At 59.9% G+C, this 55792-nt stretch carries 56 protein-coding genes and 1 tRNA gene (1 of these 57 cut by a window edge); 26 read left to right on the forward strand and 31 right to left on the reverse strand.

The features are described 5' to 3' along the window. Positions 1-163: 163 nt before the first annotated feature. Genes purU through NW858_RS10850 form a run of 3 tightly spaced genes read right to left on the reverse strand, consistent with a single transcriptional unit; the run spans position 164 to position 1636 of the window. Positions 164-1012, reverse strand: coding sequence for a formyltetrahydrofolate deformylase (gene purU, locus NW858_RS10840; RefSeq protein ID WP_414332845.1), 849 nt, complete (start codon positions 1010-1012; stop codon positions 164-166). Positions 1013-1072: 60 nt separating this feature from the next. Further along, positions 1073-1333 carry a hypothetical protein gene (locus NW858_RS10845; protein ID WP_414332847.1) on the reverse strand — a complete coding sequence of 87 codons (261 nt, stop codon included), beginning with the start codon at positions 1331-1333 and terminating at the stop codon, positions 1073-1075. 3 nt (positions 1334-1336) lie between these two features. Next, positions 1337-1636, reverse strand: a complete 300-nt coding sequence (locus NW858_RS10850; RefSeq protein WP_414520486.1) for a TatA/E family twin arginine-targeting protein translocase — start codon at positions 1634-1636, stop codon at positions 1337-1339. Positions 1637-1834: 198 nt separating this feature from the next. Between NW858_RS10850 and secA the strand changes: the two genes are divergently transcribed. Then, complete coding sequence (gene secA, locus NW858_RS10855; protein ID WP_414520487.1) at positions 1835-4699, forward strand: preprotein translocase subunit SecA; 2865 nt, start codon at positions 1835-1837, stop codon at positions 4697-4699. A gap of 13 nt (positions 4700-4712) precedes the next feature. On the opposite strand, the gene NW858_RS10860 is transcribed toward secA, so the two are convergent. After that, entirely contained in the window at positions 4713-5633 is a 921-nt protein-coding gene (locus tag NW858_RS10860; RefSeq protein ID WP_414332854.1) for a TIGR01777 family oxidoreductase, read from the reverse strand. 322 nt (positions 5634-5955) lie between these two features. Here NW858_RS10860 and NW858_RS10865 point away from each other — a divergent pair, with 322 nt between their 5' ends. Continuing rightward, entirely contained in the window at positions 5956-6474 is a 519-nt protein-coding gene (locus tag NW858_RS10865) for a hypothetical protein (protein ID WP_414332855.1), read from the forward strand. A 21-nt stretch (positions 6475-6495) separates the two neighbouring features. On the opposite strand, the gene hemB is transcribed toward NW858_RS10865, so the two are convergent. Then, positions 6496-7482, reverse strand: a complete 987-nt coding sequence (hemB, locus tag NW858_RS10870; protein ID WP_414332857.1) for a porphobilinogen synthase — start codon at positions 7480-7482, stop codon at positions 6496-6498. A 28-nt stretch (positions 7483-7510) separates the two neighbouring features. Further along, positions 7511-8464: a lysophospholipase gene (locus NW858_RS10875; RefSeq protein WP_414520488.1), complete on the reverse strand. Its 954-nt coding sequence runs from the start codon at positions 8462-8464 to the stop codon at positions 7511-7513. A 368-nt stretch (positions 8465-8832) separates the two neighbouring features. Here NW858_RS10875 and NW858_RS10880 point away from each other — a divergent pair, with 368 nt between their 5' ends. Continuing rightward, positions 8833-8949, forward strand: coding sequence for a photosystem II reaction center protein I (locus NW858_RS10880; protein ID WP_011431538.1), 117 nt, complete (start codon positions 8833-8835; stop codon positions 8947-8949). 122 nt (positions 8950-9071) lie between these two features. Here the strand turns inward: NW858_RS10880 and NW858_RS10885 are convergent, their stop codons facing one another. Next, a complete protein-coding gene (locus NW858_RS10885) occupies positions 9072-9512 on the reverse strand; it encodes a hypothetical protein (protein WP_414332861.1) in 441 nt (146 codons plus the stop codon). Between the two features lie 181 nt (positions 9513-9693). Continuing rightward, positions 9694-10326: a biotin transporter BioY gene (locus NW858_RS10890; protein ID WP_414348989.1), complete on the reverse strand. Its 633-nt coding sequence runs from the start codon at positions 10324-10326 to the stop codon at positions 9694-9696. 22 nt (positions 10327-10348) lie between these two features. On the opposite strand from NW858_RS10890, the gene hisN reads away from it, so the two are divergent. After that, entirely contained in the window at positions 10349-11197 is an 849-nt protein-coding gene (hisN, locus tag NW858_RS10895; RefSeq protein WP_414336464.1) for a histidinol-phosphatase, read from the forward strand. Here hisN and NW858_RS10900 read toward each other — a convergent pair. Further along, entirely contained in the window at positions 11182-11769 is a 588-nt protein-coding gene (locus NW858_RS10900; protein WP_414332867.1) for a thioredoxin family protein, read from the reverse strand. The genes hisN and NW858_RS10900 overlap by 16 nt on opposite strands. A 146-nt stretch (positions 11770-11915) precedes the next feature. Between NW858_RS10900 and NW858_RS10905 the strand changes: the two genes are divergently transcribed. From NW858_RS10905 to NW858_RS10915, 3 genes are all read left to right on the forward strand, one after another. Then, the gene (locus NW858_RS10905) at positions 11916-12734 is read left to right on the forward strand and encodes a TatD family hydrolase (protein WP_414336462.1); all 819 of its coding nucleotides are present in this window, start codon (positions 11916-11918) and stop codon (positions 12732-12734) included. Positions 12735-12865: 131 nt separating this feature from the next. Further along, positions 12866-15379, forward strand: a complete 2514-nt coding sequence (locus NW858_RS10910; RefSeq protein ID WP_414520489.1) for a GAF domain-containing protein — start codon at positions 12866-12868, stop codon at positions 15377-15379. A 4-nt stretch (positions 15380-15383) separates the two neighbouring features. Further along, positions 15384-15797, forward strand: coding sequence for a DUF309 domain-containing protein (locus NW858_RS10915; RefSeq protein WP_414520490.1), 414 nt, complete (start codon positions 15384-15386; stop codon positions 15795-15797). On the opposite strand, the gene NW858_RS10920 is transcribed toward NW858_RS10915, so the two are convergent. Both NW858_RS10920 and NW858_RS10925 read right to left on the reverse strand, forming a co-directional pair. Next, positions 15798-15950 (reverse strand): hypothetical protein, encoded by a 153-nt coding sequence (locus tag NW858_RS10920; protein ID WP_414332874.1) that lies wholly within the window; start codon positions 15948-15950, stop codon positions 15798-15800. A 59-nt stretch (positions 15951-16009) separates the two neighbouring features. Then, positions 16010-16099 carry a cytochrome b6-f complex subunit PetN gene (locus NW858_RS10925; protein WP_011431548.1) on the reverse strand — a complete coding sequence of 30 codons (90 nt, stop codon included), beginning with the start codon at positions 16097-16099 and terminating at the stop codon, positions 16010-16012. Positions 16100-16253: 154 nt separating this feature from the next. On the opposite strand from NW858_RS10925, the gene NW858_RS10930 reads away from it, so the two are divergent. After that, positions 16254-16499 (forward strand): hypothetical protein, encoded by a 246-nt coding sequence (locus tag NW858_RS10930; protein ID WP_414348993.1) that lies wholly within the window; start codon positions 16254-16256, stop codon positions 16497-16499. A gap of 99 nt (positions 16500-16598) precedes the next feature. Beyond that, the gene (locus NW858_RS10935) at positions 16599-17159 is read left to right on the forward strand and encodes an SRPBCC family protein (RefSeq protein WP_414348994.1); all 561 of its coding nucleotides are present in this window, start codon (positions 16599-16601) and stop codon (positions 17157-17159) included. A 158-nt stretch (positions 17160-17317) separates the two neighbouring features. Here the strand turns inward: NW858_RS10935 and NW858_RS10940 are convergent, their stop codons facing one another. After that, entirely contained in the window at positions 17318-19282 is a 1965-nt protein-coding gene (locus tag NW858_RS10940) for a DICT sensory domain-containing protein (protein ID WP_414520491.1), read from the reverse strand. A 154-nt stretch (positions 19283-19436) separates the two neighbouring features. Between NW858_RS10940 and NW858_RS10945 the strand changes: the two genes are divergently transcribed. The 4 genes from NW858_RS10945 (at position 19437) to NW858_RS10960 (ending at position 23348) form a co-directional block, all read left to right on the forward strand. Next, entirely contained in the window at positions 19437-19895 is a 459-nt protein-coding gene (locus tag NW858_RS10945) for a 2TM domain-containing protein (RefSeq protein WP_414348996.1), read from the forward strand. A gap of 95 nt (positions 19896-19990) precedes the next feature. Then, positions 19991-20061 (forward strand) — tRNA-Gly (locus NW858_RS10950). Between the two features lie 591 nt (positions 20062-20652). Beyond that, on the forward strand, positions 20653-21654 hold the full coding sequence (locus NW858_RS10955) for an ABC transporter substrate-binding protein (RefSeq protein ID WP_414520492.1): 1002 nt from the start codon (positions 20653-20655) through the stop codon (positions 21652-21654). Positions 21655-21695: 41 nt separating this feature from the next. Further along, entirely contained in the window at positions 21696-23348 is a 1653-nt protein-coding gene (locus NW858_RS10960) for an ABC transporter permease (protein ID WP_414520493.1), read from the forward strand. A 22-nt stretch (positions 23349-23370) separates the two neighbouring features. On the opposite strand, the gene NW858_RS10965 is transcribed toward NW858_RS10960, so the two are convergent. Further along, the gene (locus NW858_RS10965; protein WP_414520494.1) at positions 23371-23616 is read right to left on the reverse strand and encodes a hypothetical protein; all 246 of its coding nucleotides are present in this window, start codon (positions 23614-23616) and stop codon (positions 23371-23373) included. 231 nt (positions 23617-23847) lie between these two features. On the opposite strand from NW858_RS10965, the gene NW858_RS10970 reads away from it, so the two are divergent. From NW858_RS10970 to NW858_RS10980, 3 genes are all read left to right on the forward strand, one after another. After that, on the forward strand, positions 23848-25200 hold the full coding sequence (locus NW858_RS10970) for an ABC transporter substrate-binding protein (protein ID WP_414520495.1): 1353 nt from the start codon (positions 23848-23850) through the stop codon (positions 25198-25200). A 108-nt stretch (positions 25201-25308) separates the two neighbouring features. Continuing rightward, the gene (locus NW858_RS10975; protein WP_414520496.1) at positions 25309-26511 is read left to right on the forward strand and encodes a carbohydrate ABC transporter permease; all 1203 of its coding nucleotides are present in this window, start codon (positions 25309-25311) and stop codon (positions 26509-26511) included. 103 nt (positions 26512-26614) lie between these two features. Continuing rightward, positions 26615-27148, forward strand: coding sequence for a pentapeptide repeat-containing protein (locus NW858_RS10980; protein WP_414336441.1), 534 nt, complete (start codon positions 26615-26617; stop codon positions 27146-27148). Here NW858_RS10980 and purH read toward each other — a convergent pair. The 8 genes from purH to psbE form a co-directional block, all read right to left on the reverse strand. Then, complete coding sequence (gene purH / locus NW858_RS10985) at positions 27133-28725, reverse strand: bifunctional phosphoribosylaminoimidazolecarboxamide formyltransferase/IMP cyclohydrolase (protein ID WP_414335126.1); 1593 nt, start codon at positions 28723-28725, stop codon at positions 27133-27135. The two genes, NW858_RS10980 and purH, sit on opposite strands and share 16 nt — an antisense overlap. A 115-nt stretch (positions 28726-28840) precedes the next feature. After that, positions 28841-29656, reverse strand: a complete 816-nt coding sequence (gene cysE / locus NW858_RS10990; protein WP_414349278.1) for a serine O-acetyltransferase — start codon at positions 29654-29656, stop codon at positions 28841-28843. Positions 29657-29775: 119 nt separating this feature from the next. Then, the gene (locus NW858_RS10995) at positions 29776-31278 is read right to left on the reverse strand and encodes a hypothetical protein (protein ID WP_414335124.1); all 1503 of its coding nucleotides are present in this window, start codon (positions 31276-31278) and stop codon (positions 29776-29778) included. A 150-nt stretch (positions 31279-31428) separates the two neighbouring features. Beyond that, positions 31429-32322 carry a 4-hydroxybenzoate solanesyltransferase gene (locus NW858_RS11000; RefSeq protein WP_414520497.1) on the reverse strand — a complete coding sequence of 298 codons (894 nt, stop codon included), beginning with the start codon at positions 32320-32322 and terminating at the stop codon, positions 31429-31431. Positions 32323-32777: 455 nt separating this feature from the next. After that, positions 32778-32897: a photosystem II reaction center protein J gene (locus NW858_RS11005; protein WP_414335132.1), complete on the reverse strand. Its 120-nt coding sequence runs from the start codon at positions 32895-32897 to the stop codon at positions 32778-32780. Positions 32898-33037: 140 nt separating this feature from the next. Next, a complete protein-coding gene (locus tag NW858_RS11010; RefSeq protein WP_011431223.1) occupies positions 33038-33163 on the reverse strand; it encodes a photosystem II reaction center protein L in 126 nt (41 codons plus the stop codon). A 5-nt stretch (positions 33164-33168) separates the two neighbouring features. Beyond that, positions 33169-33300: a cytochrome b559 subunit beta gene (gene psbF / locus NW858_RS11015; protein WP_414335122.1), complete on the reverse strand. Its 132-nt coding sequence runs from the start codon at positions 33298-33300 to the stop codon at positions 33169-33171. Positions 33301-33376: 76 nt separating this feature from the next. After that, on the reverse strand, positions 33377-33622 hold the full coding sequence (gene psbE, locus NW858_RS11020; RefSeq protein ID WP_414335121.1) for a cytochrome b559 subunit alpha: 246 nt from the start codon (positions 33620-33622) through the stop codon (positions 33377-33379). A 308-nt stretch (positions 33623-33930) separates the two neighbouring features. Here psbE and NW858_RS11025 point away from each other — a divergent pair, with 308 nt between their 5' ends. Beyond that, positions 33931-35625: an S-layer protein gene (locus NW858_RS11025; RefSeq protein ID WP_414509901.1), complete on the forward strand. Its 1695-nt coding sequence runs from the start codon at positions 33931-33933 to the stop codon at positions 35623-35625. Positions 35626-35904: 279 nt separating this feature from the next. Here NW858_RS11025 and NW858_RS11030 read toward each other — a convergent pair whose 3' ends face one another. Further along, positions 35905-37620, reverse strand: coding sequence for an HD domain-containing protein (locus NW858_RS11030; protein WP_414368718.1), 1716 nt, complete (start codon positions 37618-37620; stop codon positions 35905-35907). 176 nt (positions 37621-37796) lie between these two features. Here NW858_RS11030 and thrS point away from each other — a divergent pair, with 176 nt between their 5' ends. From thrS to NW858_RS11045, 3 genes are all read left to right on the forward strand, one after another. Continuing rightward, complete coding sequence (gene thrS, locus NW858_RS11035; protein WP_414520498.1) at positions 37797-39608, forward strand: threonine--tRNA ligase; 1812 nt, start codon at positions 37797-37799, stop codon at positions 39606-39608. 411 nt (positions 39609-40019) lie between these two features. Further along, on the forward strand, positions 40020-41225 hold the full coding sequence (fmdA, locus tag NW858_RS11040; protein ID WP_414334726.1) for a formamidase: 1206 nt from the start codon (positions 40020-40022) through the stop codon (positions 41223-41225). A 65-nt stretch (positions 41226-41290) separates the two neighbouring features. Beyond that, on the forward strand, positions 41291-41566 hold the full coding sequence (locus NW858_RS11045; RefSeq protein ID WP_414347726.1) for an FmdB family zinc ribbon protein: 276 nt from the start codon (positions 41291-41293) through the stop codon (positions 41564-41566). A 226-nt stretch (positions 41567-41792) separates the two neighbouring features. Here the strand turns inward: NW858_RS11045 and malQ are convergent, their stop codons facing one another. From malQ to NW858_RS11090, 9 genes are all read right to left on the reverse strand, one after another. Beyond that, positions 41793-43394 carry a 4-alpha-glucanotransferase gene (gene malQ / locus NW858_RS11050; protein ID WP_414426865.1) on the reverse strand — a complete coding sequence of 534 codons (1602 nt, stop codon included), beginning with the start codon at positions 43392-43394 and terminating at the stop codon, positions 41793-41795. Positions 43395-43510: 116 nt separating this feature from the next. Beyond that, entirely contained in the window at positions 43511-44383 is an 873-nt protein-coding gene (locus tag NW858_RS11055) for a polysaccharide deacetylase family protein (protein ID WP_414509904.1), read from the reverse strand. A 29-nt stretch (positions 44384-44412) separates the two neighbouring features. Continuing rightward, complete coding sequence (pyrE, locus tag NW858_RS11060) at positions 44413-45033, reverse strand: orotate phosphoribosyltransferase (protein WP_414334730.1); 621 nt, start codon at positions 45031-45033, stop codon at positions 44413-44415. A 13-nt stretch (positions 45034-45046) separates the two neighbouring features. Beyond that, positions 45047-45592: a GTP-binding protein gene (locus NW858_RS11065; RefSeq protein WP_414347722.1), complete on the reverse strand. Its 546-nt coding sequence runs from the start codon at positions 45590-45592 to the stop codon at positions 45047-45049. Positions 45593-45650: 58 nt separating this feature from the next. Next, positions 45651-46199 carry a protoglobin domain-containing protein gene (locus NW858_RS11070; protein ID WP_414334732.1) on the reverse strand — a complete coding sequence of 183 codons (549 nt, stop codon included), beginning with the start codon at positions 46197-46199 and terminating at the stop codon, positions 45651-45653. A 52-nt stretch (positions 46200-46251) separates the two neighbouring features. Further along, positions 46252-46620 carry a roadblock/LC7 domain-containing protein gene (locus NW858_RS11075; RefSeq protein WP_414334733.1) on the reverse strand — a complete coding sequence of 123 codons (369 nt, stop codon included), beginning with the start codon at positions 46618-46620 and terminating at the stop codon, positions 46252-46254. A gap of 100 nt (positions 46621-46720) precedes the next feature. Further along, positions 46721-47608, reverse strand: a complete 888-nt coding sequence (locus NW858_RS11080; RefSeq protein WP_414509907.1) for a DUF4388 domain-containing protein — start codon at positions 47606-47608, stop codon at positions 46721-46723. A 334-nt stretch (positions 47609-47942) separates the two neighbouring features. After that, positions 47943-48776: a DUF4388 domain-containing protein gene (locus NW858_RS11085; protein WP_414520499.1), complete on the reverse strand. Its 834-nt coding sequence runs from the start codon at positions 48774-48776 to the stop codon at positions 47943-47945. A gap of 279 nt (positions 48777-49055) precedes the next feature. Beyond that, entirely contained in the window at positions 49056-51512 is a 2457-nt protein-coding gene (locus tag NW858_RS11090; protein WP_414520500.1) for a heavy metal translocating P-type ATPase, read from the reverse strand. A 251-nt stretch (positions 51513-51763) separates the two neighbouring features. On the opposite strand from NW858_RS11090, the gene NW858_RS11095 reads away from it, so the two are divergent. The 6 genes from NW858_RS11095 to gvpJ all read left to right on the forward strand — a co-directional run. Continuing rightward, complete coding sequence (locus tag NW858_RS11095) at positions 51764-52261, forward strand: hypothetical protein (protein WP_414520501.1); 498 nt, start codon at positions 51764-51766, stop codon at positions 52259-52261. Positions 52262-52314: 53 nt separating this feature from the next. Beyond that, entirely contained in the window at positions 52315-53961 is a 1647-nt protein-coding gene (locus tag NW858_RS11100; RefSeq protein WP_414520502.1) for a CTP synthase, read from the forward strand. A 31-nt stretch (positions 53962-53992) separates the two neighbouring features. Beyond that, complete coding sequence (locus NW858_RS11105; protein WP_414334739.1) at positions 53993-54154, forward strand: DUF2256 domain-containing protein; 162 nt, start codon at positions 53993-53995, stop codon at positions 54152-54154. Positions 54155-54194: 40 nt separating this feature from the next. Further along, positions 54195-54650 carry a phosphate-starvation-inducible PsiE family protein gene (locus tag NW858_RS11110; protein ID WP_414334740.1) on the forward strand — a complete coding sequence of 152 codons (456 nt, stop codon included), beginning with the start codon at positions 54195-54197 and terminating at the stop codon, positions 54648-54650. 241 nt (positions 54651-54891) lie between these two features. Continuing rightward, complete coding sequence (locus NW858_RS11115) at positions 54892-55371, forward strand: peptidylprolyl isomerase (protein ID WP_414520517.1); 480 nt, start codon at positions 54892-54894, stop codon at positions 55369-55371. 86 nt (positions 55372-55457) lie between these two features. After that, positions 55458-55792, forward strand: partial view of a gas vesicle protein GvpJ gene (gene gvpJ / locus NW858_RS11120; RefSeq protein WP_414520503.1) — the beginning only. It continues 949 nt past the right edge of the window; the window shows 335 of its 1284 coding nt (coding positions 1-335); the start codon lies at positions 55458-55460; the stop codon falls past the right edge of the window.

Below are 55792 nucleotides of genomic sequence, written 5' to 3' on the forward strand. Positions count from 1 at the left end.
CGGGGCGGGGGGGGGGGCGCGCCCCCCGGGGGGGGGGGGGGGGGGGGGGGCCCCCCCCCCCCCCCCGGGAGAGGGGCCGGGGGTGAGGGAGCGCTCCCTCTGGGAGAGGAGCCGGGGGTGAGGGCAGCGGCGCGGAGCGCTTATAAGCCCAGTTTTTTGCTCATCAAGCAAACACCACCGTTTTGTTGTGGTAGACCAGCACGCGATTTTCCAGGTGATAGCGCACGGCCCGAGCCAGGACTAGGCGTTCCATGTCGCGGCCTTTGCGGATCAGGTCGGCAACGGTATCGCGGTGGCTGACCCGCACCACATCCTGCTCGATGATCGGCCCCTCATCCAGATCTTCGGTGGCGTAGTGGGCAGTTGCGCCGATGATCTTGACGCCCCGTTGGTGGGCGCGCTGGTAGGGGTTGGCGCCGGCAAAGGCGGGCAGGGTGGAATGGTGAATGTTGATCACCGGCGGCGCCTGGCGGAGCAGCCACCCGCTCAGCACCTGCATGTACTTGGCCAACACCACCAGGTCGATGCGATACTCCTGCAGCAAGGCAAGCTGGCGGGTTTCTGCCTCTGCTTTGCTCTCTGGAGAAATCGGGATGTGATGGTAGTCGATGCCGAAGGAGCGGGCCAGCGGCTCCAAGTCGGGGTGGTTGCTGATGATCAAAGGGATCTCCGCCGGCAGTTCCCCAGCCCTCTGCCGCCAGATGAGATCCAACAGACAGTGGGGCTGCTTGCTGGCCCACACGGCAAGGCGACGGCGCGTGTCGGAAAAATGCAGTTCCCAGTTGGCCTGGATCCCACGGGCAATGCCCGAGAAGGCGGGGACAATTTCCGCCCGCTCCAGTTGGAAGCCCTCTAAGTCCCACTCGATGCGGCTTAGGAACAGCCCTGCCTCGGGATCCGTGTGGTGGTCGGCATGCAGGATGTTGCCGTCGTAGCTGTAGATAAAATTGGAGAGCTTGGCTACCAGCCCTTTTTGATCGGGGCAAGACACCAACAAAGTGGCCGTGGGCATAGAGGTGCGAAGAGCTCGCCTCTTTACCCTAGGGCCTGGATCGGCCCCAGAGCAAGGCTGTCAATCGACCCGGTTGATCTCTGCCAACAGCCAGGGATCCACCGGCTGGCCATCCCAACGCTTCAGGTCGATGCGAATCCAGATGGTTGCCGAGGAGCCGGCAGGGGGCAGCTCCTGGTGAAACGAGATCTCGTAGTCGGAGGGGTTTTGGCCGTGCTGCCGCAGCCAGGTTTCCACCTTCGCCGGGGCAAAATAGGACTGCCCTTGCTCGAACAGGCGCGCGATCTCCAGGCCAAAGCAAAGCGGGTTGAAGCGGGCCATCGACTAGGCGGCGTCTGCGGTTGGCGAGTTGTCGGCTGTGGCGGCTACGGGTTCTGCCCCATTGGCGGGTTTGCCAGGCGGATTGGCTGTGGCGACCGACTCGGCTTGGGTTCGGGCCGCCTTTTCCAGCTCCTGTGCCTCTCGGTTCAACTGCGCCTCAAACTCTCTGGAGGCATCTTGCAAGCTGCGCAGGGTTTTGGCCAACGTGCGACCGATCTCCGGCAATTTGCGCGGCCCAAAGACCAAAAGGGCCACCGCAAAGATGACCAACATTTCCGGCAGTCCAACACCCAAAAAGTTCATAAGCCCTGGGATCCCTTCGCTTCCCTAGACTGACATTTTCTCGCCGCAGACCGCAAGTCACCGCAGGCCCTCTTCAGCCATTCCCACAGCTTAGGTGTTTTGTGCTCAGCTCGCTCAGGCCAACTTCTCCCTGGCCAGCCAAATCAAAATGGTAAAATTGCGTCATCAGTCAACTTCTTTATCGGCCCAGGCTTGCCCATGCTCCAAACCCTACAAAAGCTCCTTGGGGATCCCAACGATCGCAAGATCCGCCAGTACCGTCCTGTTGTCAAGCTGATCAACTCGCTGGAGATCGAGATCGCCTCTCTTTCCGATGCGGAGCTCAGGGCCAAGACCACCGAGTTTCGCCAGCGCCTGGATAGAGGGGAGTCCCTCGACGACCTCCTGCCCGAGGCGTTTGCGGTGGTGCGGGAAGCGGCCAAGCGGGTTCTCAACTTGCGCCACTACGACGTGCAGCTCATCGGTGGCATGGTGCTGCACGAGGGCCAGATTGCCGAGATGAAAACCGGCGAGGGGAAAACACTGGTCGCCACCCTGCCTGCCTATCTCAACGGCCTGACCGGCAAGGGGGTTCACATCGTTACCGTCAACGGCTACTTGGCCCGGCGGGACTCGGAGTGGATGGGGCAGGTGCACCGTTTCTTGGGCATGACGGTTGGCCTGGTGCAAGAGGGTATGTCCACCGAAGAGAAGCGGCGCAGCTACAACTGCGACATCACCTACTGCACCAATAGCGAGCTGGGCTTCGACTACCTGCGGGACAACATGGCCACCGACATCAAAGAGGTGATGCAGCGGCCCTTCAACTACTGCATCATCGACGAGGTGGACTCCATCCTCATCGACGAGGCCCGCACCCCCCTGATCATCTCCGGCCAGATGGCCCGCCCCTCCGAAAAGTACCTCAAGGCGGCCCAGGTGGCGCGGGAGCTGATCCGGGACGAGCACTACGAAGTGGACGAAAAAGCCCGCAACGTCATCCTCACCGACGAAGGGTTTGAAGCCGCCGAGCGGTTGCTGGGGGTCTCCGATCTGTTTGACCCCAAGGATCCCTGGGCCCACTTTGTCTTTAATGCGGTGAAGGCCAAGGAGCTCTTCATCAAGGATGTCCACTACATCGTCCGCAACCAAGAGGTGGTGATCGTGGACGAGTTCACCGGGCGGGTGCTCCCCGGTCGCCGCTGGTCGGATGGGCTGCACCAGGCGGTGGAAGCCAAGGAGGGGGTGCCGATCCAAAACGAGAGCCAAACCCTGGCCACCATCACCTACCAAAACCTCTTCCTGCTCTATCCCAAGCTCTCCGGCATGACGGGCACCGCCCGCACCGAGGAAGCCGAGTTCGGCAAAACCTACAACCTGGAAGTGACGGTGATCCCCACCAACCGGCCCATCCGCCGTAAAGATGCTCCCGACTTGGTCTACAAGACCGAAAACGCCAAGTGGAAAGCGGTCGCCGAGGAAATTGCCCACATGCACGAGCGGGGCCGGCCGGTACTGGTGGGGACGACCAGCGTGGAAAAATCTGAGCGCCTCTCGGCCATGCTCAAGGAGATGGGGATCCCGCACAACCTCCTCAACGCCAAGCCGGAGAACGTGGAGCGGGAAGCGGAGATCATCGCCCAGGCGGGGCGCAAAGGTGCCGTAACCATTGCTACCAACATGGCCGGGCGCGGCACGGACATTATCTTGGGCGGCAATGCCGAGTACATGGCCCGCCTCAAGCTGCGGGAACGGCTGATGCCCAAGCTGGTGCAACTGGACGCCGACAACCCGCTGGGATCCGTTCCCATGCTAGGGCGGGGTGGGGGCCAGGGATTTGGAGGATCCTCACCTAAGCCGAAAAAATCCTGGACGGTGGTCTCTCCCAACTTTTACCCCTGTGAGCTGTCGGCCCGCACCAGCCAAGCGCTGGAGGAGGTGGTGGCGGCGGCGGTGACCAAATATGGGTTGAACCGCCTGCCGGAGCTGGTGGTGGAAGATCTCATCGCGGTGGCCTCGGAGAAAGCGCCGGTGCAGGATCCGCTGATCTTGCAACTGCGGGAGGTCTACAACAGCATCAAGGCCGAGTACGAAAAGGTAACCGAGGCCGAGCACGAGGAAGTGGTGCGGCTGGGCGGCCTGCACGTGATCGGCACGGAGCGCCACGAGTCCCGTCGCATCGACAACCAGTTGCGGGGCCGCGCCGGACGGCAAGGGGATCCCGGCTCCTCGCGGTTTTTCCTCAGCCTGGAAGATAACCTGCTCAAGATCTTCGGTGGCGAGCGGGTGGCCAAACTGATGGACATGTTCCGGGTGGATGAGGACATGCCCATCGAGCACCCGCTGCTTTCCAGCAGCCTGGAGAACGCGCAGCGCAAGGTGGAAGTGTATTACTTCGACCTGCGCAAACAGGTGTTTGAGTACGACGAGGTGATGAACAACCAGCGGCGGGCCATCTACTCAGAGCGGCGGCGCATCTTGGAAGGGGAGAACCTCAAAACCAAAATCCTCGACTATGTGCGCAAGACTGTCGAGGAGATCGTGCGGGCCCACGTCAACCCGGAGCTGCCGCCGGAAGAGTGGGAAATCGACAAGCTGACCGCCAAGATGCAGGAGTTTGTGCCCCTGCTCAAAGAGAACCTCAAGGCGGACGACTTGCGGGATCTCTCCTACGAACAGATCTTGAACCACCTGCTCAAGCAAGCAGAGCTGGCCTACGAGGCCAAAGAGGCTTTTCTGGATACTTTTGAGCCAGGCTTGATGCGCAAGGCAGAGCGCTTCTTCCTGTTGCAGCAGGTGGACACCCTCTGGCGGGAGCATCTGCAGCAGATGGAGGCGCTGCGGGAGGCAGTGGGCCTGCGCGGCTATGGCCAGAAGGATCCTCTGATCGAGTATAAGAACGAGGGCTACGAGCTGTTCTTGGAGATGATGGACAACATCCGCCGCAACACGGTGTACAACCTGTTCATCTTCACACCCCAGATCGTGCAGGTGCCCCAGGCGGTTCCGGCGCAAGCGGTGGCTGCCAGCCCTGAGCCTGGTGCTGCTTCAGGGGTGGTGGAGGCCGATTTCACCGAAGAGTAAGCGCCGGTCTTGGTCAAGGGGGGAGGAGAATCTGTCGCAGTGCCTCTTTCAACTGTGGGTATTGGAAGGTAAAGCCCATCTGCAAAGCCGCTTGAGGGATCACTTTTTGCCCTGTCAGCACCACTTGAGCTGCCTCGCCCAACAGCAGTTCCAGAGCCAGCTCCGGCACGGGCAACCAGGAGGGGCGACCCAAGACCTGGCCCAAGGTGCGGCAAAACTCCTCCATTTGCACCGGGTTGGGAGCGGTGGCGTTGAACACCCCGGATCCCTGTTGTAGGAGGAAGCAGACCAAACTCACCCAATCCTCGCGGTGGATCCAGGAGAGCCATTGTTTGCCGGAGCCGATCGTTCCGCCGATGAAGAACTGGAAGGGGGCCAACATCTGTGCCAGTGCTCCTCCATCTGGCCCCAACACAATCCCTGTGCGCACGATGGCCAGGCGGATCCCCAATTCCTCAGCGGGCCGGGCGGCAGCTTCCCAGGCTTGACAGACTTCTGCCAGAAAATCTTGGGCCGGGGGATCCGCCTCTGTCAGGGGCTCTCCCTGCGGGTGGGAGCCGTAGTAGCCCACCGCCGAGCTGCTGATCATCACCTGGGGCTTCTGGTCGAGGGAGGCGAGGGCTTGGACAAGGGCTTGAGTGGTCTCCACGCGGCTGCGGCGGATTTCTTTTTTCTTGGCTTCTGTCCAGCGAGAAGAGGCCAAAGGCTCTCCGGCCAAGTTGACAATGCCCTCGTACCCTTCCAGGGCGGTGGCCCAGGTTTGCGGTTGATAGGGATCGTAGGGCAGCAGCTTGAGGTTGGGGGATTCCCCCAACAGGCGGCGGGCCTGGTCGGGGCGGCGGCTCAAGACCAAAACCTGATCCCCTTGCTCCAGCAGACGGGCCACCAAGCGACGCCCGATAAAACCACTCCCACCCGTGATGACAATGCGCATATGGGGATCCGACTGACCTCTACATAACTGCCCTCGTCCTTGGATCGGTGCGGGGCCTTTTGACAAGGGGAACCTCTAGCCTAGCGCGTTTTCTTGCCGACGTTGGCGATGGCTTGGGATCCCGTAATCGGTTTGCCGAGCTTGGCCAAGTGGCAGCGTCCGAAAGCGAAAATGTTTTGGGACAAAGCCTGACACACCGGGGAAAATCGGCTTCAATAAGCCCTAGCTGCGCTTCTTGGCAGCAGAGGCGGCTCATCGTCCCCCTATTTTCTTCCCTTCACCCGTGGCACCTCAGTCTTCCTCCCGTACTCCGGCTGGCCGCATGTCTGTGCGCGTAGAGCAGGTTGCTGGATCGCAGCTAGACATCTCCGTTGCTCCACGAGCCCATCGCTCGCAGGGATCCCTGGTTCGGGCAAGTGGGCAAGGGGATCCCGCCGCTCTCCCGGTTGCCCGCTCCTCGACTCGCTCCCGCCGGCCTGCCCACGAGCCGCAAGCCTGGGAGGTGGCCTGCCACATCGGGGTGAATGTCTTGTTTACGGCGGCTGCCCTCAGTGGTTTGTGTCGCCTCTTGCCGGTGCAGTTGGCCCAGCACCATCGGCTCCAAGTTCTGGAGCAGCACATCGAGGTCTTGTCCAACCGGATTTCTCGGCTGCAGGAGGGGGTGGATCGCGGCATGGATCCCTTGCAACGAGAGGCCCTGATCAAGGAACGTCTGAATCGGGTGCCGCCCAATCAAATTCAGGTGCGCTTGGTGGATCCCAGTACTTTGGTAGCCGACGAGGAGAAGAACATCCCTCCTTCCTGGATCGGGCAGTTCCGTCAGCCGCCTGCCAGGCCATAGACTGCCGCTGGCTAGAATTACCTAGGATTGTTTGAGAAGCAAGGCCACCTCTTTGGCAAAGTAGGTGAGGATGATGTCGGCACCGGCCCGCTTCATGGCCAAGAGCGATTCCATCATCACTTTTTTGCCGTCGATCCAGCCCTTTTGTTCGGCAGCCTTGATCATGGCGTACTCGCCGCTGACGTTGTAGGCGGCCACGGGCAGATCCGTTGCTTCCTTGACCCGATAGATGATGTCTAAGTAGGCCAAGGCCGGCTTTACCATCACCATGTCTGCCCCCTCGGCTTCGTCCAGCTCCACCTCTTTAATGGCTTCGCGGGCGTTGGCGGGATCCATTTGATAGGTTTTTTTGTCTCCCGACTTGGGCGCGGATCCCAGGGCATCGCGAAAAGGGCCGTAGAAGGCGGAGGCATATTTGGCGGAGTAGGCCAGAATGGCTACGTCGGTGTAGCCTTGGCTATCCAGAGCCTCCCGAATGGCGCCGACACGGCCGTCCATCATGTCGGAGGGGGCCACGATATCGGTTCCCGCTTCCGCCTGGGAGAGAGCCTGCTTAATCAGAACTTCTACCGTCTCATCGTTGAGGATCACCCCGTCCCGCACAATGCCATCGTGGCCGTCGCTGTTGTAGGGATCCAGAGCCACATCCGTCACCACCAAGATCTGGGGGATCTCCTGCTTGATCCGCCGCACCGCCCGCTGGATCAAGCCTTCCGGGTTGAAGCACTCCCGCCCGGTGGGATCCTTTTTCTCTTCCGGCACCACCGGGAACAAAGCCACCGCCGGGATCCCCAAGTTGGCTGCTTCCTCCACCTCCTTGAGGAGCAGATCCAGGGTGTAGCGGTAGCAGCCGGGCATCGACTCTACTTCCTGCCGCTGGTTCTCCCCTTCCATGACAAACAGGGGATAGATCAAATCCTGCACCCGCAGGTGGGTTTCCTGAACCATCTGGCGCAGGGCTTCGGTGCGCCGCAGCCGACGGGGACGGTAGATCAAGTCTTGGCTCATGAGAGCAGCAAAGAAAAAGAGGGCGTCTCTATTTTGCCATGAGGTCGGCGGGGGCCGAGGTGCTCGTCGGGGGAGAGAGGCGATAGCCAGGGCAAGGGGGGAAATGGCGGGCCAGCCAGCAGCGGAGAGTCTCCTTGACAGCTTCGGCTTGGCAGTCGTGCAAAAGGTCGTGGCGCGATTGGGGAAAATCGTGGATCTCACCGTTGGGGAGCCGACAGGCAAAATCCACAGCGCCGGCAGGATTGACGACAATGTCGGCAGAGGTGTAAAGCAGCAAAACCGGCAGCTCCAGCCGATGGGCTTGCTCGAGGCAGCGCCGCCCGCTGCGCACCAGTTCGGCTGTAAATCTGGCCCGCGTTACCCCACACACATAGGGATCTGCCGCAAAGGCGGCCTGCTGCGCTGGCAAGGAAGTCACCCGTGCCGGATCGTAAAGGCCGGTCAAGGCCAACTGGGGAACAACCCTGTCCAACACCTGCAGAAGGGCGTAGGTCAAGGGGGTGAAATAGTGGTCGATGCGGAAGGCCGGAGAGATCAAGATCAAGCCCTGCACCTGCTCAGGATGGGCAAGGGCATATTCCGTAACCCAATTGGCCCCCGCGCTGTACCCACACCAGATCTGCGGGATCCTCTTCTGCGGCCAGACCTGCTGAGTGATCTCCTCCAGATCCGCCTGGTATTGGCCGAAGCGGTCGATCCAGCAGCGGATGCCGCCGGAGCGGCCAAATCCCCGCATATCCGGGGCCAAAACCTCCCATCCCTGGGCAGCTAATTCCTCCGCCAAGGGTTCAAACCCGCCGCCGTGATCCCCTTTGCCGTGCAACAGCAACACCCGCCCACAAGGGGATCCCTGCGGCCAGTGGCGCAAAAAGGCCGGCATCCTGTCCGCCAGCAACACCTCCTGAGATCGACAGATCCCCGGCGAAGGTTGCGGCTGACCCCCATCCAGAGCTCCTAAGTTGCCCAACCGATCAAAAGGCATGGTTAAATCCAATACACATCCGGCAAGACCTGGCAAAGCCGCAGACCTTATCCTTCTATATTCCGGTCGCCCACAGGCGCCGCAATCTTTCTTTCCAGTCTCAAATATTTCTTAACAATCTTTGCTCTTGCCGGGGATCCCTGTCAGGCCAGGCTGCGTGGCCTTTGGCGGGGGCGTAATGGGAGGATCTTTCGGGGCAAAGCGGGGCCAATGGCGGGAAAGGGAACCGCCGGGAGGTATGATGTTGTGAAGAAGTTTTGCAAAGCCTCAGGTTGGACGGGATCCCGTCGCTGTGGCTATTTGCCCTTGCCTTACCATTGCCTTATCGCTTCCTCGGTTCATTCAGTCGGAAACAGGTTGCTGAAACTATGCTGTTACTGAAAATCTCTGTTTACGCGGTTGTCATCTTTTTTGTTGGGCTTTTTGTGTTTGGCTTTTTGAGCAACGACCCCGCCCGTAACCCCAACCGGCGGGACATGGAGTGAGGGATCCGGGCAGCTTGCGAGCTGCGAAAATAAAATAGCCATCTCCTGAGGGGGGTGCTCGGTATTGGGCATTCCCCCTCAGATTCATAAAGTTCCCAACCCAACCTGGCAGCCGGAATTGTTTACTGGAAGGCGGTAATCAGCAGCGTTTGGGAGCCGGAGCGGTTTTGCTGGTCATAGGCGGTGATCCGGAACTGCCAAACGCCCACAGGATCCCCGGCGGCGACGCGGAAGTCGGTGATGAAGCTACAAAAGGTGGCTCCGGGAGCGCAGTTAGCCTGTTGCGGGCTGAAGAACTCCCGCTGCACGCGCACGCCATTGGGGTTAAACGTTTCCAGCTCAACAAATTGCGTTGGGCGGGCGCCGCCGGGCACACTCACCTGCACCGTAAAAGCCGGTGTGGAGGTGCCCACCCGCACAGAAGTGGGCGCATTGATCAACGAAACCGTTGGGCTTTGGGGGGGAGTGATGATCGTGCCCCCGGAGCTGCCGCCATCTCCACAGGCAGCCAGCCCAGTCGCCAAAAGGCCAGTGGCCAAAAGGGTCAGAGCAGTCCGTTGCATTCCTCTGTTCTCCTCACAAAAATCTGATCGATCCTCGCCGGTTGGATAAGCATCTACCCGCCTCAGGAATTGCCGTTGGGAGCAGCACCACTCTAGGCTACTTTCTGTTGCCGTAGCCTGGGGAAAGATGCGCTTCCACCCAAATCTGCATGGGCTTTTGTGCACAGTTGGCTCCCCTGCTTCAGAGCAGCAGTAAGCGCCGCAGCAGCACCGCCATCACCGCGGCAAAGCTGGCCACAATGAGCTGTCCCGGCAGGGTATAGCCTGAGTAAAGCCTGATCAACCTCAGCAACTCCTGGTTCCAGGGTTGCGTGGCCAAAAGATAGACAATCCCGGTCAGGTGAATCAAGGCCAAAGCCACCAAGCTGCCGGATCCCAGCTCCTGGAGGCCCACCGGGGGGGCTGCCAGCCTCTTGACAGCGGCAGTGCGTTGGCGGACAGAGGAAGAAGGAAGCGAATGGGGATCCCGTTGCCGAAACGCAATCGTCCCGCAGGCCCAGGCAGCCGGCAAAAAACCCAACAAGTAGCCAAAGGTGGGCTGGTGCAGGTACTGCCACCCTCCCCCCTGGGCAAACACCTGCAACCCCGCCAGCCCCAGCCCCAAGTAGACGATCTGGGCGCACACCGCCGCCACCGGCCCCGCCAAACAAGCCGTCAGCAGCACGCCCCCGATTTGCAGCGAGAAGCTATATCCCCCCAGCCCAGGCAGCTCCGACGGAAAACTCAGATGGGTCAGGGTGCCCAAAATGGTCAGGATCACCCCAATCGCCGTCCAGAGCCATTCCAGAGGAGTCAAAAGCAGGCCAGACCGCATAACCGGGGAGAAATCTTTCCTTATGCTAAAAGAGGAAACGCGCAGGTGCGGTGGGCAAAAGGTGGTCAAAACAGAATGGATTGAACTGGCACAGGCCCTGGCCGATGCTGCCGGAGCAGTGATCCGCCCCTTGTTTCGCGGAGAGCTGCAAGCGGAATACAAAGAAGCCCGCTCCCCCATTGTGACGGTGGCCGACCGGGAGGCAGAACAGGCGATGCGGGCTTTGCTCATGGCCCAGGTGCCGCAACACAGCATCCTTGGCGAGGAGTTTGGCTTTCACCAGACGGGATCCCCTTACACCTGGGTTCTGGATCCCTTGGATGGCACCATTGCCTTTTCCACCGGCAAGCCCACCTTTGCCACCCTGATCGCCCTCTTGGAAGAGGATCGCCCCGTTCTGGGCATCATCGATCAACCGGTGTTGCGCGAGCGCTGGCTGGGGGTGCAGGGAGAACCCACCCAGTGGATTACTCCCTCTTGCCGACGACCCGCCCAGACCAAAACCAACAGCGACCTCAGCCGCGCCTACTTGAGCTGTACCACCCCTGATTTGTTCGCCCACCCCGACCAACAACGGCGTTTCCAGCAGCTCAGTCGAGCAGTACACATCACCTCCTATGGCGGCGACGGCTACCAGTACGGCCTGTTGGCCAGCGGCTGTGTGGATCTGGTGCTAGAGTGTGGCCTCGCCCTCTACGATTTTGCCGCCCTTGTGCCGGTGATCGAGGGATCCGGCGGCGTGATTACTGATTGGTCGGGGGAGCCCCTAACCCGCACCTCTAGAGGAGAAGTGCTGGCGGCGGCCAACCCCAGCTTGCATCGCCAGGCCCTGGCCGCAATTCAAAAAAACGGGAGCTACCCACCAAAATAAGCAGGCTCATTGCCGGGCTTCCACTTGATGTTGCAGCCGAGGCTGGGCTTTTGGTCAGGATCGATGGGCTTGCCCGCCAGCAGGTTATCCAGCGCCGCCCGCAAGTCTTTGCCCGTCACCGGCACATCCGTCAGGCTGGGGCGGCTGTCGTCCAGTTGGCCGCGGTAGACCAGCTTGCGCTCCGCATCGAACAGGAAAAAGTCGGGGGTGCAGGCAGCGCTAAAGGCTTTGGCCACTTCTTGGCTTTCGTCGTAGCAGAAGGGAAAGGTAAAGCCCAAGGTCTCGGCCATCTTCTTCAAGTTCTCGGGGCTGTCGTCGGGGTATTTCTCCACATCGTTGGCGCTGATGGCTACAATGCCGACGCCGCGATCCTTGTAATCTCTGCCAATGCGGGCCAGCTCTTCTTGAACGTGCTTCACATAGGGGCAGTGCTGGCAGATGAACATCACCAGCAAAGCGGGCTTGTCGGCAAAAGTAGAGAGGGAAATGGTTTGGCCGCTCACCACATCCGGCAGGCTGAAGTCAGGGGCCGGGGTGCCCAAAGGCAGCATGGTCGAGGGAGTACGGGCCATAGCAAGCCTCCAACTGTGAACTTTCTGGATCATCCTCATGCTCCCATAGGAATGGGCGGAACGGGATCCCTGCGCTCCAAACCAGCCGGGAACCGCTTTTACAATTGGATAGAGTCTGCAACACTATTTTGTTCGGGAGCTGAGCCTTGAGCACCGCCGTCTTGCCCGCTGCCCCTCTGGTGGACACCCACGTCCACTTGAACTATCCCGACTTTACAGACGATCTACCGCAGGTGGCCGAGCGCTGGCGCCAGGCCGGGATCCGGCAACTGGTGCACTCCTGTGTAACGCCAGCAGAGTTTCCCCAGTTGCAGGCCATTGCCGACCAGTACGCCGAAGTCTTCTTGTCGGTGGGGCTGCATCCTTTGGAGGCGCGCCAGTGGCAGCCGGATCTGGCCGAAAAGATCGCCCAGTTGGCCGCCAGCGACACGCGGGTGGTGGCCGTCGGGGAGACGGGCTTAGATTTTTACAAATCCGACCCGGCGGACATCGAGCGGCAACAAGAATCCTTCCGCGCCCACATTGCCATTGCCCAGGAGCAGGATTTGGCCCTGATCGTCCATTGCCGCGAGGCGGCAGCAGCCACCTATGAGATTCTCCAAGAGGCCCTGGCCACAGGGGGGCCGCTGCGGGTGGTGATGCACTGCTGGAGCGGATCCCCGGAGGAGACGCGGCTGTTTGTGGAGATGGGCTGCTTCATCAGCTTTAGCGGCATCGTGACCTTCAAGAACGCCGAGACCGTGCGCCGGTCGGCCTTGGAGGTGCCCTTGTCCCAGCTTTTGGTGGAAACCGATTGCCCTTTTTTGGCCCCCACCCCTTTCCGCGGCAAGCGCAACGAGCCGGCCTACGTGCAGCGGGTGGCCCAAACCCTGGCGGAGCTGTTGCGGATCCCCTTGGAAGACCTGGCCCAACAGACCAGCCAAAATGCCGCCCGCCTCTTCCGCCTGCCCCAGCCCCCTTTGTGAAGGAGAGTGGAGAACTTTTGAATTCCTTAAGCTTTTCCCTTGCGGCTCTGTAACTTCCCGGCAGGGGGCGTTATCGTGAAAGAGGGAGTGTAGCTTTCAATACTTCTGCGCTTCCTTATGTAGAGATGGCTATGGAGAACTTGGCCCCTGCGGCCTGCACCAGCCGGGATGCCCTCATCAACCGCATTACCCACCAGATCCGGCAATCCCTGGAGCTGGATCAGATCCTGAGGGCAACGGTGGAGGAGGTGCGCGCCTTTTTGGGCACGGATCGGGTCAAGGTGTACCGCTTCGACCCGGAAGGTCATGGAACGGTGGTGGCGGAAGCTCGACAAGCTGAGCGGCTGCCCTCTCTCCTGGGTTTGTCTTTTCCGGCGGGGGATATTCCTGAGCAAGCGCGGCACCTGTTTCGCCTGGCTCAGGTGCGGGTCATCGTGGATGTGGAGGGCCAGACCCGCTCCCTCAGCCAGCCGGAGCCACTGGGCCGCTTTGCCCAGGCCCAGCCTTTGCCTCTAGGAGAGGTGCCACAGCGGCCGGTGGATCCCTGCCATGCCCATTACCTCAAGTGCATGGGGGTAGCCTCTTCCCTGGTGGTCCCCCTCCTGCATCACCAGCAATTGTGGGGGCTCTTGGTCTCCCACCACGCCGAGCCGCGCTCCTACTCTGCTGAGGAGCTGCAGGTGGTGCAGTTGGTGGCGGATCAGGTGTCGATTGCCATTGCCCAGGCGGAATTCCTGGAGCAGGCGCGGCGGAAGGCGCAGCAGGAACGCTTGATTAACCAAATTGCGGCGCTGGTGTACTCGCCGCTTCACCCCGAAACCACCCTGAGCACCGTCCTGGAGCAGCTTACCGCCCAGCTCCAAGGGATCGGGGCGCGGCTGCGCATCCAGTTCATGGGCTTGGAGACTCTCCACTGCTATGGGATCCAGCCGCCGGCAGGATACGACGCCTGGCTGCAGGAGCAGGTGGGAAGAGGCAAGTCGGCAGGGGACGGGGTGAGAACCTGGTCGCTTTCGCAATTGGAGAAGTGGCCAGAACTGCGGTCGCAGGTGCAGCAGACGCCCATCCGCGGGCTGCTGGCGGTGCCGCTGCTTTGGAACGAGCAGGTGGTGGGCTGGCTGAGCGTGTTTCGTGGCGCCATCTGCCAAGAGACCCACTGGGCCGGCTACCGCTGGCCCGCCCAAGGGGAAGGTTGGGAGGATCCCCGTCAACAACTGCCCTTGATCTCTTTTGCCGCCTGGCGGGAGCTGAAAATTGACGAGCCCAAGGCTTGGTCGGCCCCAGAGCTGGAGCTCGTCAGCCGCGCTGCTGTGCACCTGGCCCTCTCGATCACGCAAAACCAGCTCTACCGGCAGTTGCAAGATCTCAACGCCCGTCTGGAGCAGGAGGTGCAGGAGCGGACGGCGGCCCTGCAGCGCTCTCTGGCTATGGATGCCCTCTTGCAGCGGGTCACCGACCAGGTGCGCACCACCCTGGACGAAGCCCAGATCCTGCGGGCAGTGGTGCAGGAGTTGGCTCTGGGGCTGTCCATCCAAGGCTGCGATCTCTGTCTCTACGATCCGGAAGCCGGCCAGGCCACGGTGCGCTACGAATACACCGCCGCCCTGCCGCCCGCCGGCGGGATCGCTCTAACCCTAGCCGACTACCCGGATCTCTACCGGCAACTGCAAAGGGGGCAAGCGGCGCAACTGTGCCATTTGTCGGGGCAAAGCTGGATCCCGCGGCGGGAAGGGCTGACCCTGCTGGTATGTCCGCTGCGGGAGGATCAGGCGGTGTTGGGCGATCTGTGGTTGGCCAAGCCGGCAGACGAGTGCTTTGATGAGCTGGAGGTGCGGGTGGTGCAGCAGGTGGCGGATCACTGTGCCATCGCCATCCGCCAGGCCCGTCTCTACCAGGCCTCGGTGCAGCAAATCAGCGAGCTGGAACGCCTCAACCGCCTCAAAGATGATTTCTTGAGCACCGTCTCCCACGAGCTGCGCACGCCCATCACCAACATGAAAATGGCCATCCAACTGCTGAAAATGGCCCGCACCCCGCAAAAACGGGAGCAATACTTGCAAATCCTGGAGCAGGAGTGCGAGCGCGAGGCGGAATTGGTCAACGATCTGCTGGATCTGCAGCGGCTGGAGCAGGGATCCAAGCCCCTTCATCTCGAAGAAGTGTCCCTGGCCGCCTGGCTGCCCACTGTGCTCCAGCCCTTTGTGCAGCGGGCCCAGGCCAATCAGCAACAGTTGCGGTGGCAGATTGACCCAGCGGTGGGCAAGGTGGTGACGGATCAGGTGGGTCTGGAGCGGGTGGTGCAGGAGCTGGTCAACAACGCCTGCAAGTACACCCCGCCTCACCACCGCATCACGGTGACGGCGCGCCGCCTCAGCCCTGAACAAGTGCAAATTCGGGTTATCAACGAGGGGGTGGAGATCCCCCGCAGCGAGTGGGAGCGCATTTTTGAGAAGTTCTACCGCATCCCCAGCGGGGATCCCTGGAAGCGGGGCGGCACCGGCCTGGGGCTGGCTTTGGTTAAGCAGTGGATGCAGCGGCTGGGGGGCAGCGTCTCTATAGAAAGCGGCCAGGGCAAGACCTGCTTTACCCTGGTGTTGCCGCAGGGATCCCTGCAGCAGCCGCCCCTGAGTCGCAACTGTGCCTAGACCCATGAGTAATTGCCACCCAGAAGCGCTGCAACTGGCCGTTGCGCAATTCAACCGGGGGGAATTCTACGCCTGCCACGACACTCTGGAGGCGCTGTGGATGGAAGCGGTGGATCCGGAGCGGCGCTTCTACCAGGGGCTGTTGCAAACCGCCGTGGCCTACTACCATCTGCAAAACGGCAACCGCCGCGGCTGCATGATCCTGCTGGGGGAGGCCAACCGCAAGCTGGCCGACTTTCTGCCCACCTACGCCGGCTACAACCTGCAAGCTCTCTGGGAAGCCAACCAGAGTCTCCTGCAAGAGCTCTTTTGCCTCCAGCCTGAGGATCCCTTGCCCTGGGTGGCCCCTCCTGTCCTGAGAACCGTTGACGACAGGCCCGATCGCGAGGCTTCTTGGAATCTCCCAGAACCCCAGTAGCTACCGCCGCTTGGAGCGACGAGCTTGCCGTTCTGCCTCGCTGCGCCGCCGCCGATCCCGCCAGTCGATAAAGGTGATGTAGCCAACGCCCACAGTGACAGCCGTCAAGAGCAAAAAGATGCTGCCGTAGGCGAGGCGGACAACCCAGGGCAAGTCAATTTCCATAGAGCAGGACGAAGTCCTCGAGCAACAACAGGGCCAGGCGGGATCCACTACATGCCGTTACGGCCCCAGACCACAAAGGCAATGGAAAGGGCAAAGAAAGCAGCAACGGCAACCCAGCCAAAGGTGATGATGTCCATAGATCTAGCCAAGCAAAGAAGGCTCATCGGGGTGATCCCATTTTACGGGATGGGATCCCTTGTCAACGGACATTTGCGAGCACCTTATTCTCAGTTCAAACTGGCTACAGTGGGGTCAAATCCAAAACATCTGAGCCAAACGAGGGGGGATCCGATGGTACTGGAGACATTGCCGCTGGTGGCCGCGGTGGCCATCGCCATTTTTGTGCTGGTTTTCTGGGTGCGGGTGGTGCGGGAAGCCATCTGGACGGCAGTGGGGATCGTGATCCTCCTGGCCGTGTTGTACGTGGTCTTTAGGATTGGCCCGCGGCAGGTGCTGCAAGAGCTGCGGGATCCCTTTGCTCTTCTGGATCAAGTGTGGCAGGTGATCGTCGCCTGGTTCCAGGCCCTTTTCCCCTAGTGCGCTATCTGATGCACAATTACAATGGACTGGGCCTGGGTTGGGGCTGCTGGCCCTTCTCCTTTGTTCTGCAACTCTGACGCGCTCCGATTGCTGGCCATGCCTTCCGACTCCCCACAGGATCCCCAACAAGGGCACCTAGACCCTGCCCCGGAAGACGGGATCCCAGTTCCCGAAGACATCCAGGTGGAGGTGGAGGACTTGGGGGAGCGCTGCCGCCATGTGCAGGGCCGCGTCCTTATTCCGGTGGAGCGGCAGTGGGTTTGGCAGGTTTTAACCGATTACGACCATCTGGCGGAGTTCATTCCCAACTTGGTGGAAAGCCGCCTCCTCGGCAGCGAGAATGGCCGCAAACTGGTACGTCAGGTGGGATCCCAAAAGGTTTTATTTGCCCGCTTTTCGGCGGCAGTGGTGCTGGCCATTGAGGAAATCTTTCCCCACCAGCTTCGCTTCCAGGAGGTGGAAGGGGATTTTCTCCTTTTCGAGGGGTTTTGGGAACTGGCCGAGTGGCTAAACCATCAAACTTTGCTCACCTACCACTTGCAGGTGAAGCCGCCGCGTCGCATGCCGGTCGGCCTGGTGGAACGGCGCCTCCGCCGGGACTTGGCCTTTAACCTCCAGGCGATTCGGGAGCGCTGCCTGAGTCTATGTTCCCAATAGGGTGTGCCATCCCTCACCCCCAGCCCCTCTCCCAAAGGGAGAGGGGAGCTACGGATCTAGGCCAGAGCTTTGCGGCAGCCTGATTTGTTGGATATTGGCAATTTGCATTTGCCGGCTGGGATCCCAGGTTAGCGCAGCAGACCTTCACTTCTTAGGGTTCAGGCGGCCATCGAGGGCTGCCTCTGGGTTTGTGGGTTGGCTATCGGCAGGGTGAAGTGGAAGGCACTGCCCTGGTTGATCCCTCCCGATTCGGCCCAGATGCGCCCCCCCATCGCCTCGATGATCAGCCGGCAGATGGCCAGCCCCAAGCCCGTCCCCCCCACGGAACGGCGCAGGGACCCCTCTGCCTGGTAAAACCGCTCGAAAATGACCTGTAAGCGCTCCGGTTCAATGCCGCGTCCACTGTCGGCCACAGTAAATCTCACCATCGCTTCTCCAGGTTCGCCGGCTGATGGCTCCACCTCTGCCCGGATCCAGATCCGCCCGCTGGGAGGAGTAAACTTGCAGGCATTGTCCAACAGCTTGCGCAAGACCTCCACCAGCCATTCCCCATCCGCCTTGACCATCGGCAGCCGTCTGGGCAGCGCCTGCTCGATGGTGGGTAACTCCTCGTGCCGCCGTCGCGCTTTGACGTTGCTCAGGGCCAGCTCCACGCATTCTTGGGCAGACAACGGCTCGATATGCCAGCGAACGCGACCGCTTTCCAGCTTGGAGAGGGTGAGAAAATCCTGCACCAACTCCCGCAGCCGACCGGCATCTTGCAGAGCCGCATTCAACATCTCCTGGCGCATCTCCAAGGGCATATGAGGATCGCCGGCCAACGACTCCAGACACACTTGAATGGTGGACAAAGGGGTGCGCAGCTCGTGCCCGATCACAGCGATCAGCTCCGACTTGGCCCGATCCAGATCCTGCAATTGGCGATTCAGCTCTTCCAGGTGCTGGTAGGCTTCTGCCTGTAAGAGGGCCACCCCCACTTGATTGGCAATGGCTTCTGCCAACTCCAGAGTGGCCGGCTGCCAGCGGCGAGGGTGTTCGTGGTGCAGCTCCAAGAGGCCCAGCAACCGCCCCTGATAGAGAATCGGCAGAGCCACCCAAGCGCGAATTTGGGCCGGCTGCCACAGCTCCGGCAGGCAATGCAGACGCGGATCCTTCTGGCTGTCCTCGCAACACACCAGGTGTGCTGAGGCCATTGCCTCCTGCAGAAAAGGGTTGCTTTGCACGGGCCAAAGGGATCCCTTGAGGCTGCCCATTCTCAGGGTGTGATACTCGTGCTCGATCTGGACAGCAGGAACCTGGCCATCGTAGCGGTAGATCAAACAGCGCCCCACTCCTGCCGCTTGCCCCAGTTCCTGCACCGCAATGGTCAGGATATCGCCGGGATGCAAAGACTGGCGAATGGCGCTGCTGATGCGGTTGATCAAGTGTTCCTTTCGCTCTTGAGCCTGAATGGTGCGATAGGCCCGCTGCAGCTTGTATTGCCCTGCCTGAAGATAGGTGATCAGCCGCTCGGTGAAGGGCCCTGGGTTCAGTTGGCTGGCGGAGTTTTGCAGGGATCCCTCCAGGTACTGGCGAACCGGCTCCAAGCGAGGAGCCAGATCCGGACGGTAAGCGAGGATCTTCGGCAACAGAGCCAAAGCCGCCTGGGCGGCGATCAGGCGCTCAAATGACCAGATGCCGTCGAACTGCCGCGCCGCATCGATATCGCTGCCTTGCCAGGGCCGCTCCCGACACACTAAGCAGGTGGTGTAGTGGGCATCGATGACGATCAAATGCCACTCCTGAGCCAGTGGATCCTCCGGATCCAGGGGGATAAAGTTAGGGGGCAGGTCAGCCTGAGCCCCATCGGGGGTAGCCAGCACAAACACATCTTGGGCAACCGCGCTGATGCGACGGTAGCGCCGCGCCTCCTGGCGGTAGTAGCGCTCTTTTTGAAAATTGGCGAACACCCACGGGGATCCCTGACCTTGCAACACTTGATCCTCGATGGCATGGCTAAGGGCAACCAGAGAAGACTTGAAATAAAGTTGCGGGCGCAGATGGGGCACGGCCTGTAGCAGATCGCTCAATAGGGAAGTCCGACTCTGACGGCTCTGGCGGGATCTAGGGCGGGTAGAAGTCATAGCCCTATTGGCAAGTTCGGTTGGCAAGGAGTAACTTAGCCGTGGAGAAAGCGCCTGGGGGGCTGGCCTAGGTTTAGTCTAGCGGTTGGCTTCTGCAGCAAGGCGAACTTAACGAGCTGCAAGATCTGGTTAACTTGGACTAAGAATTGTAAAGTTGCGTGTAGACTCAATGTCGGGATCCCGGTACAGCCAAGAAGACGTGCAGCAGATCCTCCAGCGGGCCATTGCCCGCCAGCCGCGCCTGGGCGAGTTTACCCGCGCCCAGTTGCAGGAGATGGCCGCCGAACTGGGGATCTCACCCCAAGAGCTGGACTTGGCCGAGCAGGAATGGAAGGCTTGGCAAGAGCTGAACAACCAGCATCGCGAGTTCCAGCGCTACCGCCGTCAGCAGTTCTACCAATTGCTGGGTCGCTATGGAATTGTCAACAGCTTTTTGCTGGGCTTGGACTGGCTTTCCGGCGGGGGGCTATCTTGGTCGCTGTTTATACTCATGGGCTGGGGCTTGACAGTTTCTCTTAAGGGCTGGAACGCCTACCAGACGGAGGGGGAACGCTACGAGAAAGAGTTCCGCCAGTGGCAGAAGAAACGTAAGAAGCAGCTCCAGCGTCGATGAGAAACATCTCGTCTCTCTGCTTTGAGCAGAGGTGGTCTTAGAAAGAGGCTAGCGGCAAATGCTAGTATAGGTACTTGGCAGAGGCAGATGCCTGTGCGGGCGTAGTTTAATGGTAAAACCGCAGTCTTCCAAACTGCTGTTGTCGGTTCGATTCCGTCCGCCCGCTTCCCACCACCCAAAGCCATAAACCCGCTCCAGATAAGCACTTCCAGTCTCGACCCTCAGTCGAGAGTGGGTGGAGTTTGGGGTAAAAGGGGGTAAATTGGGTGCGTAGGGTGATCGCAACTTGATCGCAACTTAACCAGCATGGAGAAGGACATCATTCACTTCGGTACGGATAAAGGTAAGATCCACTTGCTCTGGACGTACCGAGGCAAACGCTACGGCTTGTCCACCGGCATTCCCGACAGTGCGGCAGGGCGGCGGGTGAAGTCGGAAGCTGGTTGTCTTGGTTGAGCTTCTCGATGAGGAGTTGGATGAAGAAGCTGCTTTCAGATCCCTGCGGCCGAAGTATAAAGACAGCATAGCTGTTGAACCAAAATGCGCTCCTTCCTCCCACAATCTGACCGGCAACTTTTTGTTAATCAAAGCTTAATCCCAAAATAACTTGCAGATAACTTTTGGATCATTGTTGTTGAGGTATAGATATTCTGAGCTGTACTCCACCCCGGAAATAAGGGAAAATCCGATGTGCCAGATCGGTAGTAAAGTGAGAGTGAACACAAGACCCAATTTCGGAGTGGTTAGGAGAATCGCCGTGCGTCCTCTATCTCTGTTGGCGGTGCTTTGCAGCGTGGCTTTTGCCCAGCCTTTTGCGTGGGGATCCCTGAACCCAGCCTGGGCCAAGCCTTCCGGGACATTGCGCTTGTACACTTCCCAACCCGATGCAGACGCTCAGAAAACCGTGTCTGCGTTTCGGGAAGTTTATCCAGAAGTTTCGGTAGAGATCTTTCGCTCCGGCACCGAGGAGGTGATCAGCCGCTTTTTGCTGGAAGCAGAAAAGGGCAGTTCCCAAGCCGATGTGTTGCTGGTGGCCGATGCGCCTACTTTTGAGTTGCTGAAATCCCGCAATTTGCTGGAGTCCTACTGCAGCCCTGAAGCCAAGGCCATCGCCGCCACCTACTACGATCCAGACTGCCGCTACTTCGGCACCAAGATCCTGGCCACGGTGATCGTTTACAACACGGCCAAAGCCCAGCCTGTCGATAGCTGGGCAGCCCTAGCCCAGGTTCCGGAAGGCCAGCTGGTGATGCCCAGCCCCACCTATTCGGGTGCTGCCGCCTACAATTTGGGGGTGATCACCCGTACCCCCGGCCTGGGCTGGGAGTGGTACGAAGCGCTGAAAAAGAACAAAACTGTGCTGGTGCAGGGCAATGGCGCTGTCGCCCGCAACGTCGCCGGTGGCGAACAAAGCTACGGCATGGTGGTGGACTTTCTTGCCATTCGCAGCCGCAACGAGGGATCCCCGGTGGAGGTAGTTTATCCCAAGGAGGGCGTGCCGGTGATTACCGAGCCGGTGGGAATTGTCAAAGGAACGTCTAACCTGGAAGCTGCCCAGGCTTTTGTGGACTTCTTGCTGTCTCAGAAGGGGCAGGAGGTCGCTGCTGAGATGGGCTACATGCCGCTGCGGCAGGGTGTGACGCCGCCAAAAGGTTTCCCCGCTTTGAGCGAGCTGAAGATCTTGAGCGCCCCGGCAGCGGAGTTGGCCGAAAGCCGCGAGGCCGACAAGGCCCGCTTTGCCAAGTTGTTTGAGGAATAGGTGGGATCCAAAGGCGTGGTCTAACGTTTCTGGGGGAGGGCTTGAGTAAAGGGTTAAGGCACCCCATCATTCCCTGGCTGGTGGCTGTAGCGGGCCTTTTGGTTTTGACCCATGCCTATCCCCTCTGGAAGCTGTTGCAGCGAGCCTTGAGCGGGGAAGGTGAGAACATCCGCTGGTTGCTGGAAACACCTCGCGTCCGTATAGCGCTGGTTCACAGCCTTTGGGTGTCGACGGTCTCGGCCACATTGGCGCTGGTCGGCGGCCTGGTGCTGGCGGTACTCACCACCCAGACAGATTTGCCGGGCCGTGGCATCCTGCGGGTGCTCTTTTTATCTCCCCTCGTGGTTCCGCCCCAGGTTTTGGCCTTGGCCTGGATCCAATGGGCCGGGCCGGTGGGCTATTTGCAGCAGGGGCTGCGCTGGATTTTGGGGAAGCAGGGATCCCTGTGGAGCTTCTACACGCCGGGGGGGATCATTCTGCTGCTGGCTCTTTTTGTGCTGCCAATTGCCTACCTGACGCTGGTGGCGGGCTTGAGCCGGCTCTCCAGGCAAGCTCAGGAGGCGGCCCAACTGGATGGGGCAAACCTGCTGCAGGTTTGGCTCTTCATCACCCTGCCCCTGTTGCGGCCCTCTGTGGCGGCAGCGGCGGCGCTGGCCTTCCTGGGGGCCTGGGGCAATTTCGGGATCCCGGCCTTGCTGGGGATCCCAGGACGCTACCTGACTTTGCCCACCCTGCTGTACCAAGAGGTGATCAACTTCGGCGGGGATGGGTTTGGGCGCAGCGCGGCGCTGGCGTTGCTCTTTGGCCTGCCGGCCCTCTTCTTTTTGGCCTGGTCACAGCAGCCTCAGGAGGGGCTGGATCCAGGCGAGGCCCCTCCGGATCCCTATCGCTTGGGCTGGCTGGGTTGGCTGCTCAGCGGGATCCTCTTCGCCGCAGCCTTGCTGCTCATTCTCGGGCCTTTGCTGGCCATGGCTGCAACTGCCCTGCTGCGGGCCTATGGCCTGCCCTTAGTCTGGTCTAACCTGACGCTGGAGCATTTCCGCCTGGTTCTTTTTGAGCTGGAGCGGGCCCGCCGCGCCACGCTGCACAGTTTGGGCTTGGCGGGAGGAGCAGCGCTGCTCTGCAGCGGGATGGCGACGATCTTGGGCTATGCCCTGACCCGGTTGAAAGTACGGCTGCTGGCCCTACTTAGCTTGATCGTGGACTTGCCCTATGCCTTGCCGGGCCTGATTTTTGCTCTGTCCCTCATTTTGGTGTGGTTGCCCCCGCCCCTGCCGGGTCTGAGCCTCTACGGCACCCTAGGGCTGATCCTGATGGCCTATCTGGGGCGGTTCTTGGCCCTGGCGCTACAACCACTGCAAGCTGCTTGGCGCAGCCTGGACACCAGCCTAGAGGAGGCAGCCAGCCTGGATGGGGCATCTCTGCTGCAAACCTTTCGCCACATTCTGCTGCCCCTGCTGGCACCGGCCTTAACGGCAGCGGTGTTGCTGGTGTTTTTGCAATCTTTTGCCGAGCTGACCCTCTCTGCCCTCTTGGTAACCTCCCGCTCGGAAACCTTTGGGTGGCTCATCTTTGGCTTGCAACAAGGGGGCTACACCCACCAGGCGGCGGCCCTGAGCACCCTGCTGCTGATCGTCCTGTTGGGTCTAGCCGCAGGGATCCAGGCGCTGCGGCAGCAGGTCGGGCAGCCTTGAGCAGGGGATCCCTCCGGATCCTTCACGGATGGGGGTTGATGGTGGTGGTGCGACGGATGGGTTGCCCCTTCAGGTTCCAGGTCTGGCCTTGTTGGGTGGTCACTTGGCCGGAATAGTCCCCTTCCACCCCTTGACCGGGAAGGAATTGCCGGGATCCCTGGCCGGAATAGGTGCCACTACTCGCTCTGCCGCCTGGCCCGCTGCGCGTGCAGGTGCCGGAGTGGGCGCGTTGACGGGGGCGAGCCTGCGCAAAGGGAGCAAGCGCCATTAGAAAAGCAGTAACCAATAACAGGCAAAAGCTTGCATTTTTCATCATTTTCATGTTCGAGACCCCTTGAGAAGTTGCCAATCATAACCTGGGCTGGGCGCTCATTTCATCTGACTCTGACTGCGGCCTGAGGGTTCACTTTCTGGGGGGATCCCGGCCAGATATAACCTGCTCTTAATGTCGGTGCAGTATTCTCGGATGTGCCTTTAGCGAGTGCAACTGCCTTTTTCTATGAACACCCGTCGTACTTTCCTGGCTTTCGCCGCTGGCTTGGTGGCTGCCGCCGGCGCTGCCCTCCTGGCTGCTGACAGCTTTGCCCAGTCTCCTGCCAACGTCAAAGTTTGGATTGCCTTTACCGATAACCGTCTCGATTGGGCCCGCGCAAAAGCGGCAGAGTTTAACAAGCAATTTCCTCAGTACAACGTAACTGTTGAGGGCTACGGCAACTACGAAGAAATTCAACAGGCCACCGACCTGGCCATTCAACAAAATGCAGCTCCTTCGGTGGTGCAGTGGTTTGAGGTGGGCACCCAACGGGCACGGGATTTCGGCTACTTCAAGTCTATCGCCGATGCGCTGGGCAACCGCACCGAGGTGAACGGGATCCCGGTGAACTTCGACGATTTTATCGAGCCGGTGGTGAGCTACTACACCCTGGACGGCAAGTTCACCTCCATGCCCTGGAACAGCTCCAGCCCCATCCTCTACTCCAACACCGCCATTTTGAAGAAAGCCGGGATCGAGAAGCCGCCGGCCACCTGGCAGGAGCTGGAAGCCGCCTGCGAGAAGATCATGGCGCTTCCCGACGCTCCTCAGGGCTGCGTCACCTGGCCCAACCACGGCTGGTTCTACGAGCAGTGGATGGCGCAGCAAGATGCTCTCTTGGCCAACAACGAAAATGGCCGTGCCGCCCGGGCCACCCAGGTCTTTTTGGACTCGGAGCCTTCAGTAGCCATTGCTACTTGGTGGAAAGGGATGTACGACAAACGCTACTACATCTACAGCGGCAAGCAGCGGGATTGGGCGGCCACGGAGCAGGCCATCCAAACCGGCACCGTTGCCATGGCCATCACCAGCAGCGCCGACGCGGCCAACATCACCAACGCCGCCAAGCAGAACAACATCGAGCTGGTCACCACCCGCATGCCCTACAACGCCGACAAGGGTTGGACGGGGAACTTGATTGGGGGCGCCAGCCTTTGGTTGGTGAAAGATCTGCCCAAAGAGGTGGAAGAGGGGGCGCTGACCTTCATGTTGTGGCTGAATAACACCGAAAATGCTGCCGAATGGCACAAGGTAACCGGCTATCTGCCCATTCGCAAAAGCTCGGTAGCCTTGCTGGAGTCGCAGGGCTGGTTCAAGGAAAACCCCAACTTCTTCACCGCCAGCGACCAAATCAACAACTCCAAGGTCACTCCTGCCACCCGTGGGGCGCTGTTGGGGGCTTTTCCCGAGATTCGCAATGTGGTCACCCAAACCATGGAGGATCTCATGCTCAAAGGCGGGGATCCGGCCCAGGCCATGGCCAAGGCCAACGAGACTGCCAACCGCCTGCTGGCCGAGTACAACTCCCTCTATCAGTAATTGGCCGGTAGCTGGGATGCTGTCGGATTGACGGCGAAATCGAGGATAGGGGGTGGGCGGCGGCCTGCCCCTTTCCTGGCTTTTGCAAGGTTAGAGGGGAGAGAGAACATGGGGCAATGGATCCAAGTGCTGGTGCCACTGCTGGCAGGGTTGTCAGGGGCCCTCTGGGTGGGATCCCGTTTTCGGCGCATCGAGCGGCCTGTGCTGCTGGGGGCGGCTTTGGGGGGGCTGGCAGGAGGGCTGGGATCCCTGATCTTCATGGTGCCGCTGGATTTTTGCACCTTTGCGCCGGAGCGCAAGGTCATCGACCTGGTTTTTGGTGTGGGGCTGGTGCTGGCGGGCATGGCCATCCCTCTCTGGCCGCTGCTGGCGTGGATCCGCAAGGAACAGGAGCGCCGCCTGGGGATCCAAAGAGCAACTCCCCAAGAGAGGGGTATCTTCAAGCAGGGGTGGCTGGCCTGGCTGCTTCTGTTGCCCACCTTCACGATCTTGGTGGTGTTTCTCTACTACCCAGGGCTGGATACCCTGCGCCTTTCCACCCTGCTCACCTTTGTGGGGGCGCCGCGCAGCCGCTTCGTTTGTGTGGATAACTTTACTGCCTTGCTGACGGATGCCACCTATCTGCGCAGCCTGGGGATTACCTTTGCCATTTCGGCGGCCATCGTGGTGCTGGGACTGAGCGGATCCCTGTTGATCGCCACGTTGGCCTATCAGCCCATTCGCGGGGCGGCGATTTATCGCATCTTACTGATCTGGCCCTATGCCATTTCGCCGGCGGTGGCTGGGATCATCTTCTTCATCCTGTTCAACCCCTTGGGAGGTGTAGCCAACTATTTGCTGGGGCTGGTGGGGATCCCACGTTTGAATTGGCTGGGGGATCCCAACTTGGCCCCTTGGGTGGTGATCTTTGCCAGCGTTTGGAAGCAGATGGGCTACAATATTTTGTTTTACCTGGCCGGTCTACAAAATCTGCCCAAAGATCTGCTGGAGGCGGCTGCCATTGACGGAGCCGGCGCTCTTCGTCGCTTTTTTGCCATTACCCTACCCCTGCTTTCCCCCATCACCTTCTTTTTGGTGATTACCAACATGACCTATGCATTTTTCGATATCTTTGGCACCATTGATTTGCTGACTGCCGGCGGCCCTTCGGGATCCACCTCGGTGTTGATCTACGAGATCTACAAAATTGGAGTGTCTTCGGGAAATTTGGGCAGGGCTGCTGCGCAATCCATTGTGCTGTTTCTCATTGTGGTGGGGCTGACGATCCTGCAATTTCGCACCACCGAGCGGAATGTGACCTACGGCGGATAATCTCTGCTGCAAGGGGAGGTGCATCGAAGTTTGCAGCAGCCCCTGTGTGATGAGCGAGAAGAAAATCGGCAAGAATGGTGGCCGAGTAATCTAGGGATCCCCAATGGCTGCAAAATCCAACCCCTCGACCTGCCGGCGCAACTTCGGGAAGCTGGGCATCTTGCTGGCGGCCATTCTGTTGCTGTGGCTCCTCTGGGGAGCCCCGGCAGGCAGCCAAACCCGTCTCAATTTCAGCAATGCCGATCTGCAGGGTCAGGATTTGTCCGGCCAAGATTGTCGGGGCAGCAGCTTTGTCGGGGCCAACTTGCAGGGCGCCGATCTGCATGGGGCCAACCTTGCGGGGGCGGCATTTACCAAAGCCAATCTGGCAGAGGCCAATCTGTCGGGCGCCGACTTGAGCAATAGCCTCTTGGATCTGGCCAATTTGGCCGGAGCCGATCTCAGGGGGGCCAACCTTACAGGGGCGATTGCCGCGCGAGCGGCTTGGCAGGGGGCGCAGATTGCCGGCGCCGATTTCAGCGAGGCCTACGTGGATCGGGCGGCTCTGCGGCAGTTGTGCGAGCGAGCCGAGGGATCCCACCCCGTGACAGGCGTTGCCACTTGCGAGAGTTTGGGCTGCCCTCAGTGCAAAAAGTGACGCCTGCCGGTGCAGACCATGGCAATACCGGCAGCGTTAGCGGCAGCGATGGAATCGGCATCCCGAATGCTGCCTCCCGGCTGAATGATGGCGCGGATCCCGGCCCGGACGGCTGCCTCCACACTGTCGGCAAACGGGAAAAAGCCGTCGCTGGCCAAAACCGCTCCCGCCGCCCGCGCGCCGGCCTGCCTGAGGGCGATCTCCACGGCCCCCACCCGGTTCATTTGGCCGGCCCCAATGCCCATCGTCTGTCCCTGCCGGGCGACAACAATGGCGTTGGATTTCACGTGCTTGCAAACGATCCAGGCAAACTCCAGATCTGACCACTCTGCCGGGGTGGGCTGGCGCTCGGTCACCACCCGCCAGGACTGTTGGCGGTCGGATCCCTGGAGCCGGTCCGCCTCTTGCACCAGGAAGCCCCCGGCCAGGGTGCGAAGGGTCTGGGCCGGCCCCACACAAAAGTCCGGCAAGACCAAGACCCGCAGGTTTTTTTTGGCCGCCAGCTGCTCAGCCGCCTCTGGGGTGCAAGCGGGGGCAACTACACATTCCAAAAAAGGCTCCGCCAGGCGCTGGGCGGTCTCCCGATCCAAGGTTTGGGTAAGGGCGACGATGCCCCCAAAGGCCGAAACCGGGTCGGCAGCCAGCGCCGCCTCCAGGGCAGCAGCCAGCGATGGGCGCACAGCCACGCCACAGGGGTTGTTGTGCTTCACCACCACCGCCACCGCCTGTCCGGGGTCGTGCTCGCCGGCCAGACACAGGCTCAATTCCGCCGCCAGAGCGCGGGCCGCCTCCAGATCCAGCAGGTTGTTGTAGCTTAGCTCCTTCCCTTGCAATTGTTGGGCCCGATGCCAGCCGGGGGCAGCCGGATCCACCACGTACCAAGTGGCAGCTTGGTGGGGGTTCTCCCCATAGCGCAGGCGCTGCCAGGGGATCCCTCGCAGTTGAAAAACAGGTTCGGGAGCGGTCGGGGGAGCTTGAGACTGCCGGGCCAGGTAGTTGACGATGGCGCGGTCGTAGGCCAGCACCTGCTCAAAAGCCCGACGGGCACACTGAAAGCGAAACGCCAACTGCTCCGTTTCCCCATCCCCGCCGGATAACAGTTGTAAATACCGGGGATATTGGCTGGGATCCGTCAGCACCGTAACGTAGGGATAATTTTTGGCTGCCGCCCGCGCCAAAGTGGGCCCGCCGATATCGATTTGCTCAAAAGCTTCCGCCAGAGACACCTCTGCCTGCGCTACCGTCTGCTCAAAAGGGTAGAAATTGACCACCACCAGTTGGATGGGAGGGATCCCCAGCGCCTCCAGATCCGCTTGGTCTGCGGGATGATCCAGACGGGCCAAAATGCCGGCGTGAATGCGGGGGTGCAGCGTCTTCACCCGTCCCCCCAGGATCTCTGGCGCGCCGGTGTGGGCCGAAACAGGCGTGACCGGGATCCCGGCTTCTGAGAGCACCTTGGCCGTGCCCCCGCTGCTGAGCAGTTGAAAGCCGTGCTCCTGGACAAGGGCCTGGGCCAGCGGGATGAGCCCGGTCTTGTCGGAAACACTCAACAAAGCTACAGGATTCTGAAGCAGCATCGGACGGCGTGATCAGTCAAAAACAGCTCAGCGCCCCCACAGCATACCGCGTCAGCCGCCCCATCTTCCGAGTGACTTGGATTTTTACAGACCAACACCTCTCTTGCTAACGCGACTAGGAATATTCTGAGCCGCCGCCAACCTCATCCTGCCGAGCTTTTTCCCGCTCTTGGTTGAGACGGGCTACTTGGGCTTCTAGGTCTTGGATACGGTGCAGCAACTGCTCGATAGCGCGCCCCACCGGGTCGGGCATGAGATGGTGGTCTAAGTCGATGCCATGGGCAGGGATGCGGCGTTGATGGGGTGGGATGACCGCCCGCCCTGGGATCCCGACCACCGTCATGCCGGGAGCCACATCCTGAATCACGACCGCGTTGGCCCCGATCCGGGCTTTTTCGCCAATGCGAACCGGCCCCAAAATCTTTGCCCCCGTGCCGACAATCACTCCGTTTTCCAGGGTGGGGTGCCGCTTGCCCTTGCTCCAAGAGGTACCTCCCAGAGTGACCCCGTGGTAAAGGGTAACATCGTCGCCAATCTCCGCCGTCTCGCCGATCACCACCCCACAGCCGTGGTCGATGAAAAAGCGCCGCCCAATCTGGGCTGCCGGGTGAATTTCGATCAAGGTGAAAGAACGAGCGAAGAAACTGATCACCCGCGCCAGAAAAAACCAGCCCCGTTTCCATAGCCAGTGGGCGATGCGGTGCAGAAACAAAGCGTGCACGCCAGGATAGGTGAAAATCACCTCCCAGCGATTGCGCGCCGCCGGATCCCGCTCGAAGACGCAATCAACATCTTCCCAAAATTGCTGCCAAAACCCCAGCTTTGGCTCCGGCTTGCCGGAAGGGAGAGCATCGCTCGCCTCAGTTTGGGAGCTTTCCACCGCCGGCTGCGAGGACTCCGTCTCGCTGACGCGATTGGCCTTTGTCAGCATGAATGGTCTCCGTTGAGGAACCTCCACTGCTTCCCCTTCTAGCATTTTTTGCCAGCAGCCAGAAGCGATCTCCCGCGCAAGGGGGATCTCTGCCGGATTAAGCTCAAGCAAGCTTCCTTCTACCTCAAGCCTCTACCCAACTGCTGAGCCACCAGTTGCCCAATCGCCTGCGCGGCTCCCGGCCTTCCCCCCAGCCGCTGCAATTCCGTCTGCATCTGCTGGCGTCGTTGGGGATCCTCCAACAGAACTCGCAGTTGTTCGGCCACGGCCAGCGGGCGCAAATGGCCCCGCAACTCCGGCACCACCTCTTGCCCGGCCCAGATGTTCGGCCAAGCCAAGTGGTTTAGCCACCGCAGGGCAATCCTGTTGATGAGGCGAGCCAACCCCGTACCCAGGCCAGGCAGGCGGGCCAGCAGGCCGAGGATCCCATCCCAGGCGCGCATTGCCTCCAGCTTGTTGGTGGGGATCACCACTACCATCGGCACCCCCAAATAGGCCAGCTCGGCGGTGTTGGCACCAACAGTGGTCAGACAGAGATCGCAGTTGGCCAGCACAGAATAGGCAGGAAAGCTTGTCCACAATTGCACAATGCTGCCAAAGGGGGTGACAAATTGGGAGCCCAGATTGGTTTGCTCCAGGATGGCCGAGGTGCCATAGATTACAGCCATGTCGGGGTTGAGCTTAGGATGGGCATAGCCGGCCAGCGACTGAGGCGTTTGTCCTGGGGCCACCGGGATCACGAAGCGGACATTGGGCAGCATCTGTCGCAGCTCATCGGCTACGGCCAACACCAGCGGTACCCCCAGAGAAAGCTTGGCCGGTTTGGAGCCGGGGAGCAATCCCACCTGATAGTGGGTGCGGTTGCCATCGCTCAGGCGCTGCCAGCCACGCGGTAGCCATTCTCCATCGCTGCAGCGGTGCTCCACCCGTTCCAGCGCGGTCTTGGCAGGCTCCATCCCACTGACAGGGCTGGGAGATGCCTCTTGGAGCGGGCCGAAAACTTGAGTTAGGGAAGAAAAACCCGCCGTCGGTTTGGCGGCAGGCGGCTGTGGGGATCTGCTGCCAAGCCAGCCGGGAAGGGGCACCCCCGGCAAATAGACGGCGCTGGCCACGCCATCCGCCATCAAATCCCCGACCACGTGCATCTTCTGGGCCCAGCGGTGGCCCAGGAGGCGTCCCCCGTCGTAGCGGCGTTTGATCGCCTCTGTTCGCAGGGCAAAAGCGTCTACCCAAGGTCGCCAACGGGGCCGATGCTCAGCATAGACCACCAGTCGATAGCGCAAGCGGCGAGCGATCCAGACGGCAAAAAACTGATCCCCCCCCAAAAACAGCACCACCCCTCGCCTGGCCCAATCCCAGGCTTCTTCGGTTTGGCCGGTGAGCAAAAAAGCCAGAAAAAAATCGGGATCCTGTACCCGATCCACGTCGATAAACGCTTGGGCTATGCTCATCTCTTGCCCGGAAGCATGGGGGCAAGGGGCAAGCACCAGAGAGAGGCGCGCCTGAGGCAATTGCTGTCGCAATTCCATCACGACTGGACGCACCCAGGTGGTCAGCTCTCCAGGGCCGTTTGAGAGGATGAGAATGTCATAGGGCGGCTCACTGCCGCTCAGGAGGGCCATCGGGGGCTGAGATCCTTGGAGTTGTCGTCATTGTACAGTTTGCTTGTGGACACGGGCCGCCTCCGCCTGGTTGGCAGGCTGCCGGGATCTAGGGCCTGCAAATTCAGGTTCCCCAATAATCCCAATCCAACGAGCTTGAAAAAGGATCCCTTAGGCCAATAAGGATCCCCCGATCATCCCCGCCAGCAGGATAAACCCTTGCACCACATTTTGGCCGAAGATGGCCGGGTACAGGGTGGGAGGGGGATTGACCTGGTAAAGCTGCCAGGTTTGCCGGGCCCAGAGGAGGGCAGCAATGGCCAGGCTGAGAAAATAAACCCAGTGCAACCTCAGGCTGATCCCCACCCCCAACAGAGCGATGGCGGCACCCAAAAAAAACAGTCCCACCGCCGTCGGCGTCTGTCGCCCGAAAAAACGGGCGCTGGAGTGGATCCCGGCCCGTTCATCGTCTTCCCGATCCGAGAGGGCGTAGACCGTATCAAACCCCAACGTCCACAACACCGTGGCCAGCCACAGCCAGCCCAACCCTTCCTCCCATAGGGGCGTGTTCGGGTCTTGACCGCTCACCGCCGTCCAACTGATGAGCACGGCAAATCCCCAGGCCAGGGACAGCACCAGTTGGGGCACCGGAAACACCCGCTTGGCCGCCGGATAGAGCAGAATCACCGGCACTGCCGCCACACAAAGGGCAAAACTGACCGGGTTGAGAAACAGCGCCAGCCCTGCCGCGCAGGCCAAACTCAGCAGGGCCATCAGGATCCCGACGCCAACCGTCAGCTCCCGGCTGGCCAAGGGGCGGTTGCGGGTGCGCTCCACCAGTGGATCCAAATCCCGATCCCAAAGATCGTTAATGACACAGCCCGCCCCACTGGTGGCCAAGCTGCCCAAAATCAGGATCCCGATCAACGGCCAGGGGGGCGTTCCCCGCCCGGCCAAAAAGGCCCCCCACAGGGCCGGGATCATCAAAATCAATCGCCCTGCCGGCTTGTGCCAGCGCAGCAGCCGCAGAACGGCCCCGCCGATGGCCCAGAGTGGGGCAGCCATAGCCAGTTTCCGGCCCAAAAGCGTGAGTTGCCGAGGGGTGTGGGCTTGACATCCTCTCCCGCTAGGCCCCGACGAGCCGTAGAGGGGAGATTCCCAGACTTCACGATCTGGGTTTCCGCTTCCTTCCCCTGCGAGTTTTTCGTAGTTGCCCTCTAGACTCATGTCTATCAGGTCTTACACTCACTCCACAGACTGTCACCGACTGTCCAGCAGCCAAAAGGTTGATGGCAGCATTGATATCCCGGTCATGGTGTGTCCTACATTGAGGTCACTCCCCTTACACAGCCCAGGGTTTCTTGCTCAGCAGTTGGGAAGAAGCGGTAGCGGAAGGCTCGTTCAGCCACACCTCACACTATAGCGCAGCCGATGGGAGGCTATCCTACTATTTGCTGGGTTCAGGGATATTGTTCGCGTTAGCGATGTGTAGCACTAACCCAAGACAAGAAGCCTCAAACTTACAGACTCGAGCCTAGGCCTACATAGGAACCGTAGAAGAAAAGCCCGACCACAGTGAGCACTCCCAAACCGGCAATCACGGCTACTATCCACAGAGGAATCCTTGCTTGACTGGTCATAGCAACTGGTCTCCAATAGAAAAAGACAAAACTGGCAGAAATTGCAGCCTCAAGTAAAAGAAATAAGGGCCAGCCAGAAGCCAACGTTGCTCCTTCTTGCCCTCTCTCAACCCCAAGAGCAGAATAATGTAACTCTGGCCTCAGTTGAGAAAGTAGCTAGAGAACAACAGCCCAACCACGAACACCAACAACAAACCCAGGTACAGGGAAGTGCGGTTTAGCTCCACCGGTTGGGTGTTGGGATTCTTTTCGGGTTGATCAGCCATTGGGTTCACCGTTGAATAAACTGCATCGCAGCAATAGCTCCCAAAAAGAAAACAGTTGGGATCGCCAAAGTGTGCACCGCCAGCCAACGGACGGTAAAAACAGGGTAGAAAACAGGTTCGTCAGATTTGTTGGCCATAGGTCTCATCCTACGCAAAAAAAACGATTTATTTACAAATTGAAACAACAAGTGGCTTGCCTGCCCGCAGCCCCTCTTAGCGAGCTAGCCTCTCCAACTGCTCCAGAGCATTGAAGCGGTCGCTGACAATCGGCAGCTCCTGCCGCTCTGCCGTGAAATACTCATTGGGACGCGGGGTACCGAAAATATCATAAGCCAGGCCCGTGCTCACAAAAAGCCAGCCTGCCAAAAACAAAGCGGGAATGGTCAGTGCGTGAATGACCCAGTAGCGGACACTGGTAATGATGTCGGCAAAAGGTCGCTCTCCGGTGCTGCCAGCCATGAAACTCCTCCCTGGGGTAAGGGCAAAAGTGCTTTCTGAACTTTCCGAGTCTATAACACAATGATAAGGATTTGGATGCACAACTACAAGTTATGAGGCAATTGCTCAGGCCCTTTGCCGCCAGGCCAGATCTCACCCGCATAGGTAAAATCTCTTAGTGGATCCCTGCGGCGAGCTTTTGCACTCGAGTTTTGAGAATCCCACTGCCAAAGGGCGCAATCCCAACTGGTATCGAAGGCTTGAGGACACGGCGGAAGTTTGAGATAAGCTGGCCCTGAGGGGATGTCAACGGAACAGGAGTAACAGCTATGCGGTGCTCGTGGCCCCTAGCTCTGAGTTTGTGTTGGACGCTGGGCTGGTCGAGCGTCAACCTGCCGGCTTGGTCTCAAGGGGTGGAGCAGCAAGCCTCGCTGGCCTGGGCCGATGCCTACGTGGCGGCGCTGGAGCGTCAGACGGATCTGGTGCTCACCCAGGAGCCGCTGTCGGCCACTCTCACCCGACTAGAATTGGCCCAGTGGCTGACGGAGTTTTTCGGCTACATCCCCAACCCCAACCAGGTGCAAGAAATTCGCGATCTCGAGCCCAATACCCCCGACTATTGGACGGCCCAGGCGGTGTTGCAGGCGGGGGCGATGCGCCTGTACGAAGGCAACGAGTTTCGTCCCCAAGGAGATCTCACCCACCTGGAAGCCCTGGCCATTTTGGTGCGGGCCCTGCAACTGCCTGCTCCCAACCAGGCCGATATTGAGCGCTGGATGGCTCTCTACAGCGATGCTGCTGAGGTGCCGGAGGTAGGGCGGGCTTTTGTGGCCATGGCGGGTGAAGCGGGGCTATTGGTGAATGTGCCGGATCCCGCCCGGCTGCGGCCCAATCGGGTGCTGAGCCGAGCTGAGGGGGCGGTGCTGTTACATCAGGCGTTGGTATATCGCGGTCAGCTTCCACCCTTGTCGCCTCCGGTGGCGCAGTTGCGACCTTCTCCCGCTGCGGTGGCTGAGACCGTCCAACCCGAAATCTCACAAACGCGGGTTATCCCTGAGTCGGGAGTGGTGCCGGCAGGGAAAGCCTTGACCGTTGAGGCCCAGGGCACTCCCAACGGCAGGGCCACGGTGGATATTGGCGACCTGGTGCGGGGTTTGCCCATGGAAGAAGTGCAGCCCGGCTATTACCGCGCCGTTTACACCCTTGGCCCTCAAGACAGTGCCTTTGGCCCCGACATCCGCATCCAACTGAGTCTCAATGGAGTCAGTACCCGCGTTCAGCGGCGGCTCCCTCAACTGGCCCTGGGCAATGTCGCTCCCCCGTCGGTAGAACCGGTGTTACCTGCTTCTGTCCCTTTGCCGCAGCCGGCTACCCCCGCTCCTCTGACCGCAGCCGGCAACCGCTCTCCACGTATTGAGGCGATTCGACTGGATCCCCAGCGCGACCTAGTGGAAGGGGATATCCTCACCATTGCCATCTGGGGGGACTCGGGAGGGATCGCCCAGTTTGATTTGGGGAATCTGGCCCTGAACCAGCCGATGCGGGAGGTGCGACCCAACCACTACGAGGGCACCTACGTGGTGGCCCCCACCCACCAAGCCAGCAACCCTGTTTTGCGAATTGTGCTCAGCAAAGACGGCCTCAGCCAGGAGTATCGCGAGATCTTCCCTTTTGCAATCGATGGATCCAAGGGAACCCGCTCCACCATTCAGCCAGCTTCTCGGCCTGTCGCTGCTGGGCCGCCTCAGATTTTTAGCATTACCACCAACAGCACCAGCCTGCGCATGGGCGAGATCCTCAAAGTCACGATGCGAGGGGATCCAGGGGGGCGGGCAGCTTTTCGCATCGTCGGGGTGACGCCAGAGGTGGAGATGCGGGAGGTGGCGCCCGGACTCTATGAAACCCAGCAACAACTGCCCTTCAACATGCAGCCGGTCAACAACGGCCTCATCGAGGTGATCCTGGAGCGGGGCGGGCAAAGAGCCACCCAAACCAGCCCCTCGCCGATCACCATCGCTCCCTGAGCAAAACTTGCCGCGCAGCATCGTGAAAACTTTATCCCGCTGGCGCAAGCCGTAGTTAAAGGCATACGATCCGATTGCCCAGCTATTGGCGATCACCGGCAGCCTGGTAGTTATAGCCATCTCAAATGGTAATAAAACATTTCTCTGCGTCGTCATTACTACGCAATGCTGTCGCGAACGCGCCGCTCTAACTCCCCTCTCCCTCTGGGAGAGGGGCTGGGGGTGAGGGCCAGCGGCAAAGTGTCTTCGTCTTGTTTGAAACGACTATATGCCCCTTGGCTAGACGGCTGCCTCAAAGGGATCCGCGCTGCGCTGAAGCTGGGTGGATAATTTGGGAATCACCTGCAGCTTGAACTGTTGCTCGAAGGCCTTTTTCTTCTCGTTCAAGCTCCACAGCTCCAGGGCACAGTCGTCGTTGGGATGCCTGGGATCCAAAATCAGCTCCATCTGGCGGGGGCCTTCTCCCAGAAGCTGAAAGCGGCAGTGGAGCCCTTGGATGGCCTGCAGGCGGCGGCGATCCAGAGCACAGGCCATGCGCAACAAGGGGCCGAGTTCCAACACCACTTGGCGATCCCGCTCGTCGCTGAGGCGCTGGAAGTTCTCGTGCTTCTTCTTGGGGGGCGACTTGCGGTGGTAGCGGGCCAGGTTGGCGATCACCTCCACCTCTTCTTCGTTAAAGCCCAACAGCTCCCCGTGGCGGATCAGATAGTAGGAGTGCTTGTGGTGGGCGGCATGGCTGATGAAGTGGCCGCAGTTGTGCAGCATGGCGGCCGCCCAGAGAAGAGCCCGCTCCCGGGATCCCCAGGAGTGCAGGATGCCGCGGGTTTGATCGAAAAGGCTGAGGGCAAACTCCGCCACCCGCTCGGCATAGGGGATCTCCACCTGATATTTTTCCGCCAACTTGAGGACGCTGCGCCGCCGCACCGAGCTGTGGTAGCGCAGCCGATCTTCAATGAGCCCCTGGCCGATCATCCAATCTACGATCAGCCCTTCCCGCAGCGCCCGCTCGCAAAACTGGATCCGCTCCACCCCCAGCAGGCTCATCACCTCCTCCAAGATGACCGCCCCGGCCAGGATGATCTCCCCGCGTCTTTCTCCCAGACCGGGCAGCTTTTGCCGCTCGGCTACCGTGAGAGAGCGCAGCTCTTTGACATAGCCCCGCAGGGCTTCCAGGCTGAACTCATACCCCTGCAGGCGAGTGGGGGGAGCACCCAAGCGGCGGCGGGCATCCAACTGGGCCAGGCACTCGATGGTGCCGGAGGTGCCCACCAAGGTCAGGGATCCCGGCTGTTGGGAAGCAGCAACGATGCGCCTCATCTGCTCGATGGGAGCTTCCAGCATGCCGCGGATGTGTTGTCGCAGGGCCTGCAGCTCGGCAGGGGTGGGTGGGTCGTGGCGCAAAAACGCTTGGGTCAGGCGCACCGCTCCCACCTTGATGCTGCGCAGGAACTCCGGCTCTTGGCCGTTGCCCAGAATCAGCTCGGTGGAGCCGCCACCGATATCCACCACCGCGTGCAGCCGGTTGTGGAACTCCATGGCCGAGAGCACGCCCAGGTAGATGCGGCGGGCTTCCTCCTGGCCTGAGATCAGCTCTACCCGCAGGCCCAGCTCCCGCTCGATCCGCTTCAAAAACTCCGGCCCATTGGGGGCTTCGCGCACGGCACTGGTGGCCACTGCAACAATATCTTGCACCTGAAAGCTTTCAGCAAGGCGGCAAAACCGCTCCAGAGCCACCCGCGCCCGTTCCATGGCGGCAGGCGTCAGGGCGCCTGTCTGGCTGCAAAACTCTCCCAGGCGGACGGTGGCTTTTTCGCGGGAGATGATGGTGAAGCTGGGGATGTGGGGGTTGATGCGCACCACCACCATGTGCAGGGAGTTGCTGCCCACATCGATGGCGGCGATAACCGGAGCAACTCCAGATTCAGAAGAGGAGACCGGTTTCGCTTCAGAGGCGGCGGCAGAGCGTTCGGCAAGGTTGGCGAGCGAAGAGACCATGAATCGAAGGGGTTGCCACACTTCTAGAATACTGTGTGCTTTCCCCCCTTTTTCCTGGCCGGGTTGTGGGCTGAGGTTCGAGGGGGCAATTCCCCCTGCCTGGGATCCCGTCTGCCCTGGGCTCAGCCTAAGATAGGGACACGGATAGTCGTTTTTTTGTCGTTAAGCGGGTTCCGATGTCTCAACCAGCCGCGTCGCCTCAGCAGGCCAACAGCCCTCTCAAGCTGCTGCGTACCCACGAATCTCCCAAGCTGGAGCGCATCCGCCACACCACCTCCCACGTTTTGGCGATGGCGGTGCAAAAGCTGTTTCCCAAGGCCCAGGTCACCATCGGCCCGACGACCGACTACGGCTTCTACTACGACTTTGACCATCCCCAGCCCTTCACGCCGGAAGATCTGGAGCGCATCAAAAAAGAGATGCAGGCGATCATCAAGAAAGGATTGCGGGTGATCCGCGAGGAGGTGAGCCGGGAAGAAGCCAGGCGCCGCATTGAAGCCCTCGGCGAGCCTTACAAGTTGGAGATCCTGGACAGCATCCCCGAAGGCGAGCCGATCACCATCTACCATCTGGGGGACGAGTGGTGGGATCTCTGTGCCGGCCCCCACGTGGAAAACACTAAGGAGATCAACCCCAAAGCTTTTGACCTGCTCAGCGTGGCCGGCGCCTATTGGCGGGGGGACGAGACCAAGCCCCAGCTTCAACGCATCTACGGCACCGCCTGGGAGACGCCGGAGGAGCTGAAGGAATACAAGCGGCGGCTGGAAGAGGCCAAACGGCGGGATCACCGCAAGCTGGGCAAGGAGCTGGGCCTTTTCATCTTTTCCGACGAGGTGGGGCCGGGCCTGCCCCTTTGGACCCCCAAAGGAACTACCCTGCGCTGGGTGCTGGAGGATTTTCTCAAGCAGGAGCAGCTCAAGCGGGGCTATCTGCCGGTGGTGACGCCCCACATCGCCCGCGTGGATCTGTTCAAGATCTCCGGCCACTGGCAAAAGTATCGGGAAGACATGTTCCCTATGATGGCGGAGAATGAGCAGGCGCGGGCGGCGGAGCAGGGCTTTGTCATGAAGCCGATGAACTGCCCTTTTCACATCCAAATCTATAAATCGGAGCTGCGCTCCTACCGCGATTTGCCGCTGCGCTATGCCGAATTCGGCACCGTCTATCGCTACGAACAATCGGGAGAGCTGGGAGGGTTAACTCGCGTTCGCGGCTTCACAGTGGACGACGCCCATTTGTTTGTCCGCACCGATCAATTGGAAGAAGAGTTTCTCAAGGTTGTCGATCTCATTCTGGTTGTTTTCGAGAAGCTCAGACTCAAGGATTTTCGCGCCCGCCTCAGCTTCCGCGATCCCAAATCCGATAAATACCTGGGATCCCCGGAAGAGTGGGACATGGCCGAAAATGCCATTCGGCGAGCGGTGGAGAAGCTATCAATGCCGCATTTTGAAGGGATCGGGGAGGCGGCTTTCTACGGGCCAAAGCTGGACTTTATTTTCCGCGACGCGCTGGATCGGGAGTGGCAGTTGGGCACGGTGCAGGTGGATTATCAAAACCCGCAGCGCTTTGATTTGTACTATGTAGCCGAAGACGGATCCCGGCAGCGGCCGGTGATGATCCACCGCGCTCCCTTTGGCTCGCTGGAGCGGCTCATTGGGATCCTCATCGAGGAATATGCCGGGGATTTTCCTTTCTGGCTGGCACCGGAACAGGTGCGCATTTTGCCCGTTTCCGACCAATACCTGGGCTATGCCACCCAGGTGCGGGATCACCTGCGGGAACAGGGGATCCGCGTCCACATCGATGCCGACAGCGACCGCCTGCCCAAAAAGATCCGCAACGCCGAGAAGGCCAGGATCCCCTTCATGCTCATTGTGGGAGAACAAGAACAGGCAACCGGCACAGTGAGCGTGCGCCAGCGCCACGGCCAAGACCTGGGATCCCTGACGGTGGCGGAGTTCCTGGCCCAGGCGCGAGCGCTGGACTAGCGGCGGTTAGGCTACCTGTTCCAGCAGCAGCTTCTCGTTTGAATCTGGTTGAAATGTCCATAGTCGTTTCAAACAAGGTTAAGACTCTTCGCTGCCGTCCCAAGCGCTCCGCGCCGCTGACGCGTTCGCCTTTGCCGGCAGGGGGTGTTGGTACCCCCGACCCCTCTCCCGCAAGGGGAGAGGGGAGCTAGAGATCAACCAGCAAGCTGTTTCATAACCGTTTGCAATGACTATAGTCACTTTGAACCGAGGTGAAACAGCCTGTCGATCTAAGCCGTTCTCCTGCCCATACGATTGTAGACAACAGCACTATCAACTGTAGCCCTTACTACAGTATTGCTTCCTTCATCGGAGATACACTTTTAGGCATCTGCAGCCTGACTCCAGAGCGACGGCTCAAGGATAGATCCGATGCCCAAAACGCTGTTTAAAGTTGACCTGACCAAGCCGATGGATCAACAGGATCTGCCAGGTCACAACCGCTGGCATCCTGACATCCCTGCGGTGGTTTCTGTGAACCCCGGCGAAGTCTTCCGAATTGAGTGTAAAGACTGGACGGATGGACAAATTAAGAACAACGATGATCCTTCCGACATTGAGCAGGTTGACCTAAGTGTTGTTCATGTTTTAAGTGGGCCTATTTGGGTTAACGGCGCCCAGCCTGGAGATATCCTGATCGTCGATCTGCTGGACATTGGGCCACTGCCGGGAGACGAGTGGGGGTTTACAGGTATTTTTGCCAAAGAAAATGGCGGAGGATTCCTCACCGATCATTTTCCCAATGCGGCCAAGGCCATCTGGGATTTTCAGGGTATTTACACCACTTCCAGACACATTCCTCATGTGCGCTTTGCCGGCATTATCCACCCTGGCCTCATCGGCTGCGCTCCATCCCACAAGTTGCTGGCAACTTGGAACAAGCGGGAGGCTGAGCTGGTTGCTTCGGCTCCTGATTTGCGCACTTACGGCGCGGGCCTATCTGGTAATCAGCCTGTGCTGGCCGCCTTGCCCAATCCCAAGAACGCGATTTTGGGAACCCTGCCCAAGTCAGAGTATGAGCGGGTTGCTGCCGAAGCGGCCCGGACGGTGCCCCCACGGGAGCACGGCGGTAACTGCGATATCAAAAACTTGTCTAAGGGAACACGGATCTACTTTCCGGTTTACGTGGAGGGTGCCAAGCTGTCGATGGGAGATATTCACTTCTCACAAGGGGACGGAGAGATCTCTTTTTGTGGCGCCATTGAAATGTCAGGCTATATCGATCTCCATGTTGATCTAATTAAGGGTGGCGTTGAGAAGTACGGATTGGTTAATCCCATCTTTAAGCCTGGCCCTGTAGAGCCGCGTTACTCAGAATATCTTGTCTTTGAGGGCATTTCTGTGGACGAGTTTACAGGTAAGCAACATTATATGGATGTTCACATTGCTTACCGACGTGCCTGCTTAAATGCCATCGAATATCTGAAAAAGTTTGGCTTTACGGGAGAACAAGCTTATCTCCTGCTTAGTTCTGCACCCGTGGAGGGCAGGGTGAGCGGGATCGTCGATATTCCTAATGCTTGCTGTACGGTGGCCGTTCCTACACAAATCTTCGAGATAGATATCCTACCCAGGTAAATCCTTAGCTGTTCTTAGATGTTTCGAGCCATCTTGATATCTTTCTCAAGTGTTGGAGTAAGAAGATGCCCCTGTATGAGTTTAAGTGTCAAAGCTGTGGTGAGTTTGAGTTATGGCGACCTCTGTCTCAATACCGGGATCCAGCGTACTGCCCCACTTGTAAGCAAGTGGGTAAGCGTCTTATTTCGGTTCCCATGATTCAACTTTCTAGTTCCTTGCCAGCTCCAAAGGGTGAAAGAGAACCTAAGTTGATCAGGCGGGAACAGCACTCAAACTCTGACTCAAACTCCCGAAGGTATCGACTCCAATCTTGTGGGCGACCCTGGATGTTGCATCATTAGTCGTTTGTGGGCTGGTCAGACCAGATGAAGGAGCCCTGCAGACAATAGCAGCTATCAGGAGCCACAGCCCTGCTTTATTCGGCTGGGAAGCAACATGATGAATCAGCGCTTTATTTCATTTATTGGTGATTCGTAAGGGCCGCCTTGTGGGCGAACTCGCGCCCAAAGAGGCCACTGAAGAGCGTCTGGAACTGCTGATGGGAGATACCCAGGATTTTTCAGCAGCTCAGGAAAAGTTGGGGGTAGTTTGAGAAGACCCTGTTGCCCGCTCTTGGGCCAAGGCTGCCCGCCGCTGCTCCAAGTCTTGCGGGGAGATGCGCCCGTAGGTGACGCTCAGCTCCGCCAGCCGCTGGGCCAGCTCCGGCCGCAGCATCTCCTCGCGGTAGCGCCAGGCCCAGTTGTTCTCGGCCCTGCCGGGGAAGTTCATGCGCGCCTCTGCCCCCAGGCCCATCACATCCTGCAGGGGAATGATGGCCAGGTCGGCCACGGAAGCCAGGGCCAGGCGAATCAGATCCCAGTGGATGCCGTCAGATCCCTGGCAGCCCAGGTAGCGCAACAGATTTTGTTTTTCCCACTCCGGGCGTTCTGGGTCATGAAACCAGCCCACCACGGTGTTGTTGTCGTGGGTGCCGGTATAGACGACGAAGTTGCGCTCATAGCTATGGGGCAAATAGGGGTTATCGGGCCCCGAGCCAAAGGCAAAGAGCAGCACTTTCATGCCGGGCAAGCCAAATTGATCCCGCAGTTGCAACACTTCCGGTGTGATGTCCCCCAGGTCTTCGGCAATCACCGGAATTTCCCCCAGCCGGTCGGCCAACGCCTGAAAGAAGTCGGCCCCCGGCCCTTTCTGCCACTCGCCTTCTACTGCTGTTTCCGCCTCGCCAGGGATGGCCCAGTAGCTCTCGAAGCCGCGGAAGTGGTCGATGCGGACGCAATCCACCTGCTTGAGAATGGCCTGGATGCGCCGGATCCACCAGTCGTAGCCGCGAGCCTTGAGCACCTCCCAGTTGTAGAGAGGGTTACCCCAGCGCTGCCCAGTGGGGCTGAAATAGTCGGGGGGCACGCCGGCTACCTGCAGGGGCCGTCCCTGCTCATCCAGGTGAAACAGCTCGCGGTTGGCCCACACATCGGCACTGTTGGGGGCGACATAGATGGGCAAGTCGCCGATCAGCCGCACCTGATGCCGATGGGCATACTCCCGCAGGGATCCCCACTGTTGGGCAAATAGGTATTGCCAAAACATCTGTTGGGTAATGGCATCGGCATAGCGGTCGCGGGCCTCTTGCAAGGCCAGGGGATCCCGTTGTGCCAGGGCCGGATCCCATTGGGTCCACTCCTGGTCACCATACACCTCTTTGAGGGCCATGAACAGAGCGTAGTCCGGCAGCCAGTCGGCCTCGGCAGCACAGTAGGCTTGAAAGGCTTCCCAGTCGGCGGCGGTGGCCTTGTCTTTGAAAGTGGCCCAGGCGCGGCGCAACAAGCCCAGCTTGAAGGGGATCACGGCTTCGTAGTCCACCCGCTCGCCATTCCCCGCCTGGATGGCCGGCCATTGGGGCAGATCCTGCCAGCCGTTGGGTTCCAGCCAACCGGCTTTGACCAGCAGCTCTGGGCTAATCAGCAGCGGGTTGCCGGCAATGGCAGAAAAGCTCATGTAGGGGGAGTTGCCCCAGCCGGTGGGCCCCAGAGGCAGCACCTGCCAGAGGCGCTGGCCGCTCTCCACCAGAAAATCCACAAACCGGTAAGCAGCCGGCCCCAGATCGCCAATGCCAAAGGATCCCGGTAGCGAGGTGGGGTGCAAGAGGATCCCGCTGAGTCTGCCCATGCGCATGGCTAAGCCTTTTTGCCCTGAGTGGTTTCACCGCCTATCGTGTCACTTTTGCAGCCCGATGGACAGCTCCAGAGGAGACAAAGTCCCAACCAAGTTGCAAAGGTGCCGGGATCCCGTCAGGCCATCTCAGGTGCAGGGCAGGCTTGGGCATACCAGTTGTAGAGGCCATCGCCGGTGGTGAGCCAAGTGTGGGGACGGGATTGGATGTGCTGCAGCGCTTTTTTCAGGGATCCCATGCGCAGAGGCTGCCCGACGATGAAGGGGTGCAGGCCAATGGCCATGATGCGGGGGGAGCGTTCCCCATCCTGCCAGAGGCGGTCGAACTGGTCGATGAGCGCTTGGGCAAAGGTTTCTGCCGGCAGGCGGGCGCTGAGACAGAGGCTGATGTCATTGGCCTCTAGCGTATAGGGGATCCCCAAGAGGGGGCCGGCGGCAGTCGGGAACCAATAGGGTTGATCGTCGTTCACCCAGTCGGTGGTGTAGCGGATCCCGGCAGCCTTGAGCAAGTCAAAGGTGTTCTCGCTAACGGAAAACCCCGGCGTCAGCCAGCCCCAAGGCCGGGAGCCCGAAACCTGCTCCAACAGGGACAAGCTGCGCTCGATCAGCTCTTGTTCGGCTGCGCGGGCCAGGCCGCTGTGGCCGGTGGAGTTGTTCCAGCCATGGGCCAGCACCGACCAGCCGTAGTGGCGGATCCCTTCGATGATGGGGGGGTAAAGCTCTACCATTTCCGCGTTCAGGGCGGCAGTTACCGGGATCCCCAGCTCGGCAAACAGCTCAAACAAGCGCCAAATGCCCACCCGATTGCCGTAGTCCCGCCAGCCGTAGTTGGCGATCTCAGGAGAGCTGGTGAGATGGGGTTGAATGGCCGTGCCCAGCCTGCCGAAGGTGAAGTGCTCGATGTTCATGACCACGTAGACGGCCACCCGCGCCTGATCCGGCAGGCTCGGCAGCTCGCGGCTGGGCAGAGCTGAGTAGGCAGGCGGCAGCATCCCCCTCTCTCCAGACACTCCATACCACCTTAGCGGGCCAGCCGGCCTTTCGATTCCCCGGCAAAGGACAAAGCCCGCACCTCTTCCAGGGTAAACAGGCGACGAAACGGGATCCCCATCTCGCGGCAGCGGTCTTCTGCCCCTTCCAGCCGATCCACCAGCGCCAGGATCCCTTCCGCCTGATAACCTGCTGCCCGCACCCGCTCGACAGCCTTCAAGGCCGAGCCGCCGGTGGTCACCACATCTTCCAAGATCCACACCCGGCTGCCCGCCGGCAACTCCGGCCCCTCAATCCAGGCCTGGGTGCCGTGACCTTTGGGCTCTTTGCGCACGATCAGGGCAGGTAGGTTGGCAGGCTCAGCGTGCAGAGAAGCCAGGCTCACCGCCGTCACCAGCGGATCCGCCCCCAGCGTCATCCCGGCCACAGCTTCGGTTTCGGGAGGCAACAGCCGATGGAGCAGGGATCCCACCAGGTAGGCACCCTGGGGATGAAGGGTGACCGGCTTGCAGTTGATGTAGTAGGGGCTCTGTTGCCCAGACGTGAGAGTAAAAGATCCCTCCCGGTAAGCCAGTTGAGCAAGGAGATACAAGAGTTTCTCCCGCGCTTCCTCTGAAGAAAGGGTCAGGGGAGAGCAATCGAGAAGCAGCACAGCAGGGATCCCCTCAGACAACCACCTGAGCCATCAGTTGCTCGACCAGCAGAAGCAGTGTGTTGGCAACAGAAGCCGGCTCTTGGGCATTCAACGTGGCGTAGGGAATTGAGCCATCTTGAGGGTTCAAAAGCAACAAAATATCTTCTGGATCCCAGGCATTGGGGTGATCGACATGGGTGATCCCGATAACCGAGGGGACATTTGTCCTCGCCTTCATAAAAGCTTGGATGGCCTGGGCATTGCGAAACTGTCCGGGCAAGTGGGCGGGCACCAAAAGGATGTACCCATGGGCGCGCTTGATCAAAATATCCCACATAAAGCTAAAACGGGCCTGGCCGGGGGTGCCGTAGAGATGCAGCCACATCTCTTCTCCCTCTTCGCCAATTCTCAGGCGGCCAAAGTCCATGCTGACCGTTGTGCTCTTCTTAAGTTCTGCCACCTCATCGGTGGCCTTGCGATCCGTGTCGACCACTTCGATCTCGCTAATGGTGCGGATAAAAGTGGACTTTCCAGCCCCCACCGGCCCGGTTACAACAATGCGGAGAATATTGTCCATAGTTAGCCTCAGTCGTAAGCCCCCAGCGCAGACCCGCCTGTACAAGCTTAATAAATATTTAAGAGGAAGCTAAGCTGGTAGCGATCAGGCGTTTAAACAAAGCCTCGCTCATGCCCGTTTCTTGCTGAACAGCGTTATAGGCCACCTCAAGATAGGCTTGCTCAATAAAGGAAAGGTCGATCATACAAACTTTGCTTAGACTCATCCGCAGCTGCTCGGGCTTGCCCTCTTTGACCAGCCGGCGGCTCACCTCCTGCACAACCGTAGCCATAGCCGGCACCACGTGTTGAGGGCCGATGCCAACCCGCACATGAACTAGGCCGATTTTCCAGCGGCGCTCGGCATACTGGGGGCCCCAGTTATCCATGCCTGTGAACATTTCCTTAAACCAGTCGGCAAAAGTCTGGCCCAGCCGCTGCCGGTTATGCTTGGCAATGACAGCCGCCATCTCGGCATCGCGATCCAAATAGCCGTAAAAGGCATCCGACATTTCTGCGGCGATGCTGCTGCCCCAGTCGGCACTCTGCTGCAAAATCCTCTTATCTTCATCTGTAAATTGGGTGCGCGACATCAGGACTTGCAGCAGCTCCAGAGGTTTGATAGCCATAGTTCCCTCAAAATCAAGTCAAAATCAAACTTAGCTTCCCCACTTAGCCTCTCTACTTCATGGCTTCCGCAATGCTTGCTGCCACACGCTTCATCTCCAAAAACAGCAAGCCCTGCTTTACCTCAGCGCTGGCAATCGTCAGCAAGACAGCATCGGGGCCGCAACTGGCTAAAACTCCGTATCCTTTTTCTCCCTGCACAAAGATTCTCTCTATGGTCCCACGACCCAACTCTTTCCCAATCCGCTCCCCCAAAGAAAGCATGGCAGCAGACATGGCCGAGGTTCTTTCCTCGTCCATGCCTATGGGCAATGTGGATGCCAAGGGTAGCCCATCAGGAGTGACCACAGCCGCTCCTTGAATTTCTGGCGTGCTGGAAACGTAGTTCTGGAGAATTGCCTGCAAAGAGGATAAATTAGCCATCCTTTCTCTCCCCGCTTTCAAGTCTTTTTATCATCTTCCCGCCCACTTTACGGTTACTGATGATCCTGCCCGCTGCAGAAGATACTGCCACAAAACCCTCTCACTTATCACGGACTCCCTTCAGTAAAGTAGCCAGTCGCGCAACCAGTGAGGGCTTGACCCGGTCGCCTCCTTCCTGGAAAGACTTAGTGCCCAGCTTTTCTTTCGCAGCTTCCAATTCCAAACTGTCTGCCACCGCTGCCGACTTATCTGAGAAAACCAGAGGCGAAGAGGGAACAATGGCCGTTGGTCTGTCACAGGGGCTGATGAGCCCCAGCTTGGCCAGGCGGGCGCAGGCATAGCGAACTTCCAGAAGATCTGCCCCCAGCAGCCGGGCCAAGTCAGTCAGCCGGCGCGAAGGTGAAACCTGCTCCAGGATCCCCCACTCCAAGGCAGAGAGCTTGTACAGGGGCAGCTCAGTGCTGGTGCGCCAGAAATAGCTGTCCGGCTGCGGCAGGTTCTCCTCAGGAAACTGATCGAGCTTAAGCTGCTGTAGCCCTTCCAGAACCACAGCACTGGCCCCCTTGCTCAGGCCAGTCATCTCCCGATAGGGCATAGGTGAGTTAGGTAGGAAGCTGAAGTGGCCCGCTTCCAGAGCAAACAAGCTGTAGAGACCCACCTGCAGTTGGTGGCGGAAGAGCTTGGCCAAAGCTGCCGGTGAGATCAACCCTTGCCGCTGCAAACACCGCCCCAGCGGCTCTTCCAGTCCACAGAAAGAAGCCAGCTTTTCCACCACCCGCTCGCTGACCAGGCCGGAACGGGCCAACAAACTCTCCAAGCGATGCTCCTCTTCGGGGGGCAGAGCCGCAATCACCCGACCTTGATAAAACCAGATTTTGTAGATGCCGTTTGGGGCCCAGATGGAAAGTTGCCCTGTCTTGCTGCCCCTTTCGATCAGTTGCAACAGATCGGGCAAAGAAAATTCCTGGAGGTCTCCAACGATGGCCATAGCAATTCTTTAGCCTCCCTTAAGTTGAGTATTGGCGCTTTCAGGGATCCTCAAAGACACCACCATTCTCATTCGCTGATTCCCAGACAACAACCGTGTAGCGACGGCAAAGCCATCTTCGCTCAAGTACTCAACCTGGCAGCAATTTTACTGACGAACGATTTCATTGGAGAGATAGGGTCTAGGCATTGAGCTGCGTAGGATTTTGGCATCAATTCCTATCACTATTGTGTCGCTCTGATCTAGATCCGTTACAACCATTCAGCTCATCTTTACCTAAATTAACTTCGTAAAGCCGGCATGGGGAAATGCCATAAGATTTTACCCTACCGGCTTATTTTTCGCGAATGGTTTTGAGGAGGGTAGAGAGGCGGCTGACCAAAGAAGGCTTAACCAGCTCCTTCTCTTCCCGAGGGTTGGGGAGAAGCTTAGAAGCCGCCGCGAGCGCAGGCTGGGGTGAAGCCGCCGAGCTGTCGCAGGGGCTGATGAGCCCCAACTTGGCCAGGCGGGCACAGGAATAGCGCACTTCCAAGAGATCTGCCTTCAGGGATTGAGCCAACTCAACCAGGTTACGAGCGGGGGAAATCTGCTCTAGGATTGCCCACTCCAGCGGCGAGAGTTTGTACAAGGGCAGCTCGGTGCTGGTGCGCCAGAAGTAGCTGTCCGGCTGCGGCAGGTTTTCTTCCGGGCGCTGCTCCAACCGAAGCTGCTGCAGCGCTTCTAGAACCACGGCGCTGGCCCCTTTGCTTAGGCCGGTCATCTCGCGGTAGGGCAGGGGCACGTTGGGCAAAAAGCTAAACTGGCCAGCTTCTAGGGCAAAGAGGCTGTAGAGCCCCACTTGCAGTTGATGGCGGAAGAGCTTGGCCAGAGCTGCCGGCGAGATCAACCCTTGCCGCTGCAGGCAAAGGCCTAGAGGCTCCTGCAAGCTGCAGAGGAAGGCTAACTCCGCCACCACCTGCTCGCTGACCAGGTTTAAGCGCACCAGCAAGCGCTCCAACCGGTGCTCTTCTTGGGGAGACAAGGCCGCCACCACTCGCCCCTGATACAGCCAAACTCGATAAATGCCAGTAGGTGCCCAAACTGACAGTTGGCCCGTTTTCTTTCCTTTTTCCATCAAATGCAACAGGTCGGCTAGGGAAAATTCCTGAAGATCTCCGAGCATTGCCATGTTTCCGCGCTCCCTCCACCTATTGGATCCCGACTTTTCAGTATTTTCTCGGTTTTTCCCTTGCTAAGCAAGGTACAAAGTAGGATCACTGCGGGCAAGTTTGAGCCCAATTCTACACTTAGATGCTCAAAAGTTACAGCCAGTTAATCTTTTCAATCAAACTTAACCAGAATTCCCACTTTCTAGGCCTCAATGGAGCGGAAGTTGTGGCAGAAATCCAGCAAAACTTCGGAAACAGCAACAGGTAGCAGTTGAGATATTTGTAGTTTTTAACACTTTTTAACTCTGACCATCAGAGGATCCACTGAATACAAAAGTTCGCTTGAGAAGGAGCGAATTGAGGACTACACTGAGGGAGCTGAAGGCCATGAGGCCGCCTGCTAGAGCGGGGCTGAGGCCGAGGCCGAATCCGGGCAGGAGCGCGCCGGCGGCCACCGGGATCCCGACCAGGTTGTAGGCGAAGGCCCAGAGGAGGTTTTGCTGGATTTTGCGGAAGGTGGCGCGGCTAAGGCGGATGGCTTCCACGACGTCCCAGAGGCGGTTGCGCATGAGGATGATATCGGCAGTCTCTAGGGCGGCAGCGGTGGCAGAGTGCAGGGCCATGCCCACATCGGCTTGGGCCAAGGCGGGAGCGTCGTTGATGCCATCGCCCACCATGGCAACTCTCTGGCCCTGGGCCTGCAGATCTCGGATAACCTGGGCTTTATCTGCCGGCTGCACCTCGGCAATGACGCGGATCCCTGGCACCTGTAGAGCTTGGGCCACCTGCTGGGCCACCTCGGCCCGATCCCCAGTCAGTAAGACCACCTGCAGGCCCATTTTCTGGAGCTGTTGCAGGGTTGCCTGGGCATCGGGCCGCAAGGGATCCTGCACCGCCAACAGCCCCACCAGGGATCTGTTCAGGGCCACGCCCACCACCGTTTTGCCGGCTTCCAGCAGCGCCTTGGCTTGGGCCTGCGCTTCAGGAGAAAGCGGGATCCCCAGGGCGGCAAACCTCTCTAGGGAGGCCAAGAGGACCTCTTGCCCTTCCACCCGCGCCGAGGCCCCCACTCCCGGCTGGGTGTGAAACTCGTCGGCAGAAAGCAAGGGCAGTCCCCGCTCGCGGGCGGCCCCCAAAATGGCTTGCGCCAGAGGATGGCGGGTGCCGCTTTCTACTGTGGCCGCCAGTTGCAGCAGCCGAGCCGGATCCAGGGCAGGGTCGAGGGCAAGGCAATCCGTTAGGTGCGGATCCCCCTGGGTGAGGGTGCCGGTTTTGTCGAAGACAACTGTTTGCAGGCGGTGGGTTTTCTCCAGGACATCGCCGCCGCGGATGAGCAGTCCCCGCTCCGCGCCCAGTCCGGTGCCCACCAAAATGGCTACTGGTGTAGCCAATCCCAGCGCGCAGGGGCAGGCCACCACCAGCACTGAGATGGCCAGCTTAAGGCTATGGAGCAGAGGGGTGGGATGGGGGGGGTGATCCCCTAGGTGCAGAGAGGAGTGGAGACCAACCCCCATCAGGATCTCGCTTCCCCAGAGCGGGATCCCGATCCAGTACCAGAAGGCAAAGGTGAGAAGAGCCAGTGCCACCACGCCGTAGGTGAAGTAACCGGCCACCCGGTCGGCCAGGCTCTGGATGGGGGCCTTGCGGGCTTGGGCTTCTTCCACCAGGCGGATGATCTGGGCCAGGGTGGTGTCTTTGCCGGTGCGCGTAGCCCGACACAGCAGCAATCCCGATTGGTTGACCGTCCCGGCCACGACCGGATCCCCTGGCTGTTTGAATACAGGTAGGGATTCCCCGGTGAGCATGCCCTCGTCCACCGTGGCCTGGCCGGCAATCACTTCTCCATCCACCGGGATCTGTTCGCCAGCCCGCACCTGCAGCCAGTCCCCCACCTGCACTTGTTCGAGGGGGCACCACTCTCCCTCTGAGGTCAGGGATCCCGCAGTCTCTTGGGGTGGCACTCGGCGAGCCAAGTTGGGGCGCAGGCTCAGCAAGGCCTGCAAGCTGCCGGCGGCCCGCAGACGGCTCTGCTGCTCCAGGGCCCGCCCCAGCAGGATGAAGCTGAGCAGCATCACCGGCTCGTCGAAAAAGCACTCCCAGCCCACCTGCGGGGCCAACAACCCCACCAAACTGGCCAGGTAGGCGGATCCGGATCCCAGGGTGACTAGGGTGTTCATGTTGGGGGCCAGCCGCCGCGCCGCCCGCCAGCCGTCCAGGACAAGGTTGCGGGCCGGGCCGACGAAGGTCAACGTCGCCAACCCCCAGTGCAGCCAGACGTCGTTGAGGACGGGCAAGCCCAGGCGGGCGAACAGATCCAGGTGGCCGGCAGCAGAGATGAGCAGTAAAAAAGCGGCGGTGAGGGCCTGGCGAATCTGGGCTTGGGTTTGCCGCCGCTGCCGCGCGATGGGATCAGCGGGCGCGTCCAGGGCATGATCCCATCCATCTGGGGAAGGAGCTCGACCTTGGGGAGAATCGGCAGCGCAGGAGCTGGGAAACCCCGCCTCTGTCAAGATGCGGGCCAGATGCTCGGGGTCAGGCCGGCTGCCAGGGGCAAATTCCACAAGGGCCGACTCGGTAACCAAATTAACGCTGGCTTTGACCACCCCCGGCTGATTGAGCAAGACTTGCTCGACAGTACGAACGCAGCCGGCACAGCTCATGCCGCCCACGTGGAGCAGCAGGGATCCCTCCTGAGGGAGCTCAGCCGGATCCCTTGGTCTGTCTGTCGCGTGGGTCATTGCATCTGTGGTGGCCATCTTCATCCTCACGTGGTTGACACCCTCCCAGCTTGCCGCAACTGCGAGGAACTCCATAGCAGCTCTTGCGGGCAGCCCTTCTTCAAAGGAGCCTGTTCAAGGATGCTAGCAACCTCCGGGAGAGGGTGCGCAGACAGCCCCCGCCCTTGACCGTCCTTGGCAGCAGAGGGCAGGCTTTTCCCTCTGCTTTTGAGGAGAGAGACTCAGTAGAGTAATTCCAGCTAGATCAAAAACTTTGCCAGGAATTGCCCATGAAGTTCATTTTCCCTCTCTGCTTGGCTGGATCCCTATTGTCTGCCCAGGCACAGGGGATCACCCCTCTTTTCCCAGAAACTTCCCGAACTCCTATCCCGGTGGAGCCGCTGCCCCCCAGCCAGGATATTCCCACCCTGCCGATCGTGCCGGATCCCCAACCCCGACCGGCCCCCCCTGGATCCCGGAGACCGCTGCCCAGGGGCAGTTTTGAAGAGGTGAGCCGCTACTTCCGCGATCTCAACCGGGCCAAAAACCTGGCCCGCCAAGCGGCTGAAATTGCCAACGGGGGCTTGCAGCGCTACCGCGCCGAAGCTTCTATGCACGGGGCGGCCATCGACGCGCCGTTTGAAGAGTTTGCAGATGCCTGGATCTTCACCTTCCGCGGCGGCGAGCCTGGCTTTACTCAGCCCAGCATCGAAACCCAGGTGCGGGTGGATCGGCGCACCTTCCAGACCACCATCCTCTACAACGGCCCCATCCGTTCTCTGCGCTAATGGGATCCCCGCCATCCCTGGCATAATTCAGAAGAGGGCAAGGGATCCGGGGTATGACCAAGTTTGTCTTCGTCACCGGCGGAGTCGTCTCCAGCATTGGCAAGGGGATTGTGGCGGCCAGCCTGGGGCGTCTGCTCAAGTCCCGCAACTACACTGTGTCGATTTTAAAGCTGGATCCCTACATCAACGTGGATCCCGGCACCATGAGCCCCTACCAGCATGGGGAAGTGTTCGTCACCGACGACGGCGCCGAGACGGATCTGGACTTGGGCCACTACGAGCGCTTCACCGACACCAACATGTCCAAGCTCAACAACGTCACCACCGGCGCCATTTACCAGGCGGTGATCCACAAAGAGCGGCGGGGCGACTACCAGGGCAGCACAGTGCAGGTGATCCCGCATGTTACGCAGGAGATCAAAGAGCGCATCCGGCGGGTGGCGCGCGAGACCAACCCCGACGTGGTGCTGGTGGAGGTGGGGGGCACGGTGGGGGACATCGAGTCGCTGCCCTTTTTGGAGGCCATCCGCCAATTTCGCAAAGATGTGGGCCGTGCCAATGTGGCCTACGTGCACGTGACCCTGGTGCCTCTCATCAGGGCGGCGGGGGAGATGAAAACCAAGCCCACCCAGCACTCGGTCAAGGAGCTGCGCTCGATCGGGATTCAGCCGGACGTGTTGGTGTGCCGCTGCGAGCAGCCCCTGCCCCGCGGCCTCAAGGAGAAGATCTCCGAGTTTTGCGACGTGCCGGTGGAATGTGTCATCCAGGCCCAGGATGCCCCCAGCATCTACGATGTGCCTTTGGTGCTGGAGCAGGAAGGGTTGGCGCAGCGAGTTTTGCAGATCCTCAACCTGGATCCGCAGCAGCCCGACCTGCGCGAGTGGGAGCTCTTGGTGCAGCGGCTGCACCACCCTCAAGAGCGGGTAGAAATTGCCATTGTCGGCAAATACGTGCGCCTCACCGATGCCTACCTCTCAGTGGCGGAAGCCCTGCGCCATGCGGGCCTGGCCCTCAATGCCGGCGTTACCTTGCGCTGGATCTCTTCTGAAGAAGTTGAGGAGCGGGGGCCAGAAGCCCTGCTGGCCGGTGTGGACGGCGTGGTGGTGCCGGGGGGGTTTGGCAGCCGGGGCATCGAGGGCAAGGTGGCCACCATCCGCCATGTGCGCGAGCGGGGCATCCCCTTCCTAGGCCTGTGTCTAGGCATGCAGTGTGCGGTGATCGACTGGGGATGCCACATTGCCGGTCTAGAGCGGGCCAACAGCTACGAGTTTGATCCCGACACCCCCCACCCCGTCATTAGCCTGTTGCCAGAGCAGAAAGATGTGGAGCACTTGGGGGGAACCCTGCGCCTGGGCCTCTACCCCTGCCGCATCTTGCCCAACACCCTGGCGGCCAAGCTCTACGGGGAAACGATTGTCTACGAGCGGCACCGCCATCGCTACGAGTTCAACAACGCCTACCGCAGCCTATTGCTGGATTCCGGCTACGTCATCAGCGGCGTCTCGCCCGATAACCGCCTGGTGGAAATCATCGAGCTGCCCAGCCACCCTTTCTTCATTGCCACCCAGTTCCATCCCGAGTTTCGCTCCCGCCCCAACCGCCCCCATCCCCTCTTTTTGGGATTGATCCAAGCTGCCCTGCACAACCGTTCCCGGCCGCAAGCCTTGCAGTTGCAGAACACAGGGCAGTTATCTGGTTAAGTTATCCAAGGGTTGTTGTTTCCAGCGCGCCATGCCCCGCCACCGGAAGAAGTCGGATTTGCCGAGCAAAATCTGTCTCACCTGCGGCAGGCCCTTCACCTGGCGCAAGAAGTGGGCCGACTGTTGGCCGGAGGTGAAATACTGTTCTGAGCGGTGTCGCAACCATCGCTCCAAGGGATCCCGATCCTCCTAGACGTCTGGGGCAGATAATGGGGTCGTCAAAGGGAGGTGGCATGCGGTTTCTCAAGTGGCTCTTGCACAATCCTCACGAAACGGAAGAGGAGGATCCCTTTCTGCGGGCCATTACCCGCCTAGAAAGTCTGATCTCGAAGCTGCTTTCCATCTTGATGATCGGGCTGATTGGGGTGGCCGTGGTGGATTTGGCCCGCTTCCTGGTGGCCGATCTGCTGCAGGAGCCGACTGGCTTTTTCTCCACCACTTTGATCGAGATCTTCGGCCTTTTTTTGAATATCCTGATCGCGCTGGAGATTCTGGAGAACATTACCGCCTACTTGCAAAAGCAGGTGGTGCAGGTAGAGCTGGTGATTGTGACTTCTTTGATCGCGGTGGCGCGCAAGATCATTATTTTCGATTTTGAGAAGCTGGGGGGCCTGGATCTCATTGGGCTGGCAGCAGCGACGCTAGCTCTCTCCGTCAGCTACTGGCTGGTGCGACGAGCCAAGCCTTGATCCCTGTCGAGCGAAGGGCGGGCCTGGACAAATCCTGATAGGATAGGGGCGGAGCTTTCTGGCAAGAGAGATGCGCGTGCCCTCAGGGGTTGCCCACCTGTTGAAGCTAGCTGTGCTGGCGGTGCTGCTTTGGGTGGGATCTGGCTTTCTTCCCGCTCTGGCCCGCCCGCATTCTTCTTACGATTTGCTCCTGGCACAACAGTTGGGCAAAACCGTGAAAACCTACAACAGTCCCCCGCCAATGGTGATCGACCCGGCCAAGTCCTATACAGCCACGCTGGAGACCACCGCCGGCACGATGGTTTTGGAGCTGTTCCCACAGGAAGCTCCCCTGACAGTGAATAATTTTGTCTTCTTGGCCAATGATCACTTCTACGACGGCGTCATCTTTCACCGGGTCATTCGGGGCTTCATGATTCAGGGCGGGGATCCCACTGGCACGGGGCGAGGCGGGCCAGGCTACCGCTTTCCCGATGAGCCGGTGCAGCGCTCCTACGCGCGAGGAACCTTGGCCATGGCCAACGCCGGCCCCAACACCAATGGCAGCCAGTTCTTCATCATGCATGCCGACTACCCGCTGCCGCCCAACTACACGATCTTTGGCCAACTGATCGAGGGGGAGGACGTGTTGGATAAAATTGCCACGGCGCCCACAGGCCCTCAGGATCGCCCCTTGAACCCGGTTGTGATCAAGTCTGTTCGTATCTCGGAATCAGACTAGGTTGGGCCAATCCGGCGAAACAGTTTGGTTAAATTAACTTGGCCTCTGGCCCCATTTTTGCAACTTGCTCTATGGGGGACTCAGTTATGGAGTTCGCTAGGCCCCGGCGAGTGTCCCCCCGCATTCTAGTTCTGGATTTTGACGGCGTGCTCTGCGACGGACGGGCGGAGTACTTTGCTTCTTCCTGTCGAGTTTGTAGTCAGGTGTGGGGTTTGGCCCCTGCCCAGTTGGAGCCATTGCGCCCTGCCTTCGACCGCCTGCGACCCCTAATCGAGACCGGCTGGGAGATGCCTCTGCTGCTGTGGGGGCTGCAGCAAGGGATCCCAGAGGACGCTTTGCGCCAAGACTGGCCCGGCTGGCGTCAGCGGTTGTTGCAGCAGGCGGGGGTTTCCGAGCGGGCTTTGGCCCAAGCCCTGGATAA

This window comes from Synechococcus sp. H55.10, from assembly GCF_047502715.1.
Lineage (GTDB): Bacteria > Cyanobacteriota > Cyanobacteriia > Thermostichales > Thermostichaceae > Thermostichus.

Bases quoted from the DNA above. Each gene is read 5' to 3' on its own strand.
- NW858_RS10925 (WP_011431548.1), bottom strand. From the start codon at position 16,099: ATGGACATCATCACCTTTGGCTGGGTTGCCGTTGCTGCTTTCTTTGCC.
- hemB (WP_414332857.1), bottom strand. From the start codon at position 7,482: ATGAGCCAAGACTTGATCTACCGTCCCCGTCGGCTGCGGCGCACCGAA.
- cysE (WP_414349278.1), bottom strand. From the start codon at position 29,656: ATGCTGACAAAGGCCAATCGCGTCAGCGAGACGGAGTCCTCGCAGCCG.
- thrS (WP_414520498.1), top strand. From the start codon at position 37,797: ATGTCTCAACCAGCCGCGTCGCCTCAGCAGGCCAACAGCCCTCTCAAG.
- NW858_RS10935 (WP_414348994.1), top strand. From the start codon at position 16,599: ATGCCTTCCGACTCCCCACAGGATCCCCAACAAGGGCACCTAGACCCT.
- NW858_RS10970 (WP_414520495.1), top strand. From the start codon at position 23,848: ATGAACACCCGTCGTACTTTCCTGGCTTTCGCCGCTGGCTTGGTGGCT.
- NW858_RS10940 (WP_414520491.1), bottom strand. From the start codon at position 19,282: ATGACTTCTACCCGCCCTAGATCCCGCCAGAGCCGTCAGAGTCGGACT.
- NW858_RS11075 (WP_414334733.1), bottom strand. From the start codon at position 46,620: ATGGCTAATTTATCCTCTTTGCAGGCAATTCTCCAGAACTACGTTTCC.
- NW858_RS10930 (WP_414348993.1), top strand. From the start codon at position 16,254: ATGGTACTGGAGACATTGCCGCTGGTGGCCGCGGTGGCCATCGCCATT.
- purU (WP_414332845.1), bottom strand. From the start codon at position 1,012: ATGCCCACGGCCACTTTGTTGGTGTCTTGCCCCGATCAAAAAGGGCTG.
- NW858_RS11045 (WP_414347726.1), top strand. From the start codon at position 41,291: ATGCCCCTGTATGAGTTTAAGTGTCAAAGCTGTGGTGAGTTTGAGTTA.
- malQ (WP_414426865.1), bottom strand. From the start codon at position 43,394: ATGCGCATGGGCAGACTCAGCGGGATCCTCTTGCACCCCACCTCGCTA.
- NW858_RS11055 (WP_414509904.1), bottom strand. From the start codon at position 44,383: ATGCTGCCGCCTGCCTACTCAGCTCTGCCCAGCCGCGAGCTGCCGAGC.
- NW858_RS11115 (WP_414520517.1), top strand. From the start codon at position 54,892: ATGGTGATCGACCCGGCCAAGTCCTATACAGCCACGCTGGAGACCACC.
- fmdA (WP_414334726.1), top strand. From the start codon at position 40,020: ATGCCCAAAACGCTGTTTAAAGTTGACCTGACCAAGCCGATGGATCAA.
- NW858_RS11030 (WP_414368718.1), bottom strand. From the start codon at position 37,620: ATGGTCTCTTCGCTCGCCAACCTTGCCGAACGCTCTGCCGCCGCCTCT.
- NW858_RS10885 (WP_414332861.1), bottom strand. From the start codon at position 9,512: ATGCAACGGACTGCTCTGACCCTTTTGGCCACTGGCCTTTTGGCGACT.
- NW858_RS11085 (WP_414520499.1), bottom strand. From the start codon at position 48,776: ATGGCAATGCTCGGAGATCTTCAGGAATTTTCCCTAGCCGACCTGTTG.
- NW858_RS10915 (WP_414520490.1), top strand. From the start codon at position 15,384: ATGAGTAATTGCCACCCAGAAGCGCTGCAACTGGCCGTTGCGCAATTC.
- NW858_RS10880 (WP_011431538.1), top strand. From the start codon at position 8,833: ATGCTGTTACTGAAAATCTCTGTTTACGCGGTTGTCATCTTTTTTGTT.
- secA (WP_414520487.1), top strand. From the start codon at position 1,835: ATGCTCCAAACCCTACAAAAGCTCCTTGGGGATCCCAACGATCGCAAG.
- NW858_RS11005 (WP_414335132.1), bottom strand. From the start codon at position 32,897: ATGACCAGTCAAGCAAGGATTCCTCTGTGGATAGTAGCCGTGATTGCC.
- NW858_RS10995 (WP_414335124.1), bottom strand. From the start codon at position 31,278: ATGGCCCTCCTGAGCGGCAGTGAGCCGCCCTATGACATTCTCATCCTC.
- NW858_RS11010 (WP_011431223.1), bottom strand. From the start codon at position 33,163: ATGGCTGATCAACCCGAAAAGAATCCCAACACCCAACCGGTGGAGCTA.
- NW858_RS11110 (WP_414334740.1), top strand. From the start codon at position 54,195: ATGCGGTTTCTCAAGTGGCTCTTGCACAATCCTCACGAAACGGAAGAG.
- psbF (WP_414335122.1), bottom strand. From the start codon at position 33,300: ATGGCCAACAAATCTGACGAACCTGTTTTCTACCCTGTTTTTACCGTC.
- NW858_RS10860 (WP_414332854.1), bottom strand. From the start codon at position 5,633: ATGCGCATTGTCATCACGGGTGGGAGTGGTTTTATCGGGCGTCGCTTG.
- NW858_RS10900 (WP_414332867.1), bottom strand. From the start codon at position 11,769: ATGGCCCGTACTCCCTCGACCATGCTGCCTTTGGGCACCCCGGCCCCT.
- NW858_RS10965 (WP_414520494.1), bottom strand. From the start codon at position 23,616: ATGGCGCTTGCTCCCTTTGCGCAGGCTCGCCCCCGTCAACGCGCCCAC.
- NW858_RS11105 (WP_414334739.1), top strand. From the start codon at position 53,993: ATGCCCCGCCACCGGAAGAAGTCGGATTTGCCGAGCAAAATCTGTCTC.
- purH (WP_414335126.1), bottom strand. From the start codon at position 28,725: ATGCTGCTTCAGAATCCTGTAGCTTTGTTGAGTGTTTCCGACAAGACC.
- NW858_RS11095 (WP_414520501.1), top strand. From the start codon at position 51,764: ATGAAGTTCATTTTCCCTCTCTGCTTGGCTGGATCCCTATTGTCTGCC.
- NW858_RS10875 (WP_414520488.1), bottom strand. From the start codon at position 8,464: ATGCCTTTTGATCGGTTGGGCAACTTAGGAGCTCTGGATGGGGGTCAG.
- NW858_RS11090 (WP_414520500.1), bottom strand. From the start codon at position 51,512: ATGGCCACCACAGATGCAATGACCCACGCGACAGACAGACCAAGGGAT.
- hisN (WP_414336464.1), top strand. From the start codon at position 10,349: ATGCTAAAAGAGGAAACGCGCAGGTGCGGTGGGCAAAAGGTGGTCAAA.
- NW858_RS10850 (WP_414520486.1), bottom strand. From the start codon at position 1,636: ATGAACTTTTTGGGTGTTGGACTGCCGGAAATGTTGGTCATCTTTGCG.
- NW858_RS11000 (WP_414520497.1), bottom strand. From the start codon at position 32,322: ATGGCTGCCCCACTCTGGGCCATCGGCGGGGCCGTTCTGCGGCTGCTG.
- NW858_RS11070 (WP_414334732.1), bottom strand. From the start codon at position 46,199: ATGGCTATCAAACCTCTGGAGCTGCTGCAAGTCCTGATGTCGCGCACC.
- NW858_RS10910 (WP_414520489.1), top strand. From the start codon at position 12,866: ATGGAGAACTTGGCCCCTGCGGCCTGCACCAGCCGGGATGCCCTCATC.
- NW858_RS11100 (WP_414520502.1), top strand. From the start codon at position 52,315: ATGACCAAGTTTGTCTTCGTCACCGGCGGAGTCGTCTCCAGCATTGGC.
- NW858_RS10845 (WP_414332847.1), bottom strand. From the start codon at position 1,333: ATGGCCCGCTTCAACCCGCTTTGCTTTGGCCTGGAGATCGCGCGCCTG.
- NW858_RS11065 (WP_414347722.1), bottom strand. From the start codon at position 45,592: ATGGACAATATTCTCCGCATTGTTGTAACCGGGCCGGTGGGGGCTGGA.
- NW858_RS10865 (WP_414332855.1), top strand. From the start codon at position 5,956: ATGTCTGTGCGCGTAGAGCAGGTTGCTGGATCGCAGCTAGACATCTCC.
- NW858_RS10980 (WP_414336441.1), top strand. From the start codon at position 26,615: ATGGCTGCAAAATCCAACCCCTCGACCTGCCGGCGCAACTTCGGGAAG.
- psbE (WP_414335121.1), bottom strand. From the start codon at position 33,622: ATGGCTGGCAGCACCGGAGAGCGACCTTTTGCCGACATCATTACCAGT.
- NW858_RS11025 (WP_414509901.1), top strand. From the start codon at position 33,931: ATGCGGTGCTCGTGGCCCCTAGCTCTGAGTTTGTGTTGGACGCTGGGC.
- NW858_RS11080 (WP_414509907.1), bottom strand. From the start codon at position 47,608: ATGGCCATCGTTGGAGACCTCCAGGAATTTTCTTTGCCCGATCTGTTG.
- NW858_RS10890 (WP_414348989.1), bottom strand. From the start codon at position 10,326: ATGCGGTCTGGCCTGCTTTTGACTCCTCTGGAATGGCTCTGGACGGCG.
- NW858_RS10975 (WP_414520496.1), top strand. From the start codon at position 25,309: ATGGGGCAATGGATCCAAGTGCTGGTGCCACTGCTGGCAGGGTTGTCA.